56 protein-coding genes (1 of these 56 running past the window's edge) are annotated in these 57,671 nt (G+C 32.4%); 18 read left to right on the top strand and 38 right to left on the bottom strand.

What is annotated here, in order from left to right:
* The 3 genes from bshB1 to AC2TDS_RS00270 all read right to left on the bottom strand — a co-directional run.
* Nucleotides 1-284, bottom strand: partial view of a bacillithiol biosynthesis deacetylase BshB1 gene (bshB1, locus tag AC2TDS_RS00280; RefSeq protein ID WP_484737133.1) — the beginning only. Its footprint begins 433 nt before the window's first position; only the first 284 of its 717 coding nucleotides appear in the window; the start codon lies at nucleotides 282-284; the stop codon falls past the left edge of the window.
* Nucleotides 284-1,444 carry a trans-sulfuration enzyme family protein gene (locus AC2TDS_RS00275; protein ID WP_484737132.1) on the bottom strand — a complete coding sequence of 387 codons (1,161 nt, stop codon included), beginning with the start codon at nucleotides 1,442-1,444 and terminating at the stop codon, nucleotides 284-286. The genes bshB1 and AC2TDS_RS00275 overlap by 1 nt, the downstream gene beginning before the upstream one ends.
* 320 nt (nucleotides 1,445-1,764) lie before the next feature.
* Nucleotides 1,765-3,174, bottom strand: coding sequence for an MATE family efflux transporter (locus AC2TDS_RS00270; protein WP_484737131.1), 1,410 nt, complete (start codon nucleotides 3,172-3,174; stop codon nucleotides 1,765-1,767).
* Between the two features lie 158 nt (nucleotides 3,175-3,332).
* On the opposite strand from AC2TDS_RS00270, the gene AC2TDS_RS00265 reads away from it, so the two are divergent.
* Genes AC2TDS_RS00265 through AC2TDS_RS00255 form a run of 3 tightly spaced genes read left to right on the top strand, consistent with a single transcriptional unit; the run spans nucleotide 3,333 to nucleotide 5,081 of the window.
* Nucleotides 3,333-4,085: a Rossmann-like and DUF2520 domain-containing protein gene (locus tag AC2TDS_RS00265; RefSeq protein ID WP_484737130.1), complete on the top strand. Its 753-nt coding sequence runs from the start codon at nucleotides 3,333-3,335 to the stop codon at nucleotides 4,083-4,085.
* Nucleotides 4,069-4,596, top strand: coding sequence for a KdsC family phosphatase (locus AC2TDS_RS00260; RefSeq protein ID WP_484737129.1), 528 nt, complete (start codon nucleotides 4,069-4,071; stop codon nucleotides 4,594-4,596). Before AC2TDS_RS00265 ends, AC2TDS_RS00260 begins: the two co-directional genes overlap by 17 nt.
* 47 nt (nucleotides 4,597-4,643) lie before the next feature.
* Entirely contained in the window at nucleotides 4,644-5,081 is a 438-nt protein-coding gene (locus AC2TDS_RS00255; protein ID WP_484737128.1) for a DUF2147 domain-containing protein, read from the top strand.
* A gap of 651 nt (nucleotides 5,082-5,732) precedes the next feature.
* Here the strand turns inward: AC2TDS_RS00255 and msrA are convergent.
* On the bottom strand, nucleotides 5,733-6,368 hold the full coding sequence (msrA, locus tag AC2TDS_RS00250) for a peptide-methionine (S)-S-oxide reductase MsrA (protein WP_484737127.1): 636 nt from the start codon (nucleotides 6,366-6,368) through the stop codon (nucleotides 5,733-5,735).
* A 12-nt stretch (nucleotides 6,369-6,380) separates the two neighbouring features.
* Nucleotides 6,381-8,828 (bottom strand): M1 family aminopeptidase, encoded by a 2,448-nt coding sequence (locus tag AC2TDS_RS00245; RefSeq protein ID WP_484737126.1) that lies wholly within the window; start codon nucleotides 8,826-8,828, stop codon nucleotides 6,381-6,383.
* Nucleotides 8,829-9,313: 485 nt separating this feature from the next.
* On the opposite strand from AC2TDS_RS00245, the gene AC2TDS_RS00240 reads away from it, so the two are divergent.
* From AC2TDS_RS00240 to AC2TDS_RS00215, 6 genes are all read left to right on the top strand, one after another.
* Nucleotides 9,314-9,829, top strand: a complete 516-nt coding sequence (locus AC2TDS_RS00240) for a thioredoxin family protein (RefSeq protein ID WP_484737125.1) — start codon at nucleotides 9,314-9,316, stop codon at nucleotides 9,827-9,829.
* A 207-nt stretch (nucleotides 9,830-10,036) separates the two neighbouring features.
* Nucleotides 10,037-10,834: a TrmH family RNA methyltransferase gene (locus tag AC2TDS_RS00235; RefSeq protein ID WP_484737124.1), complete on the top strand. Its 798-nt coding sequence runs from the start codon at nucleotides 10,037-10,039 to the stop codon at nucleotides 10,832-10,834.
* Nucleotides 10,835-11,155: a DUF6122 family protein gene (locus AC2TDS_RS00230; RefSeq protein WP_484737123.1), complete on the top strand. Its 321-nt coding sequence runs from the start codon at nucleotides 10,835-10,837 to the stop codon at nucleotides 11,153-11,155.
* Nucleotides 11,156-11,320: 165 nt separating this feature from the next.
* Complete coding sequence (gene hutI / locus AC2TDS_RS00225; protein ID WP_484737122.1) at nucleotides 11,321-12,553, top strand: imidazolonepropionase; 1,233 nt, start codon at nucleotides 11,321-11,323, stop codon at nucleotides 12,551-12,553.
* Between the two features lie 24 nt (nucleotides 12,554-12,577).
* Nucleotides 12,578-13,585 carry a formimidoylglutamase gene (locus tag AC2TDS_RS00220; RefSeq protein WP_484737121.1) on the top strand — a complete coding sequence of 336 codons (1,008 nt, stop codon included), beginning with the start codon at nucleotides 12,578-12,580 and terminating at the stop codon, nucleotides 13,583-13,585.
* Between the two features lie 219 nt (nucleotides 13,586-13,804).
* Nucleotides 13,805-14,977: a lipid A deacylase gene (locus AC2TDS_RS00215; protein ID WP_484737120.1), complete on the top strand. Its 1,173-nt coding sequence runs from the start codon at nucleotides 13,805-13,807 to the stop codon at nucleotides 14,975-14,977.
* Between the two features lie 32 nt (nucleotides 14,978-15,009).
* On the opposite strand, the gene AC2TDS_RS00210 is transcribed toward AC2TDS_RS00215, so the two are convergent.
* From AC2TDS_RS00210 to AC2TDS_RS00185, 6 genes are all read right to left on the bottom strand, one after another.
* Nucleotides 15,010-15,765: a LytR/AlgR family response regulator transcription factor gene (locus tag AC2TDS_RS00210; RefSeq protein ID WP_484737119.1), complete on the bottom strand. Its 756-nt coding sequence runs from the start codon at nucleotides 15,763-15,765 to the stop codon at nucleotides 15,010-15,012.
* 24 nt (nucleotides 15,766-15,789) lie between these two features.
* The gene (locus tag AC2TDS_RS00205) at nucleotides 15,790-16,131 is read right to left on the bottom strand and encodes a 2TM domain-containing protein (protein ID WP_484737118.1); all 342 of its coding nucleotides are present in this window, start codon (nucleotides 16,129-16,131) and stop codon (nucleotides 15,790-15,792) included.
* On the bottom strand, nucleotides 16,128-16,439 hold the full coding sequence (locus tag AC2TDS_RS00200; protein WP_484737117.1) for a 2TM domain-containing protein: 312 nt from the start codon (nucleotides 16,437-16,439) through the stop codon (nucleotides 16,128-16,130). Before AC2TDS_RS00200 ends, AC2TDS_RS00205 begins: the two co-directional genes overlap by 4 nt.
* Before the next feature lie 8 nt (nucleotides 16,440-16,447).
* Nucleotides 16,448-16,765 carry a 2TM domain-containing protein gene (locus tag AC2TDS_RS00195; protein ID WP_484737116.1) on the bottom strand — a complete coding sequence of 106 codons (318 nt, stop codon included), beginning with the start codon at nucleotides 16,763-16,765 and terminating at the stop codon, nucleotides 16,448-16,450.
* A 295-nt stretch (nucleotides 16,766-17,060) separates the two neighbouring features.
* Nucleotides 17,061-18,422 carry a 2TM domain-containing protein gene (locus tag AC2TDS_RS00190; RefSeq protein ID WP_484737115.1) on the bottom strand — a complete coding sequence of 454 codons (1,362 nt, stop codon included), beginning with the start codon at nucleotides 18,420-18,422 and terminating at the stop codon, nucleotides 17,061-17,063.
* 20 nt (nucleotides 18,423-18,442) lie between these two features.
* Nucleotides 18,443-18,856 (bottom strand): DUF2141 domain-containing protein, encoded by a 414-nt coding sequence (locus tag AC2TDS_RS00185; RefSeq protein ID WP_484737114.1) that lies wholly within the window; start codon nucleotides 18,854-18,856, stop codon nucleotides 18,443-18,445.
* A 191-nt stretch (nucleotides 18,857-19,047) separates the two neighbouring features.
* Here AC2TDS_RS00185 and AC2TDS_RS00180 point away from each other — a divergent pair, with 191 nt between their 5' ends.
* Both AC2TDS_RS00180 and AC2TDS_RS00175 read left to right on the top strand, forming a co-directional pair.
* Complete coding sequence (locus tag AC2TDS_RS00180; RefSeq protein WP_484737113.1) at nucleotides 19,048-19,542, top strand: RNA polymerase sigma factor; 495 nt, start codon at nucleotides 19,048-19,050, stop codon at nucleotides 19,540-19,542.
* A 6-nt stretch (nucleotides 19,543-19,548) separates the two neighbouring features.
* The gene (locus tag AC2TDS_RS00175) at nucleotides 19,549-20,163 is read left to right on the top strand and encodes a DUF8845 family protein (protein WP_484737112.1); all 615 of its coding nucleotides are present in this window, start codon (nucleotides 19,549-19,551) and stop codon (nucleotides 20,161-20,163) included.
* Nucleotides 20,164-20,250: 87 nt separating this feature from the next.
* On the opposite strand, the gene AC2TDS_RS00170 is transcribed toward AC2TDS_RS00175, so the two are convergent.
* The gene (locus AC2TDS_RS00170; RefSeq protein WP_484737111.1) at nucleotides 20,251-21,270 is read right to left on the bottom strand and encodes a threonine aldolase family protein; all 1,020 of its coding nucleotides are present in this window, start codon (nucleotides 21,268-21,270) and stop codon (nucleotides 20,251-20,253) included.
* 470 nt (nucleotides 21,271-21,740) lie between these two features.
* Here AC2TDS_RS00170 and prfB point away from each other — a divergent pair, with 470 nt between their 5' ends.
* The 3 genes from prfB to AC2TDS_RS00155 all read left to right on the top strand — a co-directional run bounded on the left by prfB (nucleotide 21,741) and on the right by AC2TDS_RS00155 (nucleotide 26,168).
* On the top strand, nucleotides 21,741-22,838 hold the full coding sequence (prfB, locus tag AC2TDS_RS00165; RefSeq protein WP_484737110.1) for a peptide chain release factor 2: 1,098 nt from the start codon (nucleotides 21,741-21,743) through the stop codon (nucleotides 22,836-22,838).
* Nucleotides 22,839-22,879: 41 nt separating this feature from the next.
* Nucleotides 22,880-23,221, top strand: coding sequence for an arsenate reductase (glutaredoxin) (arsC, locus tag AC2TDS_RS00160; protein ID WP_484737109.1), 342 nt, complete (start codon nucleotides 22,880-22,882; stop codon nucleotides 23,219-23,221).
* Between the two features lie 118 nt (nucleotides 23,222-23,339).
* Nucleotides 23,340-26,168 (top strand): M16 family metallopeptidase, encoded by a 2,829-nt coding sequence (locus AC2TDS_RS00155; RefSeq protein WP_484737108.1) that lies wholly within the window; start codon nucleotides 23,340-23,342, stop codon nucleotides 26,166-26,168.
* A gap of 226 nt (nucleotides 26,169-26,394) precedes the next feature.
* On the opposite strand, the gene AC2TDS_RS00150 is transcribed toward AC2TDS_RS00155, so the two are convergent.
* The 23 genes from AC2TDS_RS00150 to AC2TDS_RS00040 all read right to left on the bottom strand — a co-directional run bounded on the left by AC2TDS_RS00150 (nucleotide 26,395) and on the right by AC2TDS_RS00040 (nucleotide 51,802).
* Nucleotides 26,395-27,330: a UDP-glucuronic acid decarboxylase family protein gene (locus tag AC2TDS_RS00150; RefSeq protein ID WP_484737107.1), complete on the bottom strand. Its 936-nt coding sequence runs from the start codon at nucleotides 27,328-27,330 to the stop codon at nucleotides 26,395-26,397.
* Nucleotides 27,331-27,373: 43 nt separating this feature from the next.
* Complete coding sequence (locus AC2TDS_RS00145; protein WP_484737106.1) at nucleotides 27,374-28,384, bottom strand: glycosyltransferase family 2 protein; 1,011 nt, start codon at nucleotides 28,382-28,384, stop codon at nucleotides 27,374-27,376.
* Nucleotides 28,385-28,450: 66 nt separating this feature from the next.
* Nucleotides 28,451-29,227, bottom strand: a complete 777-nt coding sequence (locus tag AC2TDS_RS00140; RefSeq protein ID WP_484737105.1) for a DUF3050 domain-containing protein — start codon at nucleotides 29,225-29,227, stop codon at nucleotides 28,451-28,453.
* Between the two features lie 77 nt (nucleotides 29,228-29,304).
* Nucleotides 29,305-30,117, bottom strand: a complete 813-nt coding sequence (locus AC2TDS_RS00135; RefSeq protein WP_484737104.1) for an enoyl-ACP reductase FabI — start codon at nucleotides 30,115-30,117, stop codon at nucleotides 29,305-29,307.
* A gap of 73 nt (nucleotides 30,118-30,190) precedes the next feature.
* On the bottom strand, nucleotides 30,191-31,843 hold the full coding sequence (gene recN, locus AC2TDS_RS00130) for a DNA repair protein RecN (protein ID WP_484737103.1): 1,653 nt from the start codon (nucleotides 31,841-31,843) through the stop codon (nucleotides 30,191-30,193).
* 112 nt (nucleotides 31,844-31,955) lie between these two features.
* Nucleotides 31,956-32,282: a c-type cytochrome gene (locus AC2TDS_RS00125; protein ID WP_484738979.1), complete on the bottom strand. Its 327-nt coding sequence runs from the start codon at nucleotides 32,280-32,282 to the stop codon at nucleotides 31,956-31,958.
* Nucleotides 32,283-32,323: 41 nt separating this feature from the next.
* Nucleotides 32,324-33,550 (bottom strand): PQQ-dependent sugar dehydrogenase, encoded by a 1,227-nt coding sequence (locus tag AC2TDS_RS00120; protein WP_484737102.1) that lies wholly within the window; start codon nucleotides 33,548-33,550, stop codon nucleotides 32,324-32,326.
* Nucleotides 33,551-33,574: 24 nt separating this feature from the next.
* Nucleotides 33,575-35,854: a TonB-dependent receptor gene (locus AC2TDS_RS00115; protein ID WP_484737101.1), complete on the bottom strand. Its 2,280-nt coding sequence runs from the start codon at nucleotides 35,852-35,854 to the stop codon at nucleotides 33,575-33,577.
* A 554-nt stretch (nucleotides 35,855-36,408) separates the two neighbouring features.
* On the bottom strand, nucleotides 36,409-37,299 hold the full coding sequence (porD, locus tag AC2TDS_RS00110) for a type IX secretion system protein PorD (protein ID WP_484737100.1): 891 nt from the start codon (nucleotides 37,297-37,299) through the stop codon (nucleotides 36,409-36,411).
* Complete coding sequence (gene coaBC, locus AC2TDS_RS00105) at nucleotides 37,292-38,503, bottom strand: bifunctional phosphopantothenoylcysteine decarboxylase/phosphopantothenate--cysteine ligase CoaBC (protein ID WP_484737099.1); 1,212 nt, start codon at nucleotides 38,501-38,503, stop codon at nucleotides 37,292-37,294. The genes porD and coaBC overlap by 8 nt, the downstream gene beginning before the upstream one ends.
* A gap of 2 nt (nucleotides 38,504-38,505) precedes the next feature.
* A complete protein-coding gene (locus AC2TDS_RS00100) occupies nucleotides 38,506-38,826 on the bottom strand; it encodes a DNA-directed RNA polymerase subunit omega (protein ID WP_484737098.1) in 321 nt (106 codons plus the stop codon).
* Between the two features lie 3 nt (nucleotides 38,827-38,829).
* Nucleotides 38,830-39,651 (bottom strand): outer membrane protein assembly factor BamD, encoded by an 822-nt coding sequence (gene bamD, locus AC2TDS_RS00095; RefSeq protein ID WP_484737097.1) that lies wholly within the window; start codon nucleotides 39,649-39,651, stop codon nucleotides 38,830-38,832.
* Between the two features lie 121 nt (nucleotides 39,652-39,772).
* Nucleotides 39,773-40,285: a ferritin gene (locus AC2TDS_RS00090; RefSeq protein WP_484737096.1), complete on the bottom strand. Its 513-nt coding sequence runs from the start codon at nucleotides 40,283-40,285 to the stop codon at nucleotides 39,773-39,775.
* 94 nt (nucleotides 40,286-40,379) lie between these two features.
* Entirely contained in the window at nucleotides 40,380-41,255 is an 876-nt protein-coding gene (gene dapA, locus AC2TDS_RS00085) for a 4-hydroxy-tetrahydrodipicolinate synthase (RefSeq protein WP_484737095.1), read from the bottom strand.
* Entirely contained in the window at nucleotides 41,255-41,767 is a 513-nt protein-coding gene (locus AC2TDS_RS00080; protein WP_484737094.1) for a DUF6913 domain-containing protein, read from the bottom strand. The genes dapA and AC2TDS_RS00080 overlap by 1 nt, the downstream gene beginning before the upstream one ends.
* A gap of 28 nt (nucleotides 41,768-41,795) precedes the next feature.
* Complete coding sequence (locus AC2TDS_RS00075) at nucleotides 41,796-42,878, bottom strand: esterase-like activity of phytase family protein (protein WP_484737093.1); 1,083 nt, start codon at nucleotides 42,876-42,878, stop codon at nucleotides 41,796-41,798.
* Between the two features lie 656 nt (nucleotides 42,879-43,534).
* Nucleotides 43,535-43,993 (bottom strand): GyrI-like domain-containing protein, encoded by a 459-nt coding sequence (locus AC2TDS_RS00070; protein WP_484737092.1) that lies wholly within the window; start codon nucleotides 43,991-43,993, stop codon nucleotides 43,535-43,537.
* 47 nt (nucleotides 43,994-44,040) lie between these two features.
* Nucleotides 44,041-44,757 (bottom strand): helix-turn-helix transcriptional regulator, encoded by a 717-nt coding sequence (locus AC2TDS_RS00065; protein ID WP_484738978.1) that lies wholly within the window; start codon nucleotides 44,755-44,757, stop codon nucleotides 44,041-44,043.
* 150 nt (nucleotides 44,758-44,907) lie between these two features.
* Nucleotides 44,908-45,567 carry a lysoplasmalogenase gene (locus AC2TDS_RS00060; protein WP_484737091.1) on the bottom strand — a complete coding sequence of 220 codons (660 nt, stop codon included), beginning with the start codon at nucleotides 45,565-45,567 and terminating at the stop codon, nucleotides 44,908-44,910.
* A 244-nt stretch (nucleotides 45,568-45,811) separates the two neighbouring features.
* Nucleotides 45,812-47,809 carry an NAD-dependent DNA ligase LigA gene (ligA, locus tag AC2TDS_RS00055; protein ID WP_484737090.1) on the bottom strand — a complete coding sequence of 666 codons (1,998 nt, stop codon included), beginning with the start codon at nucleotides 47,807-47,809 and terminating at the stop codon, nucleotides 45,812-45,814.
* Between the two features lie 25 nt (nucleotides 47,810-47,834).
* On the bottom strand, nucleotides 47,835-48,371 hold the full coding sequence (locus AC2TDS_RS00050; protein WP_484737089.1) for a DinB family protein: 537 nt from the start codon (nucleotides 48,369-48,371) through the stop codon (nucleotides 47,835-47,837).
* A 478-nt stretch (nucleotides 48,372-48,849) separates the two neighbouring features.
* A complete protein-coding gene (locus AC2TDS_RS00045) occupies nucleotides 48,850-50,292 on the bottom strand; it encodes a glyceraldehyde-3-phosphate dehydrogenase (RefSeq protein WP_484737088.1) in 1,443 nt (480 codons plus the stop codon).
* A gap of 133 nt (nucleotides 50,293-50,425) precedes the next feature.
* Nucleotides 50,426-51,802 carry a trypsin-like peptidase domain-containing protein gene (locus tag AC2TDS_RS00040; protein WP_484737087.1) on the bottom strand — a complete coding sequence of 459 codons (1,377 nt, stop codon included), beginning with the start codon at nucleotides 51,800-51,802 and terminating at the stop codon, nucleotides 50,426-50,428.
* Between the two features lie 136 nt (nucleotides 51,803-51,938).
* Between AC2TDS_RS00040 and dapF the strand changes: the two genes are divergently transcribed.
* The 4 genes from dapF to AC2TDS_RS00020 all read left to right on the top strand — a co-directional run bounded on the left by dapF (nucleotide 51,939) and on the right by AC2TDS_RS00020 (nucleotide 55,050).
* Nucleotides 51,939-52,715 (top strand): diaminopimelate epimerase, encoded by a 777-nt coding sequence (gene dapF, locus AC2TDS_RS00035; protein WP_484737086.1) that lies wholly within the window; start codon nucleotides 51,939-51,941, stop codon nucleotides 52,713-52,715.
* Nucleotides 52,715-53,239: a GNAT family N-acetyltransferase gene (locus AC2TDS_RS00030; protein WP_484737085.1), complete on the top strand. Its 525-nt coding sequence runs from the start codon at nucleotides 52,715-52,717 to the stop codon at nucleotides 53,237-53,239. Before dapF ends, AC2TDS_RS00030 begins: the two co-directional genes overlap by 1 nt.
* A complete protein-coding gene (gene mltG, locus AC2TDS_RS00025; protein ID WP_484737084.1) occupies nucleotides 53,232-54,260 on the top strand; it encodes an endolytic transglycosylase MltG in 1,029 nt (342 codons plus the stop codon). Before AC2TDS_RS00030 ends, mltG begins: the two co-directional genes overlap by 8 nt.
* Nucleotides 54,261-54,528: 268 nt before the next feature.
* Nucleotides 54,529-55,050 (top strand): peptidoglycan-binding protein LysM, encoded by a 522-nt coding sequence (locus tag AC2TDS_RS00020; RefSeq protein ID WP_484737083.1) that lies wholly within the window; start codon nucleotides 54,529-54,531, stop codon nucleotides 55,048-55,050.
* 27 nt (nucleotides 55,051-55,077) lie between these two features.
* On the opposite strand, the gene AC2TDS_RS00015 is transcribed toward AC2TDS_RS00020, so the two are convergent.
* The 3 genes from AC2TDS_RS00015 to dnaA are packed head-to-tail and all read right to left on the bottom strand — an operon-like array spanning nucleotide 55,078 to nucleotide 57,671.
* The gene (locus AC2TDS_RS00015; RefSeq protein WP_484737082.1) at nucleotides 55,078-55,782 is read right to left on the bottom strand and encodes an SAM-dependent methyltransferase; all 705 of its coding nucleotides are present in this window, start codon (nucleotides 55,780-55,782) and stop codon (nucleotides 55,078-55,080) included.
* Nucleotides 55,772-56,233: a low molecular weight protein-tyrosine-phosphatase gene (locus AC2TDS_RS00010; RefSeq protein WP_484737081.1), complete on the bottom strand. Its 462-nt coding sequence runs from the start codon at nucleotides 56,231-56,233 to the stop codon at nucleotides 55,772-55,774. The genes AC2TDS_RS00015 and AC2TDS_RS00010 overlap by 11 nt, the downstream gene beginning before the upstream one ends.
* A gap of 13 nt (nucleotides 56,234-56,246) precedes the next feature.
* Nucleotides 56,247-57,671 (bottom strand): chromosomal replication initiator protein DnaA, encoded by a 1,425-nt coding sequence (gene dnaA / locus AC2TDS_RS00005; protein WP_484737080.1) that lies wholly within the window; start codon nucleotides 57,669-57,671, stop codon nucleotides 56,247-56,249.

Raw genomic sequence — 57,671 nt, 5'->3', positions numbered from 1 at the left:
TATTTACGTATCATTTTTATAATTTCCAATTGATGTGGTTTGTCATTCACAAAAAAGCCATCCGCAAACCCAAGGTTTTCTCTTACCGAAACACCTAATATATTTGCTGCTTTTGCGGCTTCTTTCGCTCTTAATTCAGCAGAACCTCTTGTACCTAATTCGCCTCTTGTCAAGTCTATAATTCCAACTTTTTTTCCTAAACTTACTTCTTTTGCTATCGTGGCGCCGCACCCTAGTTCTACATCATCTGGATGGGCACCAAATGCTAATATGTCTAATTTCATTATAATGTTTTATCTAAAGCTTGTACAATGTCTCTTATTAAATCTTTTGTTTCTTCTATTCCGACAGAAAAACGAATCAGTCCCTCTTTAATTCCTTGTTGCTCTCTTGCTTCTTTTGATAGTAAGGCATGAGATGTTTGTGCAGGACTTAACATTGTACTTTCAACTCCTGCTAAACTCATTGACGGCTTAATTAATTGTAAATTTCTTTGAAACTCCATAGCCTCAATTCCTTCTTTTAATTCAAAGGATAACATCCCTCCAAAATATCGCATTTGAGCCTTAGCTAGTATATAATCTTTATGCGATTTGAGTCCTGGATAGTACACTTTAGCAATATGCTCATTTTTTTCTAAATAAGTAGCCATTTTTAAGGCATTTTTACTTTGACGTTTCACCCGCAAGTTTAAGGTTTTTAAACTACGCTCTAACATCCATACTGTATAATCACTTAAACTTCCTCCAAGATTTTTGGCTAAATTCCAAATTTGTTTGATATGTTCTTCCGAGCTGGCAACCGCTCCTGCTAAAATATCAGAATGCCCTCCCATATATTTCGTAGCTGAATGTATCATAATATCGATACCAAAATCAATAGGAGTTTGATTTATAGGTGTAGCAAACGTATTATCAATCATTGTTACAATTTGGTTTCTTTTAGCCAAATCAGCTACCGCTTTCATATCTACTATTTTCAACAACGGATTAGATGGTGTTTCAATAAATATAACGCGTGTATTTTCTTTTATTTCTCTTTCAAAGTCTTCCACCGCTAAACTCTTGGTAAACGAATATTCGATTCCGAATTTATCAAATTCTTCCACCACAAAATTATAAGTTCCGCCATACAGAGTTTCTTGTAAAACAACATGATCTCCTTTCTGTAAAAACGCTAGCAAACTATGACTAATAGCGGCCATTCCCGAACCAAAAATTAAGGCGTCTTCTGTTTTTTCTAAAGCTGCAATCTTTTTGCATAATGCCTCTTGGTTAGGGGTGTTAAAATAGCGCGGGTATCTCTTTATGTCAACGTTATCAAACTGATAAGAGGTTGCCATATATAATGGAGATATGGCACCTTTAAATTGAGTATCTTCAATTTCTCCAACATGGGTGCAAATTGTATTGATTCCTAATTTGGTATTGTCATTCTTATTCATTCCTTTCGTTGTTTTGTATTATAAACTCTGTCAAATAAATTAAATTTAGTATAGTACCCGGCTGCCATCTAACAGCATAGTTTCCTCTTCGTGTATTCCTTATAATAACTACCACCATCCTTATGGAAACTCCCGCGCTTCAATTTATTGACTCATTCAAAAATAATTCATTGCTTATTTATACGATTCCATAATTAAATTGGCTTCGTAATGAAATTTTCGTAGCTAATTTACAAAAAACAACCGTATACCATTATGTCTTGAAATTAGGATTACAAAAAAGGACGTTTCATTGTGTTAATTTTAATTTGTGAAACGCATTATACCTTTATTGCTTTCCAATTTCCTTTTATGAATAACAAAATTCCAATAACTGCTATTAAAATTTCTGCAAGTGTTATCGCCCAAAATACCCCTTTAGGACCGAAATCAAACATAATGGCTGTGACGTATGCAAAAGGAAGCTGAAACAACCAGAAGCATATAAAATTAATATAGGTAGGCGTTTTAGTATCTCCTGATCCATTGAACGACTGAATTACAACCATACCGTATGCATAGGCAATATACCCAATAGCGAGCACTTGTAAACATAAAGTTCCATTACTTATAACTTCCGGATTATCGGAAAACCATCGTAAAAAATCTGCAGCAAACACGATATAAATAACAGAAACCAATCCCATAAAAAAAGCACAATATTTAGCTGTTATCCACACCGATCTTTCCGCTCTATCTGGTTGTTGAGCTCCTAAATTTTGACCTACTAAAGTGGCTGCGGCATTACTCATTCCCCAGGCAGGCATAATGGTAAACATCATTATTCTAATAGCAATGGTATATCCTGCCAACACTTCACTCCCAAATTCAGCCATTATTCTCATTAAAACAACCCAACTAGAGGTTCCTATAATAAATTGACCGATCCCTCCTAAGGAGATTTTAACAATACTAATCATTAGTTTTACTTTCAGTACTATATCCTTGAATACTAATATTATTTTTCCTGAGCCCAAGAATAATATCAATATTTGTGTAGTCACTCCCACTCCTCTTCCTATGGTAGTTGCAATAGCCGCCCCTTCTACCCCATAAGCTGGTATTGGTCCGAATCCAAAAATAAAGATAGGATCTAAAATAAGATTCAATCCATTAGATAAGATTAATATCCTCATAGCCATAGAAGCATCACCTGCGCCTCTAAAGATAGCATTGATTAGAAATAGTAACATCACCGTAATATTACCTCCTAATACTATTTTTGTATAGCCATGTCCTGCTTCTATTAAATCAGGTTCACCTCCCATGAACTGCAATATTTCCTTTGCATATAAAATACCTCCTAAGCTTATAAATATTGATAGCACAACGCCCAAGAAAATAACCTGTACCGCTGTTTCGTTAGCACCTTTTTTGTTTTTTTCGCCGATCCTTCTCGCAATCAATGAAGTTGCTGCCATGCTTAAACCAATGGCAATAGCGTATACCAGCGTTAATACAGACTCTGTTAAGCCTACAGTCGCAACAGCATTTACGCTTACCATTGAGACATAAATAATATCTACCATGGCAAACACTGATTCCATAAGCATTTCTAGAATCATGGGAATAGACAGCATAAATACTGCTTTTTTAATACTACCTTGGGTAAAATCTTCTTGCCTTCCTAGAATGGCATCTTTAAAAAATGTAAGTATGTTTTTTTTTGAAGTTTGATTGTTTTCAGTCATTACAATAAAGTTTATAAATCAGACAATAGACCTTCATTTTTGTAAGGTCTTGTATTTTAAATAATAGGGTCTTGTGATAAACTTTAAACAATCATAATGCTGCAAATATCTAAAAAAATAACGAATTGTAATAAAATAAAATCAATATCTTCGCTACTATGATAAAAGTGATTATTCTTGGGGGAGGTAATGTTGCCCATCATCTCATCCATGCTTTTTCAAAAGTAAATGAGGTAGCAATAGTTCAAATTTATGCTCGCAATATTCAACAGATCACCTCTTTTAATGATCGTTTTCTAATAACAGATAATATTGATACGCTAGTGGATGCAGATGTTTATATTATTGCTGTGTCGGATGACGCGATAAGTACCGTGTCTTCAAAAATTAATTCGAATGGTTTAGTGGTCCATACCTCAGGAAGTGTTTCTTTAGAATCACTAAAAAATAATGGACGAAAAGGTTCTTTTTATTTACTCCAGAGCTTTACTAAAAATAAAAAAGTAAATTTTCATGAAATCCCATTTTGCTTGGAAGCTGAAAATACGTCAGATGTAGAACTTCTTGAAAAGTTGGCACTATCTATTGGTGAAAAAGTATATTATATTAATTCTGAGCAGCGTAAACACTTGCATGTAGCCGCCGTTTTTGTAAATAACTTTACCAATTATTTGTATTCAATTGGAAACGAGATATGTGATCATTATCAGGTTCCTTTTGAGGTACTGCATCCTTTAATTAAAGAAACGGCCTTAAAGATTCAACACCTTTCTCCTGCAGAAGCACAAACAGGGCCTGCGAAACGAAATGATACAAAAACCATAAAAAATCACTTAAATTTGCTCACTAAAAAACAACAAGAAATTTATAAATTATTAACCAGTTCAATTAGTAATGGAGAAAAGCTATAAAGAAATTTTACCTCAAATAAACACTTTAATTTTTGATGTCGATGGTGTTCTAACCAACGGGATTGTAACCGTGATGCCAGATGGACAATTAATCAGAAACATGAATATTAAAGATGGATATGCCTTAAAAGCTGCCGTAAAAGCAGGGTATCGAGTATGCATTATTTCTGGAGGAAAAAATGAAGGCGTTAGAAAACGTTTGGCAAACCTAGGTATTAAAGATATTTATTTAGGAGCACATGATAAAACAGAACAGTTCAATGAATTGGTTGAAAAATACGATTTGAAACCAGAAAACATATTATACATGGGTGATGATGTTCCGGATTATCCCGTAATGAAATTAGTAGGAATGCCTTGTAGTCCGAATGATGCTGCTAGAGAAATTCAACAAATAGCAAAATATATTTCTGATAAAAAAGGTGGTGAAGGCTGTGCTCGTGATGTCATAGAACAAGTCATGAGAGTACAAAAAACATGGGTCAATAATTTTGATGCTCAGTACGACTAACAAAAACAAAACTTACATATTTTCAAACAATTAAATAGTTAAATACAATGAAACAAACATTTTTTACTTTTATCCTAGCTTTCTTTTTTATGAATACCAACGCTCAATCTATTTTAGGTAAATGGGAAAATAGAGATGAGGAAACTAATAAAGTGGATAGCGTAATCGAAGTGTATGAAAAGCATGAAAGAATTTATGCTAAAATTGTCAAAATCACCAATAAAAACAGACAAGACGCTGTTTGTAACAAGTGTAATGGAGAACAAAAAAACAAACCAATTTTAGGCATGGATATCTTAACTGGCTTAAAAAAAGATGGAGATGAATGGAGCGGCGGTAAAATTCTTGATCCTAAAAACGGTAAAGAATATAAATGTTATATAAAACTTGAAAATGAAAACAAGTTAAAAATACGTGGGTATTTCGGTATTGCTATGTTGGGCAGAACTGCTTATTGGTATAGAAAAACAACTAAAACTAACTAAGTCTTATCATATCGTACGCCTAATATTAGAACGTCGAATGAGACTCACTGGAAAGAATAAGTAATTTATGCGTTCTAGTTAGTATACGCTACATTGCTTGACACATCGAAACATTTGGTTTTAATACCACTTATTGTTTGAATTTACTGTAAAAGAAAATGAATGTTTTTTCTTTTTATACTGAAACAGAAAGGGAAAAAGGACGTTTTATTACGGTAAATTCAAATGATAAATGGTATAATACGATTTACAGATACATATTTCGCATATCTATTATTTCTTTTGTAGCTATTTTTGCGTTATAAAACTTAACCATAGCTTGGCTATGCTAAAGTTTTATACCTTAAACTAACTTAAAATAATTCAATACCTATATACTAAATATGTATCTGTAAATCGTATAAGACATTTCAAAACTTAAAAAACTTTTCTAATATAGAATTGTTTATAGAAAATGCCGATTCATAGGTAACACACAAACATGACTGCAAGGAAATGGCTGCGTAACTCTACCTAAGAATCGGCATTACTACTTAGAGTTCGTTTTTAATTGAAAGACGACTTCACTTCATAATAAGCAGTGTGAAAACAAGCAATCTTATACCTGTTATTGTTTGACTTTACTGTAAAAGAAAATGAGTGTTTTTTTCTTTATAATGTCTTTTTTAATAAATGAGGAAACTTCTTCTTAAAACGGTTTAACCTAGGAATTGAAACGTTTTGAACATACGGATTTTCAGGATGTAACCGTTCGTAATTTTGATGGTATTCTTCTGCTTTATAAAACTGGGTGAAGTTGGTAACCTCTGTAGCTATTCTTCCTTTATAAATTTCTTTATTCAGTTTGTCTATTACCTGTTTAATGATTTCCTTTTCTTCTGTTGTTTGGTAAAATGCAATCGAACGGTATTGTGAACCATAGTCTGGATGTTGGCCATTCACTGTTGTTGGATCGTGAGATCCAAAAAACACATCAAGTAATACCCGAAAACTTACTTTCTCTGGATTATAGTATACCGCTACCGTTTCTGCATGACCTGTTTTTCCTGTTCCTATTTTTTGGTAGGTTGGGTTTTTAGTTTGCCCACCTGCATAACCTGATACCGCCTCTTCTACTCCATTAACACTTTCAAAAATAGCTTCAACACACCAAAAACAACCGCTTGCAAAATAAGCCACATGTTGTTCTTGTTTTTGATGTATTATCGCATTATCTGTTTGGTGGGTAAAACCAAAAATAATTAGTGCTAACGCCCCTACTCCTAATGTTAATTTTACACCTTTCATATGAATTATGAATTACTCTAATAATTTAGCCATTGCGGTTTTTATAATTTCAATGTTTTGATGTTTATTTGATGGATTACTATTCTTTTGCATTTGTACCATCTGACGTAACAGGTTAACACCAACATTATTAAAACCATACTGTTTATACTGTATCCCTTTAGCTACAATATCATCTGCTAAATTTTTAATTGCTTTTGAATTATTACTCTTGGCTATTTTATCATACGCCTTTTTATACAATTGCTGAATTTGCTTATTTGAACTCAAAAACATACCAGACATTACATTACTTGCAATAAAATTTAATTCCTCTTGATCATTCTCTTCCAAATAAATGCGTGTTAACGGTGTCGCGATAATCTTTTTAACTGCTAACGGAAGAGTTTTTGATTTTTTAATCGCCAATTGTTTATCTACATAATACATCGCCACTAATGACTTACCTAAAACAGCAAAAGATTTACTTTGCAACCCTTTTTCAAATACTAGCTTCAATTCCGGATCTGTTAACTTACCTAATGTTTCTATTGCGGCAGCTCGAACCAATGTTTTAGGATCATTCATCGCTACATTTTTAATTTTAGTAATGACATTTTTCTTTGCATATTTATGTATTAAATTAATATTCTCTAACGCTAGTATTCTAATCTTGTAAAAGTCATCATTCATAGCATCTGCAATCGCATTGAAGGCTTTTCTTTCATCTTGTTTTGCGGCTATCTCTAACAAAGCCTGTCTTTTATGGATATAATTGTCAGCATATTTCAATTGGTGTATATAATCACTTAACACCTTATTTTCATTTATTTCACATAACAATACGCCATTAGCATTTGTTAAAATTAAATTTGGTTGCTTTAGAAAAGGAAAAGTAAAAGAGGCATCTTTTCCATCTACAAAAACACGGTGACTCGTTCTTTTTACACCTTCAAAAATATCTATGGAAAATGGAAATTTAAATTCATTTTCTTGTGTTTGCAAAATATTTACGGTTACTGTTTTGAGGAGTTTATTATAATCGTAAGAAATATCTAATTTTGGGTGTCCATTACTGAAATACCACTGATTGAAAAACCAATTTAAATCTCTTCCACTCACTTCTTCAAAAGCTAAACGTACTTGATGGGCCTCTCCTGTTCCATATTTATGTGCTGTTAAATAGTTATTGAGCCCTTCGTAAAATGCCTGATCTCCCAAATAATTTCGTAGCATATGCAAAATAGCAGCTCCTTTATTATAGCTCACTGCATCAAACATATCTTCTTTATCATCGTAATAAAAACGTACTAAATGCTTATCATAATGCTGTCCTTCTTTATAAGCATTTGAGTCTTCGAACAAGTGTGCATCTGCCACATCTTTTCCGTATTTATATTCTAACCATAAATACTCACTATAATTGGCAAAACTCTCATTAACAGTTAAATTACTCCAACTCTCGGCAGTTACCAAATCTCCAAACCAATGATGAAAAGCTTCGTGCGCTATGGTATTTTCTTGTTTATTTTCATCAATCAATTGTCCTGGCATTTGATAGGCACGTTCACCATGTATCACAGCAGTAGTATTTTCCATGGCACCACTTACATAATCTCTTCCCACAATCTGTGCATATTTATTCCATGGATATTCTATACCCGTTATTTTTGAGAAAAATTGCAGCATTTCTGGAGTGTTTCCAAAAATATCTTTAGCAAATGGGGCATACTTTTTCTCTACATAATACTCTACAGGAATATTCTTGTAAGCGTCTTTAATAATTTCATACTCTCCTATTCCCATAAAAAATAAGTAAGGTGCATGTTTTTGTTTAAAATTCCAATAATCTGTTCGAGTTCCGTCAGCATTGTTTATTTGCTGCTCTAATTCACCATTCGATAAGGTTACGTATTTCTTTGGAACGGTTATGTAGATTTCTTGTGATGTCTTCTGATTAGGGGCGTCAATGGTAGGAAACCAACAGCTACTTGCCTCTGTTTCTCCTTGCGTCCAAATTTGCGTTGGCTTCTCTTTATCCAACCCGTTCGGATTAATAAAGTACAAGCCTTTGGCTGCTGTTATTGCGGCACTTCCCTTTTGTTTAACTTTTTCCGGGCGTGCTGTATATTTTATATAAATAGTAAATTCTTCATCACGCTTAACTATTCTTGGTAAGGTGATAACCAGCTTAAAATCATCGTAATTATAGGCTAAGTCTTTACTATTCATAGTTACTTTATGAATAATCATCGCTTTAGCATCTAGCGTCAATGTATTCGTTTCATAGAAGTGAGGCTTTAGTGTAACTCGTTCTTCACCATACAATTCTTTTTCCTTAAAATTGAATTCTACTTTTAACTCGGTATGTACTAAATCGTGTATTTTTTCTCTCTCACCATGATATATCTGTTGTGATTGTAAAAAAGTGGTACTTGAAATCAGTAAAATTGCTAGAATAAATATTTTTTGAATCCTCATAAATCTCTTCTTAACTAATTTAATGTTAGTTGGCATTCTTATTTTAATAAACTTATTGAAATTCAAAAATAAGAAAATATGTTAGGCTACTCGTTAATGAGCAGTTAAAAAGAATCTTATACCGATATACTTCAGTCTTTTTCTTATTACTGGTATGGTATCATGTCAATGGCTTTGCCTATGCTAGGCAGCTATTACACTATTATTTTCTTATACACCTACTTGTCTTTTAACGATAGCTAGTTACTCAAAATATAAAATTTTCACTATTAAATTAACATCATAAATAGCAATATTTGAAAACTTTAAATAGATACACTCAGTTTATAGCGTAATTTTAAATCTCAATGAGTATAACCTAAACAATTAAATGTGATTACAGCATCATAATCGATTTACATCAATTATATCCCCAAAAATTCATGCGTTTTTTCACTACCTTAGACCACTAAAATAACCTGCAAATAACATAAAGAATATAAATTATGAAAATTAGATTGATTTTATTAGTGGCTATCAGCGCTTTTTATGTAAACTGTAAAGCACAAGATAGTGCTTCAAGTATTTTAAATACTGCTTTAACAAAAGCAAAAGCAGCAAATAAAAATGTTTTTGTTAAATATGGTGCTTCTTGGTGCAAATGGTGTGAAAAAATGGATCAACAGATGAAAAGTGTCAATTGTAAACCTTTGTTCGAGAAGAATTATGTTTTTGTTGACTTAATTGTTCAAGAATCAAAAAACAACAAACATCTTGAAAACCCAGGGGCCATGGATTTACTAACAAAACACAAAGGGAATAATTCCGGTTTACCTTTTTGGGTTATACTCGATTCGAATGGTAAACTAATCGAAGACTCTTTTAACAGTAAAGGACAAAATTTGGGTTGTCCTGTTACAGCAGACGAAATACAGGAGTTTATTTCAATACTTAAAAAGACATCGACGAATCTCACTGATCATGATTTCATTACTATTGCAACGGCTTTCAAAATGAAATAAAAAGTCTAAACAATGGTAAAACCACTGTAACATTCTCGTCAGTTTTTACTAAAATATTATAGCTTTTGTGATTTGATATTATTATAGAAAAATGATGTTTTTTCTTTATACGGGTTATAAAAAAGTAGTGAGGTAAAAAAAGGGTATTCTATTACGGGAATTTAAAGTTCTCAATGATATTCCTACATTAATGAGTATTTTTGCGAAATGAAAATAATCAGCAGTCCACAAAATTCTTTTATAAAAGATTTGTTAAAACTTCAGGAAAAGTCGCGCGAACGAAAGAAAAAAGGCTTGTTTTTAGTGGAAGGTCAACGTGAAATCACATTGGCATTAAGAGGTGGTTATGAGATTCATTCTCTACTATTTGAGCCTAGTCTTTTTCCTCAAAACCAAATGGACCTATTAAATGTACCATTATATAAACACATTGAAATAACCAAAGAAGTATATCAAAAGCTAGCCTATAGAGACTCTACAGAAGGTATTATTGCTGTAGTAAAAGCTTCCAGTTTTCAATTAGACAATTTAGTTTTTAAAACTAAAACACCCCTTATATTAGTTTTAGAAGGTATTGAAAAACCTGGAAATATTGGAGCGATCTTACGTACCGCTGATGCAGCCAAACTAGATGCTGTATTGATTGCTGATCCTAAAACGGATATGTTCAATCCTAATATTATAAGATCAAGTGTTGGTTGTTTGTTTACCAACCAAATTGCCATTGGAACATCAACAGCTATTTGTGATTTTTTACAAGAACGTGCTATCAATATCTATAGTGCTACTCTTCAAAATTCAAATGAGTATTATAAAAATGATTATACGGAAGCGACCGCATTAGTGGTGGGTACTGAGTCTAGTGGTTTAACGCAGATTTGGAGGGATAAAGCTACCCAAAACATAAATATACCTATGCAAGGAGAAATAGATTCGATGAATGTATCTGTCGCGGCTGCTATTCTTGCCTTTGAAGCAAAACGACAACGTAAGTTTATATTGTAAATGCGTACTATAATTCATTATTTTTTACATTTCGGTTTTCCTTTTTTTATTGCCTATTTCTTTTTCAATAAAGAATGGAAAAAAGTCTATCTGATACTACTGGCAACCATGCTTATTGATCTAGACCACTTACTAGCTACTCCTATTTTTCAAGCAGATAGATGTAGTATTCAGTTTCATCCTCTACATAGTTATTATGCAATAGCTGTGTATGTTGTATTCCTTTTTTTACGCAAACCCTTTGTTATCATAGGTATAGGATTATTATTTCATATACTTACCGATAGTATCGATTGTTTAATGATGCAATATTCTTACTAACCTGATCCTGAACTAACATTTAAAATTATATTCATAGATTTTTAACCCGTATAAATCAAGTAGTCAGATTTCCATAAAAAGAAATTACACATATCATTCCTTAAAAAAACCACAAAATTTGTGGTTTTTAATGTAAGTTTGTCTAGTCAAATTTAAGAACAGCACATGACCACTTTATTTATTAATATCAAGGAATTAATTCAAATACGAGACAACTCTGTAAAAAAAGTAGCAGGTAAAAACATGGGGGTTTTACCTACAATCAAAAACGCATATTTACTCATTGAAAATGAAACAATTACTGCGTACGGAGAAATGAAAGATGTACCTCAATCGGCAACGAAGGTTATTGACTGTTCCGGTAAGATGATTTTACCCACTTGGTGTGATTCTCATACGCATATTGTGTATGCTGGAAACAGGGAGCAAGAGTTTGTTGATAGAATTAATGGATTGAGTTATGAAGAAATTGCTAATAATGGTGGTGGCATTCTAAATTCTGCTAAAAAGCTACAAGCTACTTCAGAAGAGGATTTATATGAGCAATCTGCTAAAAGACTAGATGAAGTAATTGCTTTAGGAACAGGCGCTATAGAAATTAAATCAGGCTATGGTTTAACTGTAGAGTCTGAACTAAAAATGTTACGTGTAATCAAAAGGCTAAAAGAAAATTACACATTACCTATCAAGGCAACTTTTTTAGGTGCTCATGCCTTTCCTGCTGAGTACAAAGATAACAAAGAAGCTTATATCGACGTTATCATTAATGAAATGTTACCAAAGATTGGTGCTGAAGGTTTAGCAGAATTCGTTGATGCTTTCTGTGAAACTGGGTATTTTTCTGTGGAGGATACTGACAAGGTTTTAACAGCGGCACAACAGTACGGGTTAATACCTAAGGTACATGTAAATCAATTCACAACCATTGGTGGTGTTGGGGTAAGTGTAAAACATAATGCTTTATCTGTTGATCATTTAGAGGTAATGAATACTCAGGACATTAACGTTTTACAAGGGTCGGAAACAATGCCTGTGGCATTGCCGTCTTGTTCTTATTTTTTAGGCATTCCTTATACTCCTGCTAGAGATATTATTAATGCCAATTTACCGCTGGCCCTAGCCACTGACTATAACCCTGGTTCTACTCCTTCAGGAAACATGAATTTCGTGGTAGCAACTGCTTGTATCAAAATGAAAATGACACCAGAAGAAGCTATTAATGCGGCTACTATTAATGGTGCATATGCTATGAATTTATCTGATGAAGTGGGGAGTATCACTGCAGGTAAAAAAGCCAATTTTATAATTACAAAAGAAATTCCGTCATTTGGGTTTATTCCTTATAGTTTCGGTTCTAATTTAATTGACGCTGTATTTATAAACGGTGAACGAATTTAATATTAGTTATTTAAAATAAATATCATGCTTACCCTTTTCAACCAATCTGCAATTGATAATTTCACCAATACTCGCGTAGGTGAAAAAAAAATAGGCGAGTGCGTTTCTGTTGTTAATTCTAAAAAACCGTTGCAAGAAGAGCTTAGGAATTCAGAAGCTTCTTTTGTCATCTTAGGAGTTCCTGAAGATATTGGTGTTCGTATGAATGATGGTAATGGTGGCGCTCATACTGCTTTTATCCCTGCTCTTAAGGCTTTTTTAAACACCCAACAAAATCAATTTATCAATGCTGAAAATATTTTGGTATTGGGTTATTTAGATTGTTTAGACGATGTTATTGGTTTTGACGTTTCCGACAGAGAAAAAGGAAATTTACTAGTTAAAGCAATTGATGATGAACTTACGCGTATCATTCAATTAATTATCGAAAGTGATAAAACACCAATTATAATTGGGGGTGGTCATAACAATGCTTATGGAAATATAAAAGGTTTATCTTTAGGAAAACAACAATCGGTTAATGTTATTAATTTAGATGCACATACTGATTTGCGTCGCCTAGAAGAACGTCATAGCGGTAATGGTTTTTCTTATGCTTTAGAGGAAGGGTATCTTGATAAGTATTTTATGTTTGGCTTACATGAAAGTTATACACCTCAATATGTTTTTGAAATGATCCATGGTAATATGAATTTAGGTTATAATACCTTTGAGGAATTAGAAGTTTATAAAATTACCACGATAACAAATGAGTTTTTGCGTGCTGAAAGCTTTATAGAAAACAAACCTTTTGGTATTGAGATAGATTTAGATTGTGTTCAATATTTTCCAAGTAGTGCAATGACACCGAGTGGTTTTACACCGCAACAAACCCGACAGTTTGTGTATAATTTTGCAAAAAATAGTGCTGCTGCTTATTTGCATATTTGTGAAGGAGCTCCGGCTGTAAAAGAGGAATCAACTACAGCGGTTCAGGTTGGAAAATTTATCAGTTATCTAATTTCCGATTTTATTAAGGCAAAATCTCTCTAAATTATATGATTTGATGGTAGAATAATTGATGTGTTTTTAACATGAAATTGTAACATTCACTACAAATGAATTAATACAACCTTAGGAAAAAAATTACATCTTACTATTTTTTAATCATTAATTATCCTGACAATATATTTTTATAGTACTTTGGCACTCAAATTTTGATCAATAAAAATTGGCACCTATCAACTTTTACTTAAGCTAACGAAAAATAAAATGAAAAAAATTATTCTCTCAATAACGCTATTTGCCTACAGTTATACCCAAGCTCAAGAGTCGGTATTTTACTCTTCAGAAGCAAATACTACTTCTAAAACAGAAAAATTTGGGCTGGATGTATACAATCTAAACTTTTTTAAAAACAATGAATATTTTAACTTCATTTCTGATGGATATACCCTTTTAGGCACTCAAATTCACCCGGAGCTTGTATACCAAAACAGTGCGGAAACTCAGTTTAGGGCCGGTGTATTTTTGATGAAACATTTTGGAGAAAACAACATAGATCAAGCAATTCCAACATTTACCTTTAAATACACAAAAAACAATCATTCCTTTACTTTCGGAAACATCTTTGCCAGAGATAATCACAATTTAATAGAACCACTTATGGCAAGTGAAAAAATATTAAGTGACAAGGTTATCGAAACTGGAGTGCAATACAAATACCATTCAACTAAATTTTTAGTAGATGTTTGGTTAGACTGGGAAAATTATATTCGAAAATACGATGACTTTAGAGAAGTATTTACTGCTGGTATCAATGCGAACATCTTAGCTTTTAAAAAAATTCATTTTCCTCTTCAACTAATTACACGACATAAGGGCGGTCAGATTTATAAAAAATTCCGTGATGATGAAAATCCTACCAATGTATATAACCTTCACAATATATCAACCGGGTTTGAATATAACAATACCGATGCTGATAATAATGGTTTTATTTTTAACTATTATTTTTTAATGCATAATACCGATACACAAGCTTCGAATTATCCTTTTGCTAACGGGCACGCTCATTATGTAAAATTGAAATACATTCAAAATAGCTTTCAGTTTATGATTGCCTATTACAAAGCACATCAGTTTATTTCAGCAAAAGGCAATGAAATGTTTCAGACCTACTCATTAAAAAGCAATATCGAGTACTGGAATGGTGTTGTAGACAATCGATATGTAAATCATAGAGAGCCAGATCGAAGTTTACTATTTACTAAAGTATTTTACGAAACCTCTTTGGCTAAAAACGTCATGTTTGGAGCGCAGCTTGAAGGTTTTTTACAACTTAATGATGCCATTGACGAAGTTGCCACTAAAGAAAATAAAAAATATCATTTCGATTATTCCTATGGAATTTATGTACGATTTAATGATATTTTTAACTTTTAATATCGGAACTCGCATGGTGTACAAAACCATAGTTATTCTATCCAATTTTTAAAATCTTTTACGCGCTCTCTACTTACTATAATTTCGGTATCGTTATAATTATGTAGCTTTAATTGTAGTCTTGAATTGGTATATGAAACAATATCTTTAATAGCGTTGATATGCACCATATACGTTCTGTTTACACGGAAAAAATGTTCAGGGTTTAATTGTTCTTGCCAGTGCTCTAGGGAATTATCAATCAAATAATTCCTGTTTCCGTTGATATGAATATATGTTGCTTTATTTTCAGAATAAAAACACTCTATTTCATCGGTATGAACAATTTTAATATGCTGACCTATTTTTATAGTAAACCTTTTTTTATACTTTCTATCAATAGGATTAATTAGTAATTTTCGAATATCGTCGATGTTTACTTGCAAATCTGTTTGCCTAGGTTGTTGCTCTTTAAACTTATCAACGGCTATTTCTAATTCGTCTTCATCAATTGGTTTTAACAAATAATCTATAGAATTTAATTTAAATGCTTTCAACGCATATTCATCATAAGCTGTGGTGAATATAATAGCCGATTTCACAGGTACCTCTTCAAATATTTCAAAAGACAAGCCGTCTGATAATTGAATATCCAAAAAAATTAAATCGGGATGTTTGTTCTGTTGAAACCAATTAATAGCCTCTTCCACCGAATGAAGCATTTGTTGTGCTTCTAATTTAAAAACACTTAACATTCTTTGTAGCCTTCTTGCTGCAGGCTTTTCATCTTCAATGATTACTATATTCATTGCTCTTTTATCTTCTTTTGTTATCTAAATTTCTACTTCCTTATTAATAAACTCTTTGAGTTTCTTTTCTTCCCATTTTCTACCAAACAATTTCACAAACCCAAAGATTCTGAAAGCATCCATGGCTAAGAAGACTCCCCAAATAATCCATAACGGATAATAGTCAAAACCTTGTGCTGTTATTTTATTACTAATTCTAAAATCCCCGTAAATATGAACTACAATATCATAATAATTGGATATTAGCGTAAAGACAAAGTTAATAATTAAATAAGCAGCTATATGATCATAAAATTTTTTCAATTCTTTCACTCTAGACTCCGCTTTGATTCTATTTTTATCTATTTCTGTTATTTTACAAGTCATTCCTCCATATATTTTTTAATCTTTCGTTGCTCCCAGTCTTTTCCTAAAAAAAAGGCAAAACCGAAAGCCTTAAACGTGTGAAATAGAAGTCCTATCCCCCAAAATATCCAAAGAGCAAAGGTTCCGAAATCGAAAAAAGCCTCGTCAAAAGTTTCACCATTATTCAAATTTCTACTTATTTTTCTTACACTAACAAATATATTTATCAAGACGTAAATAACTAAATGTAAATAGTAACTCTTTAACTCCTCTACTCTTTTTTTTGCTCTGAGATATTTTTGCTCTTGGCTATAATTATCTGTTTTCATTATTATTCTTACTTTTCATTATTCATAAACTCTTGCAGCTTTCGTTTTTCCCACTCTTTACTAAAGAAGTAGCCAGATCCGTAAACTTTTAGCCAGTGAAAAAACAGTCCAATTCCCCAAAAAATCCAAGTTGCATATACTCCAAAATTTTGTATCGTCTCCGAAAGAGAATCACCGTCATCAGCCATCAAACCAATAATAATCACGGTTGATATAAATATATTAACCAAAACATAGGATACTGCATGCCAATAAAACCCTTTTATATTTTCAACTCTCCTTTTAGCGAGTATATATTTCTGTTCTTTTGTGTAATCTCTATCCATAATTATTCGCTTTTATTTAAATATTTTTTAATTTATATTTCTTCCAAGTCTTTTCCATACCCAAATACATCTGCTACAAAAAACCAAATGCCATGAGGAATAAGTCCTAAAGACAACCCTAAAATTGCATCTCAAAACCAATGGTATTGTGGCGAGAATTTTAAACTTAGAAAAACCAATACTGGTGCTATTATCATCGTTACCACTGGATGAAGATACATACCTTTTAGTTTTTTTACTTTTTTCTTTGCGGTTTCGTATTTACACTCGTATAAAAAATCTTATTCCATCTCTATTATCTCTCATGTTTTTCTTGTTCTTCCATTATTTCCTTTATTTTTCTTTCTTCCCAATTTCTTCCTAAAAATAGACTGTAGTTATTTACTTCTAAAAAGTGAAATAATAATCCCATTCCCCAGCCAATCATTGGAAACCAAAACCAATGAAACCTAGGAGAAAATTGAAAGTTGATAAAAATCAAAAAAGGAATCACAATACAATAAGAGGCTAAATTTCGATAAAACTCTTTCAGTTTTTCAACTCTTTCAAGCGCTTTTACATATTTACTATTTTCAAAATTATTGGTATCTACTCTCATGTCTTTTGTTTTTAATAACAGTGGTAAACTCACTGTAAATGTTTTGTTGTTATTCTCTATTTGTACGTTTTTAGTAGTAATCAATCCGTACCTATCAGCGATATTACTCAATCCAACCTTAGTACTTTTTCCAATGGCTTCTTTAGGGTTTATGGTATTTTGAACTTGTAAAAATTCACCTTCCTGGTAAATGCGTATTTCTAAAGGTTTTTTTGTTGATACTACATTGTGCTTCACTGCATTTTCAAGCAACAATTGTAAGGATAATGGTACTATTTTTAATTCTGGGTTGTTTAGTGTTTCAGGAATGCTAAATTTTACAGCATCTTCAAAACGCATTTGTAACAACTGCATATAGGTTTTTGCAAATTTCAATTCTTCCTGAATAGGCACTAATTCTTTGTTTCGTTGTTCTAAAACATAACGATATACCTTTGATAGTTTCGTGGTAAACTTCTCTGCCTGATAGGGGTTTTCACCTATTAAAGAAATCAATACATTTAAGCTATTGAATAAAAAATGTGGGTCAATTTGGCTTTTTAAAGTTTCAAATTTCGCCGTTTCTGTTTTGGCTACAATCTGTTGCTCTGTTTTTTCTTGAGTTGTCGCTTTTTTCCATTCAATCATAAAACCTCTGGCATGTAAAAAAGCAGATACTCCAAAAGAAAACTGAATCCAAAAAATATGCGTCCACATCATACTAGATTTGAAAAACAACGCTGGATTTTGCCCCTGTATTCTAATAAATAATATATAATCAATTAATAAAATTACAGGAACTGTATATAAAATTGTAGCAAATATACCTACCCAAACTCGTTGATTGGTTTGCGATACCCAATCCCATTTCGTACTTAAGTAATCATTTAAAAACCCTTGTCCGAACCCAAGCAAAAATGTATACATCGCCGAAACAACAAGAGACATAGCTAATCTCTTTAGTGTATACACCCCATCAATAGCATAAAAGAACACACCAAATAATATGGTTAATTTAATCGCCAACCAAAATCCTTTTTTTAATTCTTTTAATGAAAAAATATCTTTCTGAGTTCTCATTTACTATTGATTTTTATTCTTTATAATCTAATTTCTAAAGATACATCTTTATCAGAAATTATAAACTTTGCATCGCGATATTGAGGAGGGCCATAGTTCATCACATTGTTAGAAGCTCCATAGTCTTCTAAGGGTCTTCCACTAGCTTCAAAATCCATTTGATTGTTTTCGTTTTTATCGTGATAACAAACAACAGCATACTCACCAGGTTTAATGTTTTCAAAGGTAACCGTACTCCTTCCTTTATCTATTTTTACTGATTTAGCTTGTAATGGCTTTAATAAAAAACCTTCTTTATCAAACAAAGAGTATTTTATAGTTCCTTTATCTGAAGTTGCATTCACAACTGTTGCCGTAATTATTTGATTTTGTGCTAACATAACTTTTCCTATAAATAGTAGCAGCAGTACTAAAATGTTTACTAAAATTTTCATATTTTTTATTTTAAAGTTAATAACACCACAAATATCAGGAGGTATGGTAAACTTGAAAACTTAAAACTACCGAATTGTAGTATTTTAAGACTGAATTGTCAATTTTAAAAAAAAAATTAAAAAAAAGACATCCTAGTGTAACGTTTCTTATTTTTGGACTACTTATATATTATCAACAGTTACTAAACTTCGTGCAAAAAGAACTCGAAAATAAATTTTTATCTGATTTTGAAACCAATCAAAACATCGTGCATAAAATATGCAGAATATATACTACAAACCAAGATGCTCACAATGATTTGTTTCAAGAAATAACCATACAACTATGGAAAAATTACGATAAATTCAGAGGTGATGCTAAGTTTAGTACATGGATGTATAGAGTAGCTTTAAATACGGCTATTTCACTGTACAGAAAATCAACAAGAACAGTAAAAACACAAGATATTAGTGATTTTGCTTATAAAATACAGTTTAATGAATATGATGACACAGAAGAACAACAGTTAAAAGCTTTGTATAAAGCAATTCAGAAATTAAGCGATATTGATAAGGCTCTCATATTTTTATACTTAGAAGACAAAGCATACAGAGAGATCTCGTTAACTCTAGGAATTAGCGAGGTAAATGCTCGTGTTAAAATGAATAGAGCCAAGGAAAAATTAAAAAAAATATTGACCCCATAAATATATATGGATACATTAGATAAATATAAAAAAGTTTGGGACAGTCAACCAGAAGAAAATAATAAGCTTTCAAAGGTTGATATTTATAAGATGTCACACTCAAATTCATCATCAATTGTAAAATGGATTTTTATTATTGGTTTATTGGAAATCACACTTCCATTTAGCTTTTATTTGTTTTCCGATTTCGGCGAATTAAACAACAGTTATAAGGAGCTTGGAATAGAAGGATATGCTTTTTATTCACAGGTTATTTTATATCCAGTAATACTCGTTTTTTTGTATCTGTTCTATAAAAATTACAGAAGTATCTCTGCAACAGATAGCACCAAAAAATTAATGAATAAAATTCTGAAAACAAGGAGAACAGTTCGCAATTACATTTTTTTGAATTTAGCATATGCCTTTATTACAATCGTAATTGTAGTAGTTGCAACGATTAAAATTAAATTCGTCGATTTTGGTACTACAGAAGTATTGGTAACTGGTTTGGTTATGCTTTTTATGGGTATTTTATTAGTTGGTTGTATGTGGTTAATATATCAGTTACTCTATGGTATTCTTTTGAAAAAATTAAATAAAAACTATAAAGAATTGGCAAAGCTTGATGAGCCAAATTAAAGCCAAATTATACTTTGTAAAATCTATTATCTACGGAAATAGTTTCAAAAACAAAAAAGAGAAGTTTTAAAACTTCTCTTTTTTGTTTTAATAATTCTTTAATTCTTTTAATAAAACAGATAACATCTCTTCGGTCAAATCTAAATGCGTTACTATTCTTAATTTTCCTTCTCCCATAGAAATTAGTAATATTCCCTTATCAGCCATTTTCTCTATAAAATCATCAGGGTTTATAGTGTCTTCCACATAAAATATAATTATGTTTGTTTCTACTGGCTCTACCTTTTTGACAAATGAGCATGAATTCAATACATCACCTATTTGCTGGGCTTTGTGATGATCTTCCGATAAACGTTCAACATGATTATCTAAGGCATACATTCCCGCCGCAGCTAAAAAACCTGCCTGTCGCATAGCCCCACCAAAAAGCTTTCGAATACGTAAAGCTTGTTCTATATGTTCTTTTGTGCCAACAAGAACAGACCCGACAGGAGCTCCAAGCCCTTTGGATAAACAAATAGAAATGGTATCAAATAAAGCCCCGTATTGTTTAGCTGTCTCATTTTTTGATACTAACGCATTAAATAGCCTCGCTCCATCTAAATGATATATCAAATTATTGTCTGTTACTACAGTTCTTATTTTTTTTAACTCATCAAAATCCCAACAAGCACCTCCTCCTTTATTTGTGGTATTTTCAACACAAACCAGCTTATTAAAAGGTACGTGTATATCGTTTCTTCCTCCAACCACACTTTCTAATTGACTCGCAGTAAACATACCTCTTTTTCCATCAATTAAGCACGAGGTCACTCCTGCGTTAAAAGCGGCTCCCCCACCCTCGTAATTGTACACATGAGCCCATTTATCACAAAACATTCTATCGCCAGGTTGTGTATGTAGTTTAATTGCTGTCTGATTTGCCATAGTTCCTGAAGGAAAAAACAATGCATCTTCCATTCCAAACATAGTGGTAACTTTCTCTTGAAGAGCATTGACACTAGGATCTGTTTTAAACACATCATCCCCCACCTCAGCATGCATCATAACTTTTAACATTTCCTTCGTTGGTTTCGTGACGGTATCGCTTATTAAATTTATGGTCATAATTGATTAAAAAATTTATTTTTTGATTTGGGCGTGTATATCCCTCCATTTTTACTTGAAAAATTAATACTGCCCCCTTTCAGTATTTTTCGACCACCAATTTACTTTGAAAATTTATAAAAACAAACTATCCTATAAAAAATGGTTCATCAAAATGTAACAATTTTATCACGATAACTAAGCATATCCGTTTCGTTTTATAAGTTCTACTTTAAATGAGCCTGAAAACAATAAAGCTAAATCTATATACTTCCGAAAAATCGTGTACGTAAATAACTTAGTTTGCCAAAATCAATAAAGATCTTCGCTACACTTATCATAGCAAAAATAAAAATAATGATATACAACAATATACTTCCTAGGAAGATCATTTTCATTATCTGATTTTTTACGCTAAAACTAAAAATCTTATTAGTAATTTATAAACCCTCTGTACAAAATCTAAATTTTAACTTACTTTTGTTTCAATTATGATTACACTAGAACAACTTAGAGATATTTCAGATCGTGTAAATAAACTAAAAGATTATTTAGACATTGAGAAAAAACTGATAGAGATATCAAATGAAGAGGAAAAAACAGCAAACCCTAATTTTTGGAATAATCCGAAAGAGGCTGAAGTACTGATGAAATCACTCCGATTAAAGAAAAAATGGGTAAATGACTATAACGCTATTGTTACTTTAAAAGACGACCTTTCTGTTTTATATGATTTTTATAAAGAAGGAGAAGTTGAAGAAGAAGAAGTTGCTGAGCAGTTTAACAAAACTTCATCAATTTTAGAAGACATTGAATTTAAAAACATGCTCTCTGAAGAAGGTGATAACTTAAGTGCCGTAATTCAAATTACTGCAGGTGCAGGTGGTACTGAAAGTTGCGATTGGACGGAAATGTTAATGCGTATGTACACCATGTGGGCTGAAAAGCAAGGTTATAAAATTAAAACGCTTAACTACCAAGAAGGAGATGTTGCTGGTATTAAAACCGTAACTCTAGAATTTGATGGAGATTTTGCCTTTGGTTGGTTAAAAGGTGAGAATGGTGTTCATAGACTAGTTAGGATTTCTCCTTTTGATAGTAATGCCAAGCGTCATACTTCGTTTTCGTCTGTATATGTTTATCCTGTTGCTGATGACTCTATCGAAATTGAAATCAACCCAGCAGAAATTGAAATTACCACAGCTCGTTCGAGTGGTGCTGGAGGGCAGAACGTAAATAAAGTGGAAACTAAAGTACAATTGCTACACAAACCAACAGGTATTCAAATTCAATGTTCTAACTCAAGATCACAACACGATAATCGTGCTACTGCCTTGCAAATGCTTAAATCGCAATTATACGAAATAGAACTACAAAAGCGTCAAGCTGCTCGTGCAGATATCGAAGCAAACAAAATGAAAAATGAATGGGGTAGTCAAATACGAAATTATGTAATGCATCCTTATAAATTAGTCAAAGACGTTAGAACAGCACATGAAACAGGTAATGTGGATGCCGTGATGAATGGAGATATCCATCAATTTTTAAAGGCCTATTTAATGATGATGGGACAAAAAGAAAGTTTATAAATAGATGTTTCTTATAATTTATTGGAGAAAAAACATATAACATGATAAAAATATATCACAATAATAGATGTAGTAAATCTCGAAGGGGAGTAGCAATTTTAGAAAATTCAGGAAAAGACTATGAAATTGTAAAGTATTTAGAGAATGTTCCTAGCGAAGAGGAATTAAAGGATATTATTGCATTATTAAAAATCTCTCCTATTGATTTAGTTCGCAAAAATGAAAAAATATGGAAAGATAATTTTAAAGACCAAAACCTTTCTGATACAGAAATTGTAAAAGCAATGCTTGAACATCCTAAATTAATTGAACGTCCTATAGTAATTAATGGAAACAAAGCCGTTATAGGTCGCCCGCCAGAAAGCATTCATCAAATCATATAGTATAAAATATAAAACTCTCAATTTCTTGAGAGTTTTTTTAACACTATTTTATAACTAAAAGCTTAGTTCACATGGTATATGATAAGTATATTGTACACTCAATCAAATATTTAAAAAAATGAAAAAAATACTATGTACTATTTTCTCATGTGTAATGCTGTTAATGACTTTAACATCATTTGCTCAGACTACTAAAACTAAGTCAACTAAAAAAGGGGGAATGATGTCAATGAAGATCCCCACGGATTCTTCTGTTAAAATAGGTAAGCTCTCAAACGGAATGACCTATTACATTAAACAAAACCCTAAACCATCCAACAAAGTTGAATTACGTTTAGTTGTTAACGCAGGCTCTATTTTAGAAGATGATGATCAATTAGGATTAGCACACTTCATGGAGCACATGAACTTTAATGGAACTAAAAATTTTAAAAAAAATGAATTAATTGATTATCTCCAATCTATTGGAGTAAAGTTTGGCGCCCATTTAAATGCCTATACCGGTTTTGATGAAACTGTTTATATTTTACCCATACCAAGTGATGATGAAGTTAAGTTAGAAAAAGGGTTCCAAATAGTTGAAGATTGGGCTAGCGGGGCATTACTCACTGGTAAAGATATTGACGAAGAGCGTGGTGTTGTTTTAGAAGAGTATAGATCTAGAAGAGGTGCGGACAGCCGTATGCTTGAAAAGTATCTTCCTATTGTAATGCATGGGTCAAAATACGCAGACCGCCTCCCTATTGGTACAGAACATAGCTTAAAAAACTTTAAACATGAAAGCTTACGTCGTTTTTATAAAGACTGGTATCGTCCAGATTTAATGGCTATTATAGCCGTAGGTGATGTTGACGTTTCTATACTTGAAGAAAAAATAAGAGCTCATTTTGGGAAAATCTCTCCCGTTAAAAACCCTAAAAAAAGAAGCGTTACTACATTACAAAATCATCAAGAAACATTTATTGCTATTGAAGCAGATAAAGAAGCTCCTTTTTCAAGAGTACAATTAATGTACAAAGATCACAATGAGGCTACTCCTAACGTTTCTATAAATGATTATAGAAAATCATTAGTAAAGTCACTATTTACTCAAATGATTAATAATCGACTGGATGAGCTACGGAATAGTGAAGTTCCTCCTTTTGTGTATGGTTATAGTTATCACGGTGGTACTTGGGCACGAGGAAAAAACGCGTACCAATCAATGGCAGGTACCAGTGCTGAAGGACAGTTGGCAGGGCTAAAAGCACTATTAGATGAAAGTGAAAGAGTAAAGCGTTATGGATTTAAGTCTGGAGAATTAGAAAGAGCTAAAAACAATATTATTGCTAGTATCGAAAAGGCTTTTAATGATAAAGACAAAAGAGAATCTAAAGCAATTGTTCGTCAATATATAAATAATTTCTTAGAACAAGACCCTATACCTAGTATCGATTGGGAATACAAGGCGAAAACCATGCTATTACCAACAATTAAACTTGATGACGTAAACAAACTTATCAACAACTATTTACATGATGATAACCGAGTTGTTGTAATTACTGGCCCTAAAAAAATAGTAACAAAAGAACAGGTGATTAACGCATTAAAAGATGTTAAAACTAAAGATTTAAAACCCTATGAAGACAAAGTAGTCGCTACTTCTTTAATGACTAAGATGCCAGTACCAGGCACGATTATCAACACCACCAATAATAAAGCACTTGGTACCAAGACTCTAACGCTTAGTAATGGAGCTACGGTTACGTATAAAAAAACTGATTTTAAAAACGATGAAGTTCTATTTAATGGTTTCAGCTTTGGTGGTACCTCATTATATTCAAATAGTGATTTAAATGCTACTGCTTTTGCCAATGGAGCTTTGGCAGAAGCAGGAATTAATGGGTATTCTAAAACAGATCTATCTAAAATGATGTCTGGTAAAATTGCAAGAGTTACCCCTTTTATCGGCAGTTTTAGTGAAGGCTTTAGAGGTTCTGCTTCTCCAAAATACCTTGAGGATTTATTTCAAATGGTACATCTGTATTTTACTTCTTTAAATAAAGATGACAAAGCCTTTAATTCGTTTATTAACAAACAAAAAAGCTTTTTAGGAAACCTATTAGCCAGTCCAAATTTCTTCTTCCAAAAAGAAATGCAAGACTTTTTAAATAAAGGAAACCCTCGTTATACTGGCTTTCCTTCTCCAGAAGCATATGATAACGCTGATTATAATTTAGCGTATAAAAAGTATCAAGAGCGTTTTGCTGATGCTGGAGATTTTAATTTTTATTTTGTTGGAAATGTTGATGAAAATAGACTGGCTGAATTTGCGAAATTATACATCGGTAGTTTACCTAGTAAAAACTCAAAAGAATCTTACAAAACATTTGATTTTAGACCATTATCTGGCGCACATAGTAAAACAGTGGCTAAGGGTAAAGACCCTAAGAGTAATGTTAAAATAATGTACCAAGGTAAAGCTAGTTATAACCAAAACGAAGCATTGGCTTTTTCTACTTTAGGGGATATTATCAGCATTAAATTAACAGAAAAATTACGTGAACAAGAAGGAGGCGTATATTCATCAAGAACTCGTGGTTCTATATCAAAAATGCCTTATGGATGGTTTAACCTTACCATTTCCTTCCCTTGTGCTCCAGACAATGTTGAAAAACTAAAAAAGATTTCTATTGATCAAGTTACTTCAATTGTAGAAAATGGACCTACTAATGAGGATTTGATGAAAGCTAAAAAGGCACTGATCGCTGATCATAAAGAAGACCTAAAAAAGAATCGTTACTGGTTAAATACACTAAAAAACATTGATTATCTAAACAATAATGCAACTGACTCTTTTACTTTTGAAGACCGAGTAAATGCATTAACCATTGATGATATTCAAAATGTTGCTAAAAAGTATTTAAAAGGTGGGGCTATTCTAGGGATCTTAAACCCAGAAAAATAGTATATAACTTGCTGAAAACAACAAAAGCTCCATGATATGGAGCTTTTGCTGTTTTTAAATTTTAGTTATACCCTATATGAATTGAAATTACTCTGAATCAAATGATTGCTTTTTCTTTATAGAAATTATAAAAATCAAGTATATCTTAAGCTTATGATTTCTTTTAATAATGAAGAAGAAAGGAAAAAAGGGCTTTTACTACCGTAATTTTAATTTGTAAATGGTTTTAGATAGTGGCAGTAAAATATGCAATGACTTTGGTCAAACCATCTTCTAAACCCACCACAGGTTTCCAATTGTCCAAAATTTTCATTGCTAATGATATATCTGGTTTTCTTTGCATTGGATCATCTTCTGGTAGAGGTTTAAAAATTATCTTGGAAGAGGAATTCGTTAATCTTATGATTTCTTTTGCCAATTCTAAAATCGAGTACTCTGAAGGATTACCAATGTTTACAGGTCCCGTAATTTCTTCCTCGGTATTCATCATTCTAATCATGCCTTCAATAAGGTCATCTACATATTGAAAACTTCTTGTTTGTGAACCATCTCCGTAAATAGTAATATTCTTTCCCTGTAATGCTTGTACAATAAAATTTGAAATCACTCTACCATCATTAGAATCCATTCTCGTACCATAGGTATTAAAAATTCTAATTATTTTAATTCTTACTTGATTTTGTTTGTGATAATTTATAAACAAAGACTCAGCACAACGCTTTCCCTCATCATAACATGATCGCAATCCTATCGGGTTTACATTTCCCCAATAACTTTCTGGTTGGGGGTGAATTTTAGGATCACCATAAACTTCACTAGTAGATGCTTGTAATATTTTAGCATTGACTCTTTTCGCCAAGCCTAACATATTGGTGGCACCAACAACAGACGTTTTAATTGTTTTTATCGGATCGTATTGATAGTGTATTGGTGAGGCTGGACATGCCAAATTATATATTTCATCGACCTCTGCATAGTATGGTTCCGTAATATCATGGCGAACAAGCTCAAAAAAAGGGTTCTCTAAAAGATGGAGTATGTTCTTTTTACTTCCCGTGAAATAATTATCTAAACAAATTACTTCATTTCCTTCGTTTAACAATCGTTCACAAAGATGTGAACCTATAAAACCAGCACCTCCTGTAACTAAAATTTTCTTCACAAATGTTAAGTTATTTTTTACCAAAAATAAGAACTTATATTCATTAATTATTCTTAAAAAATAAATAAGGAAATTGTTCTTCTGGATCTCTCTTCAAAAGTCGAATATAAAAAGTAGATTTTAAAAATGCAAGACCGTATCCAAAGAATTGAATAAGAACAGCATAAACAGAAAAAGCTCCTACCATGAAACTTCTATTTAGCAGTGTTGCATGTATAAATAACAATGTTAAATATCCTACAAGAGGATAAAGTACCATCACGTTTTTACTTAAAAAAGCTCCTGCTACTGAAAATATAACAAAAAAAACAAACATGGTTGGAAACCAAAAGGTAATCTTGGCTGTTTTTGGATGCCAGCTTGATAAAATCGGTCTAACCATACCGAATTTTTTTACTTGCTTATAAAATTTACTCCATGAAATTCTTCTCTTGTGATATACGTGTGCATTAGGTAAAAAGCAAGTTTTGAAACCCGCTTTTTCTATTCTTCTAGACAGATCAGGATCTTCTCCTGGGTGAATTCTGGAGAAACCATTGGTTTTTTCGAAAGCTTCTTTCGATATACCCATGTTAAAACTTCTAGGCTCAAACTTTTGAACTTTTGTTTTTCCTCCTCGAATACCTCCCGTTGTAAAAAATGACGTCATTACATAGTTTATTGCTTTTTGCAATGTTGTAAAACTATCATGGGCTGCATCCGAACCTCCAAAGCAGTCCACGTAATTTTCTTTCAAAAAAGAATGAACCGTACTTAAATAATGGAATGGTAATATGACATCCGAATCTAGAATTATAAAATAATTCCCTGAGGCTCTTTTCATTCCATAATTTCTAGAATCACCAGGACCTGAATTACTTTTATACCAATACTGTATAGCTAACCTTTCACTGTATTTCTCAACTATTTCTTCTGAAGTTTCGCTAGAACCATCCTCTACAATTACTACTTCATAGCTACCTTTGAAATCTTGTTCTGTAAGACTTTCTAACAATTCATCAATCTCATTGGGTCTATTATAAACAGGTACAATTATTGATAACAACACACTCATTCTATTCTATGGTTTTAAACATAACCGTAACTATTTTGCTACTTAACTTAATTTCTTGATCGTGATTTAGTAAACGACACTTTCTTTAATTCGTTTTGTTATCCCATTCCAAAGTGCCACTCTTTTTTCTAACGATGTTTTAGCATAATACAACACATCATTCCATTTTTGCTCATCATCTCCGCATAATTCAATGATCATTTGTAAAGCTAATGGTCCGTGCTCATCTCCATCTAATTCAATATGCCTATTGAGATAATATTTTAACTTTCCATAATCCACATTTTCTCTTTCTTCCGTATTTTTTACAATTTCTATAAACATATCAGGTATTACATCTTCCCTTCCAAAGGTAAAACTAGCTGCAACAATATGTGGTTGTTTTGTATTAATAACTTCAAATGTAAATTCTAAAAAGTCTTTTGTTTCTTGAGCAATGGTAAGGTTTTCTATAATATCATTGATGTTTTTACCATCTATCAGTTCTGATAAAAAAGTAGAAATTTGAGATGTATTTGCCTTTACTTGTTGCATGGCATCTATGTACATTTCAAAATGACTCTTGTGTTCACCCAATTCATTTACATCCGTTTCTTCTTCTAAAACGATTTCATTAATGAACCGAGCAGTTTTACTATTTACAACAGGGATCCAAGGTAATGACACACAAGTCAGTTGTTGTTGTAATGCTTTTAATAAAGACATAAAATCCCATACAGCAAAAATATGTTCTTCCATAAAGATTCTGACATCTTCTATGTTTTCTATAGAGTTGTACAACTCATGACTTTTTAACTGTTCTCTTAAATCAGCTAATGCTTTCTCTATTAATATATGATCCATATGTACTAAACTTCAATAAAAAATGCAAATCTAACGATTTGCATTTTAAGATATTCTATACTTTCAATTGAAATTATTTATTCTTCAATAAACTTACTCATTACTTCGTCACTTACCCCCATATTTGAGAATCCTCCGTCATGGAATAAGTTTTGTAAGGTTACTTTCTTTGTTAAGTCAGAAAACAATGAAATTGTGTAATCTGCGCACTCTAAAGCCGAAGCATTGCCTAATGGAGACATTTTCTCTGCGTAAGAAATAAATCCATCGAAACCTTTTACTCCACTTCCTGCAGTTGTTGGTGTTGGAGATTGTGAAACCGTATTTACACGCACTTTATGTTCGCGTCCGAAGAAATAACCAAAGCTACGCGCAATTGACTCTAAGTAGGCTTTATTGTCAGCCATATCATTATAATCTGGAAAGACTCTCTGAGCTGCCATATAGGTTAAAGCGACAATACTTCCCCATTCATTCATGGCCTTTTTGTTATACAAAACATTCATTGTTTTATGAAAAGATAATGCTGAAACATCAAACCCTTTCATCGTAAAATCATACTTAGAATCAGTATAATGACGACCTTTACGTACATTTACAGACATTCCTATAGAGTGTAAAACAAAATCAATTTTACCTCCTAAAATTTCCATAGATTTTTCAACTAAATTGTTTAAATCATCCATAGAAGTAGCATCTGCAGCAATTACCTGTGAGCCTGTTTTCTCAGCTAAAGCATTTATTTCTCCCATTCGCATCGCTATAGGCGCATTGGTAAGTACAAATTCAGCACCTTCTTCATGTGCTCTTTCTGCTACTTTCCATGCAATTGAATGCTCGTTTAAAGCTCCAAAAATAATTCCTTTTTTTCCTTTTAATAAATTATACATAATACTGTAGTCTTTTCTTTAGTTATTTGTAAAGGCAAATATAAACCTTTATCTTAATTTCGTTTATTACTTTTTAGCCTAGTAATTCTTTCGCATGCGTCAAGGCACTTTCAGAAAAGTCTTTTCCACTTAACATTTCTGCAATTTCGGCTACACGTTCACTATAGGTTAATTGTTTTAAATTAGATGTTGTTACACCATGTTCCTCTCCTTTGAAAACTTTGTAATGTTGTTGACCTTTTGATGCTATTTGTGGTAAATGGGTAATAGTTATCACTTGCATATTACTCCCCATATCATCCATAATTTTGGCAATTTTGTTCGATACTTCACCAGAAACACCTGTATCAATTTCATCAAAAATAATGGTTGGCAATTGTATATTCGCTGAAAGTATTTTCTTTATTGATAGCATGATTCTAGATAATTCACCTCCTGAAGCTACTTTTTTAAGTTCTCCAAAGTTCCCTCCTTTATTAGCTGAAAACAAAAACTGCAAATCATCTTTTCCATTAGCAGTGTATACTTGACTTGGTGTTACTTCAATCAAGAATTGCGCATCAGGCATTCCTAATTCCTTTAACAAAGAGCCTATTTCTTTTTTTAGTTTGGGTATTGCTTTTTGTCTTCCCTTTGTAATTAAGTTAGCTACTTCATCTAATTTTTCTGCTACTGCCTTTATTTCCCCTTCCTTATTAACAATAGCTTCACTCGCTCCTTCTACTTTAGCTACTTTTTCAGCTAATGATTCATAAACCTCCTTTAGCTCTTTAATTGTTGCTACCGAATGCTTCTTCTGCAGGTTATAAATTAGTTGCAGTCTATCATTTAATTCATCTATTTCATTCGGATTAAAATCTACTTCTTCGTTTGCTGATTCTAACTCTGTAATGATATCGTCTAGCTCAATTTTCAAACTAGTAGTTCTGGTATACAGCTCTTCGTATTCCTTTGAAAATGAACTTATTTTATATAGATTATTTTCTAAAGAATGTAAAAGAGACTGCGCTCCGATTTCTTCATTTGTAGCTATTTGTAACCCTTCAGATAAACTCAACTTAATATCTTCAATATTGTTAAGTTTTTCTAACTTTTCTTCTAAGGTTTCTTGCTCTCCTAGTTGAAGCTTAGCTTCTTCCAGTTCATTAAACAAGTGTAGATTATAGTCGTATTGTTCTGTAGATTTTTGTGCTTCTTCTTGAAGGTTCTTCAGTTCTTTTTGTAATCCATTAAATTTACGTAGCCCGCGCTTAAAAGAGGCTATTTTCGCCTGATTTTTAGCCAATGCGTCTAAGATAGAAAACTGAAAATCAACATCAGACAATTGTAGGGTTTGATGTTGCGAGTGTATATCTATTAACTTTGTTTTTAGCGCTGTTAACACAGAAAGGGTTACAGGTGTATCATTTACAAAAGCTCTCGATTTTCCTGAAGGTAATATTTCTCTTCTAATAATGGTCTCTTCTTGATAATCAATATCTAATTCTTCAAAGACTTTTTGTAAATCATATCCCTTTATTCCGAACTGTGCTTCAATAACACACTTTTTTTCTGCGTTTTTTAACGATGACAAATCCGCACGGTTCCCCATCACTAGGCCCAAAGCTCCTAATAAAATAGATTTTCCAGCACCTGTTTCTCCTGTTATTATTGACAGTCCTTTCGTGAAATCAATCGATAATTGATTGATTAAAGCATAATTATGTATAGATAATTGTATAAGCAAATTCTAATTTTTCAAAAGATAAAAGTAAGGATTTTACCTAAATCTAAAAATAAATATTTCCTTGTAGCAATAAGTTTATAACTTTCTTATGAACATTTCATTTTGGTGGTACTTACCTCCTTTGTTTATGTATGTTTTCCACTCTGTTTTCAGTAATAATTCCATTATATGAGTTCCCCCAACTGTTTAAAATATAATTCATCACATCTGCTATTTCCGTATTTGTTAACCCAAATGACGCCATACTACTGTTATACGTTATACCATTTACACTAATTTCACCTCGCAAACCATATTTAACTGCGTGTATACTTTCCGTAAGCTTAGATTCTAACCAGTTTGACTTTGCTAATGGCGGAAACGTATTTGGTACTCCTTTACCATTAGACATATGACATTGAAGACAAAATTCTTTATAAATAGTACTCCCTCTTGTTATACTGGTAGTTAATAAACGTCTATCAGCTTCTGGTAAATGATCTAGTTTTTCCTTTTTTTTTTGAGTGACTCTTCTTTAGGAATTATTTTAAAAACACCCTCATAATCTACCGAAACATACAAATAACCATCAGGTCCTTGCCTAACACAACGAACTCTTCCGATATTTTCAAGTAGCCTTTCACGTTTTGTGACATTTCCACTTTTATTGAGTTTCAATAATTCAAGGTATTGAAACTTTAAAGACCCCACTAATAAGTGATTCTTTAATTCAGGATATTTATTACTGGTAACAAAAGTCATTCCACTAGGAGCAATTGAAGGCACCCAATAGTGCAGGGGTTGCTTCATATCATCTCGATGCGTTTCCTCGGTGATTTTTGTTCCATTATAATTAATGCCATAGGTAATTACAGGCCATCCGTAATTTATTCCCTTTTGAATAATATTAATCTCATCGCCTCCTCTAGGCCCGTGTTCGTGTGTCCAAATCGCTCCTGTTTTTGGATGTTTTGCCATTCCTTGAGGGTTTCTGTGCCCATATGAAAAGATTGCTTTTTTTGCATTTGCTTGCTTTACAAAAGGATTGTCTGATGGGATTTGACCATCATCGTGAAGTCTGTATACTTTTCCCCCGTCTTTTGTTATACTCTGAGGATTCACTTCTCTCTCCCCTCTATCTCCAATACTAAAATAAAGGTACCCATCATCATCAAATTCTATTCGTGAACCAAAATGATGTGATGTAGTAACATTAGGACTACCTTGATATAACTTTTCAACAGAAACGAGCGCGTTTTCTTTTAGTTTTGCTCTATACAACGCGGTATGACTTCCTCTACCACCCTCAGAAACCGAACAAGTAAAATATAACCATCCGTTTTCTTCATAATCTGGATGTAATTCGATGTCAAGCAAACCTCCTTGTCCGCGACTGACAACTTTTGGAACATTAGTAACCTGAATTTTTGTTTTACCTTGTATATGATATAAAACACCATATTTTTCAGTTACTAACATACTTCCATCAGGCAACCAAGTCATTCCCCAAGGAATCTCTATATCATTAACTACTAAGGCCGTTTTGTACTTTGTTTCTTCAATGTTTTTTTTAACTGCTGTTACATCAGATACGTTCGCAAGTGCGATCTTATCTTTTTGAATTTCAGTACTATTTCTCTTTTTGCAAGCAGCAAATAAAAATGAGCACAGCACAAAAATCGTGCTTATTTTTCTCATCAACGAAAGAACTGTTTTGTAAGATTTCATTTTATAATACGGTATTATTTATTTTTATAACATATAGCTCAAATTTATACCTCCATAATAATTGATAGGAAGTCCAGGGTAAAAATACCTAGCCGTTGAATCACTACCAAAAGCATTTACTTGGAGTTGTGATGCATACTTTGTGTTTAGTATATTGTTTATTCCAATAAAAAGGTCATAACTAAAATGTTTATTCACTTTCTTTTTGTATCCTAATTTACTATGTACTAAACTGTATTCATTAGCATAGACACTATTTTTATCATTAGCTGGCATTCTACCCACCCATTGGCTACGCAAATTCCCATACATCCCTTTTGCCGTTAGTAGAAACAATCCGAAATTGAGGTTAAACTTGGGTACGCCTGTGAGGTCATTGCCTGAAAAATCATGATCTAAATCAAGAAACTCCATAAATTTAAAATCATGGATGCTCGCAGAAATTGTGGTTAGTAGTGTTGTCTTGTTAGTGTCAATAACTTTGTAATTTATTTCAGATTCTATCCCGTTATGGTTTGTTTTTCCAGCGTTAACAACTATAGATTCGTCTGTTTCGGTTCGTCTACTTACTAAAAGATTTTTAACTCGTAGTGTATACCAAGATAGTAAAAAATTAAATCGGTCATCTTTTGTCTTATAACGACTTCCTATTTCATAGTTCCAACCCTTTTCTGGGCCAATACTTTTATCAAACTCACCCTCTGTTGTTAAGATTTCACTTGTTGATGGTGTTGAAAACCCTTTAGAAATATTCCCAAATAAATATACTTTCTTATTGACCATATAATTTACTCCTAGCTTTGGGGAAAAAATAGGGTTAAAGGCATCATCTGACTTCGTTATCGAATGACTTGGAAAATCATTGCGATTGCTGTATTTAGTTTGGTTAAAATGCATTCCTAAGTTTAGAGAGAGCTTTTTTCGATTCAGCACTATTTCCCCAAAAAAATTATAATATTTTCGATTTTCAAACACATTACCTATTAGTTCTCCTTGCACACTACCAGTTCCCTCAGGAAACTGAGCATAAAGATTTTTATATTTTTCCTCTCTGTAACGGTCTTCAAAATACTCCGCTCCTATAGACCATTTTAGTTTCCAACGTTGAGCTATACTACCTAACAACCTTGTTCTTGCTCCGAAAGAATAACTTTTCTCTTTAAGTATATTGAAAGGTCTAGGTTCATAATTATCTTTTATAGTTCCGAATACACTCGTTTGCTGTCGTAAATTATATCGATAGTGATGATCCCATGTAAGCCCTAACATGCCAGAAGTTATGTCTTCATATCCTTGAGATGTATACCATGCCGTGGCTGCTTTTTTTGGATTATTATCATAATCCTCTTTATTTAACGAACTTGGAATAAAGGCTTTCAAATCATATAAGTTCCCCAAAAAAGTAAGACTATTATTGTCATCAAGATACCATCGCGAAGTGATCGTAAAACTCTTTCGGCTGTATTTATTATTTGCTCTATATCCATCCGCTTGATTATTGCTATAGACAAAATTAATACTATAATCCTCCCCTCCATGGTTTGCATTCAACACATATCGTTTTGCACCAAAACTTCCAACAGTAGCCGTCATATGAGTTTTCGTTACTAAAAAATCAGCAAATTTTGGATAGAGTATGATAGTGCCTCCAAGTCCTACTCCAAAATTACTTGAGGAAGGCCCTTTGTGAATTTCGAATTGCGCTACCGAAGCTAGTTCAAGATCTTCAATAGACGACTCTCCATTCCCATCAGTCAAAGGTATATCACCAAAGTAAGCTCTAATTTTTGCTGTACTAAACGGACTTCTTGCTCCTATTCCTCTGATCGTAATTCTAGATGTATTCAAGGCGCCACTTTGCATAAATACCCCTGGAACAGTATTTAATATTTGATCAGTAAAAACAGTACCTCCTTGGGTTATGTTCTTGTTAGAAATAATAGAAATTGACTCGCTAACCCTATTGGCTTTGATTTGAATGGTACTGGCATTAACAACGGTCTCGTCAAGTAGTATCACGTTTGGTTCTAATCTAACAATCATGATTTTGTTGGGGCTTATCTCAATAATTTTCGTAACATATCCATTCATCGAGATTTCCAAATTTAAGGCTGTCTTTATTTGAAATAAACCATTTGCATTGGAGTATGCTACTGTGTTGGTCCCAACTACCCTAATAGATACGTTTTCCAAAGGAGTTCCAGAGTTTCTATCAATAACTTTTCCTTTGACCAACTGTAACTGAGAAAAAGAAACTTTGTACATCAGCACAAAAAAAATCGCCAAATTATATCTAAAATTCATAGTTTAAAAAATATAAGCCTGTAACATATAAGTACATCGAAAAAAAAGAATACACCAACAAAAAAGTATAAATCATTTATGAAAATAAAAAAAAATGTCTCGAGACACCAGTTAAGAGGCTATCTTTTACAAATAAATAGTATCTCTTAGATCCAGACTGCACTCAGTCTAACATTGAAAATACTCTTCACGAATTTTTGGTATGAACCAAACTGCTGGACAAATAGATTACCTATTCAAAAAACTTAATTGTTAAGGCATTAAAGTAACTAAAATAAATTTTCTTTATTAAGCAAACGGAAATATTTAGGTAAATTTTAACAATAACTATCTGCTTGTATCATACAACTAAACGATCTACTCCCGGCAGTCTTAAAAGTGTGAACGCTATTTCTCTACCTAAAGTATAAGTACATACGCATAAAGGTTTTTGTCTACATAAAGGGTTGACAACACTATAATTAATAAAATAATACGCGTAGGATTTCTAGTATTTAAAACCTTAGGATAGTTTATTTAACCTATTAAACAAATTTAAGATAAGAAGATTGGGGCTATTTAATTTTTTTCCATTTATCTTCATAAGTGGGTGAGATTTTTTCAAGTACAGACAGCATTCTTTGTTGATTCTTGGTAGGCTTTCCGTCCGAGAATACGTTAACTATCTCATCCGCTTTCGCATCTAGAAAAATTCGAATCATATGATTTCCAATAGTAATATTATGCAACCTATCTAATTGAATTACATTAGTCTCTATGGTTGATTTTGCTAGTTCACTATTTTCAGCAAAATTGTCAAAACCATTTCTATGATAATTGTAATAAATATTTCGAAGTACCGTGAACTTTTGTGATAATAAGCTATCAATTAAAGAAAATCTGTTTTGTTTACCTATTTGATTTTGCCAACCATTTTCTCCATTAGATTGTGCCTGAAGCATAGCGTTTTGAGCCTTTTTAAGGTATGATTCCCCTCCTTTTTTCTCAAAGGTATCAGCATCGACTCCTATAATTACATAAGCATAAAAAGCTATGATAGATACTAAATTAGACTCATAAGTATTTGGATTATACAGCAATGGATCAAATTCATTATACTTAAAGTTAAAATTAGTATCATTTATATTTAATATAGGTGTAGTATATGATGAGTTATATACTGGACGTGTTGCTTGTATTTGAAGGGTAGCTGAAAAGTTATTACCATCTTGCGCATTAACAATAATGGTAAATGCACAATTAATTCGTTCTTCTATTTTAAACGTTTTGTTTGTCCATTGTTTTTGATTTACAAACTCAGTCAATGAATTTTGAAGTGTTTCATACACTTGTTTATTGGAACTTTGAATTTGATCCGAATTTATCGTTACTAGCGCATTTAATTCTTGAGAAGAAATTGAATGTGTTACCAGTAATACAACTACTAAAAAGAAAAACTTACGCATGCAACCTATTTATTATTTCGTTAATTATATCTTTAGAAACCTCTTTTTTAGATTTTAACTCAAATACATTCTCATTGAAATCTGCATCAATAATAGTGATTTTATTTGTATCCGTTGCAAAACCAGCTCCTTTATCTCTCAATGAATTTAATACTATAAGATCTAAATTCTTTCGTTTAATTTTTGTCTTTGCATTTTCCAATTCATTATTTGTTTCTAATGCAAACCCAACTAACAACTGATGTTTTTTTATTACTCCTAATGATTTTAATATATCTTTTGTTGGTTCTAACTCAATAGTTAACGCTTGTTCTTTCTTTTTTATTTTCTCTGTAGCTACATTTTTTGGTTTATAGTCTGCCACGGCAGCAGATAAGATGGCCACATCAACTTCTGTATAATATGTATGACATGCTTTATACATTTCTTCAGCGGATTTGATATCGATTCTATGAATAAGTGAATGATCTACTTCCTGAAAGGATGGGCCCGTTACTAAAAACACCTCCGCTCCTAATTTAGCCGCAGTTTTTGCTATTTCAAATCCCATTTTACCAGAAGAATGATTACCAATAAAACGTACCGGATCTATTGCTTCATAAGTAGGCCCGGCTGTTATCAAAAACTTTTTTCCTTTTAATGGTAATTTCGAAATGACATCTTTTTCTATAAAACTGACAATATCGATAGGTTCCGCCATTCTTCCTTCTCCAACCAATCCACTGGCTAATTCCCCAGAAGTTGCCGGAATCATTATATTTCCAAAGGTTTGTAATTTTTTCAAACTTGCATTCGTAGAAGGGTGCTTATACATATCTAAATCCATAGCCGGTGCAAAGTACACTGGGCACTTAGCGGATAAATAGGTTGCCAGCAATAAATTATCACACGTACCGCTAGTCATTTTTGATAGGGTATTTGCTGTTGCTGGAGCAATAAGCATAAGATCTGCCCAAAGGCCTAAATCCACGTGATTATTCCATAGCTCATTTTCATCTTCCTTGTCATAAAAAGAAGAATGAACAGGTTTTTTGGATAGTGTTGATAAGGTAAGCGGTGTTATAAAATCTTTAGACGCAGGAGTCATTATTACCTTAACTTCTGCGCCTAATTTTATAAATAAACGGACTAAATTTGCCGTTTTATACGCGGCAATACCAGCTGTTACGCCTATTAAAATTTTTTTACCGCTTAATACAGACATGATTACTCTACATCTGGTGTTCTATGATATACTTTTCCTGCTAACCATTCTTCTACTGCAATAGCATGAGGTTTAGGTAAGCGTTCGTAGAATTTAGAAACTTCTATCTGTTCTTTATTTTCAAAAACTTCTTCCAAGCTATCATTGTAAGTAGCAAACTCATCTAACTTATCAACCAACTCCTTCTTTAAATCAGAGTTAATTTGCACAGCTCTCTTAGCAATTACAGATATCGCTTCGTAAATATTATCTGTTGCTGCTTCGATAGCTTCTTTATCATAAGTTACTGTGCTTACAGGTGCTTTCGTTTCTTTATAATCCATTTTCTAACTTTTAACTAATTGTTCTTGTACCTTTTGTAATGCTGTCAACATCTTATTTGAATCTTCCATGAATTTTGATTCAGGAAAGTTTCTTTTCAATTTGTCGTAGGCCTTAATTGCTTCTTTTATTCTCTTTTCTTTTTTTCTATTTGTACTCTTCACTGCAAAATCATGAGCCGCCTTTAGCTTATAGTATAAGGCTTCTTCTTTAAAGCTTGTTCCGAGATACTCAGATAATAAATTATCAAAAGCAACGATTGCTGCCTTATAATTTCTGGCATCGTAATCAGCTGTTCTATAATAGGTTTTTGCTATTTCAAACGCTTTTTTCTCAAGTTTATAACGTAGCTCCCTATAATATTTATTTGCTTCAGCTAGCCTTTCTGAACTAGGATACCTATCAATAAACCTTTGAAGTGATTCTAATGCTTTATTGGTATCTGTTGGATCTAAACTAAATCGAGGTGCTGATCTGTAATAACTTAACGCTGAAAAGAAAGCTGCTTCTTCTACTTTAGAACTCTTAGGATAATTTTGGGTAAATCTATCAAAGTAGTAACCAGCTTGTGCATAATTTTTTTCGTTGAAGTTTGACTGAGAAACCATGAACTGTATTCTTTCCATTTGAGGCTTCCCTCTATAAGAAGGGGTCACTTTTTCAAACAACTGCAATGCCTTGCTATACTTTTGTGATTCGTACATCTTCACTGCCATTTTATATTGTTCTTCAATGGTTCCTTTGTTCAATACTTTTTGGTATTCACTGCAAGATGTTAATACCAATAACATTACAATTAAATACGCTAAATTCTTATTTTTTCGCATCTGGCAAAATTAATGATTAATTATGGATTATTAAAACGATTTTTCACTCTATGTTGAGTACTGCAATAAACCATAAAATCTGTTATAAAAATTACAAGGAATTCCTAAATGTTTGTTAATCTTACTGCTTATTATCGATTGCTTGTCCTACCAACTGCTTTACATCATTATCAAACAAGTACAATCCGCCTTTATCATCTCCTATCAAATTAATTTTATCTAGGATATTTCTAGCTAAAGCCTCTTCTTCTATCTGTTCTGACACATACCATTGTAAAAAGTTATGTGTAGCGTAATCTCTTTCTTCTAAAGTTACATGTACTAAATCGTTTATCGATTTTGACACCATTACCTCATGATCAAATAATGTTTGAAACATATCTCTAAATGATCCAAAATCAATAGGTGGAGCCGCCAAATCAGAAATTTGCGCGTGCCCTCCACGTTCATTAACAAACTTTACTAACTTTAACATGTGCATTCGCTCTTCATCAGAATGTGCATACATAAATTGTGCTACTCCTTCAAATCCTTGTATTTCTGCCCAGCATGCCATTGACAAATACACTTGAGATGATTCCGCTTCAATTCTGATTTGCTCATTTAATGCTTTTTCTATCTTTTTTGATAACATAGTTGTTTGTGATTTTATTAATACAAAGATGCTAAAAAAAGACTACAATTATACAACTGCAGCCTTTACATTCGCTGTTTTATCTTTAAAGAAATTAAAATGCAGCTATAAACTGGCTTATTTTTTCTTGTAATTCATTTGATGCCGTTACCAAAGGTAAGCGGACAGCATCTGAAGTGATCCTTTTTGCTTTCAATACAGCTTTGATTCCAGCAGGGTTATTTTCTTCAAAAATATAACCAATCATATCCAATAACTTGTAATGTATTGTATATGCTTCTTTGTTTTTCCCTTCCAATCCTAATTGAATCATGCTCGAAAATTCTTTAGGCAATCCTTGTCCTAATACCGAAATCACCCCTGCTCCACCAGCTAAAACAACTCCTAAAGCCAAATCATCGTCACCAGAAATTATTAAAAAATCATTTGGTTTATCTTTAATTAACTGATAGTATTGTTGTTGATCGTTTCCGGCCTCCTTTACTCCAATCACATTATCAAAATCTCTTGCTAGACGCAACGTTGTTGTTGGTAACATATTTTTAGCTGTTCTGCCTGGAACATTATATAAAATCACTGGCTTAGGACTTGCTTCAGCTACCGCTTTAAAATGTTGATAAAAACCTTCTTGTGTAGGTTTACTATAATAAGGAGCTACTGACAAAACAGCATCAATTTCAGATAAGTCTAAGGTTTGTAACTCTTCTACCACTGCTTGGGTATTATTACCTCCTACTCCTAAAACTAGTGGTAAACTCCCTGCATTCGTTGCAGCGATTACCTTTATTATTTCCTTTTTTTCTTCCGTTGTTATTGTTGCGCTCTCTGCTGTTGTTCCATTAATAACTAAATAGTTTGTTCCGTTATCAATGTTATATTTCACTAGTTTTTTAAGTGCATCAAAATCTACATTCAAATCCTCTTTAAAAGGCGTTACAAGTGCAACACCTAAACCCACAAACTTTTGCATTATAATTTATTTAAAATCGTTAAATATTTTTTTAATTCTTGGTTTAAGACTGCTTCATTATAGCTAGTATCTGAAACTATTAAATCAAACAATCTATTATCAACTTCAGCAAAACCTGCTTTTAATTTTGCTTGCGAATGCAAAGTTATCACATTCGTATATAAATTGGTGTTTTTTGTATAGTTTATAAGCAAATCATAATCGTTTTTAACAAAGTTTTTCAAATTGTCAGATTTTAAACTCGCCTGGTAACCTATTTCTTTTTCTGTAAAAAACATAGGGTCTTCCTCTACTTCTTTTGAGTGTGCTTTGTATACCAAAAACCTAATGTTTTCTTTCTTAAAAGGAAGCTTATTCGTTAAGTTGGCCATAATCACATTTACCAGAGCTTCATTATCTAATATAATAGCCACCGACTTAATTTTTCCTTGCTTATTATTCGTTAATGGTTGTTTTTCTATTAACTTATTGTATTGCTTTTCTATAGATTTTTCTTTAAAACTACCTATCATTGTATGCTATTTCTTCTGCTAAAGTAAATTATTTATTGTCAATTTCTAGTAAGATCACCTGATTTAATTGTTCGCCATACATCTGAAAATTATCATCTGAAATTAATAGTAAACTTTTATTGCCGTTTGGTAAGGTTGGTCCAAAAGTAATACCTTCAATATTATCAATAATTCCTTTGGTTAACTGATCTTTTATTGATGTAAAGTCTAAAAGCATTTCTTTTTTTAGTGGTACATATGCATCCATCTTTAATGATTTGCTCGCCAAAACATTTGTTGTTTTACCTTCTTCCACAACTGCATTAAAAATTCTTATAGTATTTCCCTTACTTCCATAACCACTTTGATAAATTCTCTCCACAACAAAAAATTTTTGATTTTCATATTCCAATAAAGCTGTTACTCCATTCATATTTACCTTTCCCTTTGCTGGTTTGTCAATTTTCTCTAGTTGATAGGCATATTGCTTTGTGGCTGCTCCTTTGGCATTATCAAAATATGTTATTCGTATCGGAGATTGCGTCTTATGAAAAGAAGGTTCTTCTCCATCAACGGCTAAAGGTGATTCCATTGCTACCCAAAAACCTTTATGATCTATACTTTTAGTAGACCCTTCAAAAGTTCCGTTATGCTTCGGTTTCCCCTCCTCTATATCATTAAAATAACTAGGTATTACTACTTCTTTCACAAACCTCCCCAATGAATCCACCACAAATATAAAAGGTTTTTTACCTGCATTTATTGCTCCCTCACTTGTCAGGTTTATGTTTCTATTGGCATCAATAAAAATAGATTCCAAATCCAACACATTCTCTTTAAAAAATGGATGTGTTGTATCCCTTTTTATTAAAAGAACATCTAAAAGTTTCACCTCTACTATTTCACCATCTTTAATATCAATTTTACTGGTTACGATTCTTGGGTTTTGAGAATCGTCGACAACCATATAATATGTATTATCAACATAATCTATTCCTGATAATCCTCCAATCGTACTTCCTTTTAACTGTAAAGAGTTTTCAATAATATATTCGTCTAAAAACTTTAATTCTATGTTTTTTTTGCAACTTACCACTCCTAAAAGTAGCCATAGAAAAACTCTTTTTTTCATAAATAAAAGATTTTGCAGTTATCGTCAGACGAAAATACTACTAATACCCGTAAATTTTAAAGTTTTATACCATTTACCATTTGAATTTACTGTAAAATAAAACTACTGTAAACACATACAGTAGTTTTATCCTGAATTACATATTAGAAAACGAATACTATTTTATAACAACCTCAATTTTGTTAAGTCAAATTGCACTATCATTCCATTGCTCTCGTATTTGTGCTTTAGTCATAGATCGGCATTCACAATACTCGTTGTAAACCAATTTTTTAAGATAACCCAGAATACAGTCTCCGAACACTTCTTTACATTTTTAATTTCTTCAACATGGTACTTATACGATTTACAAATAAATATTTCGCATATCTATTATTTCTTTTGTAGCTATTTATGCGTTATAAAACTTAACCATAGCTTGGCTATGCTAAAATTTTATGTCTTAAACTAACTTAAAATAATTCAATACCTATACACGAAATATTTATTTGTAAATCGTATTAGATCCCCGATAAAACAATTGTTTTATTTTTAGCTAAAGCCTCATTCGAAAGTTGCAATAGGTAATTTAACAACTAGCACCATATACCACAGAAATATAATCAGAAGGTGTGTTTTTTTATTTCAAAATTAAATTTACACTTACATCGCAAGATCTACGTGACAGCAATGTAGATTTCAACTTCACTATTAGACGGATCTTTTGTTTTTTCACCATATAACTCAAAATCTGCCGTGTATGTTCTATCCAATTCCATATTCCAAATTTCATTCCATTTATCAACAACTACATTTTCTGTTAAATTTCCCTTAGCTATAAACTCTCTATAGTTAGAGTTTTCTATTGTCACACCAACCATTCCTTTTGGAACTGTATGCAGATTAGGAACCATAAAACCTAAAATAGTATCATAAGGCTTCGTATGATCTGACTCGTAATTGGTATACACAGCACAAATAGTATCATCAATTCTATGAGGAATTGCTTCGTACATGTTATTATTCATAAATTCATACCACAATTTACCAATGTCTTCCTTTGCTTTTCCATCTTCATTGGTTGTTCTAGTTGAAATTCCAACTACGTGAAAGCTTTTTTTCTGTACTATTTTCATGTTTTATATTATTAAGTTCGCACAAAAATAAGGGTGACTTATGACAGCTATTTGTCAGGGGTGTTTACATAATTTTCTTTACACAGCTCAAAATATTCTTTTAGCGTCATTTTATGAGGTTCAAAACTGAGTTGAGTAGTTAATATTTTTTCAATACAATCTACCCTAAACGCTCTAAACTCATTTCGCAATCTGCAAAAAGCAATCAACAACCAATTCTCATTGGTACTGTACAATGCAAAAGGCTCTATCACTCTATCTGTAAAATTATTCTCTAACGATAAATAAGCTATATTTATTAGTTGAAATTTTGTTATTGCAGACTGTATTTGCATTAAAAAACTACTCGATTTTTTTTCTTGTTTATTTATTCTAAAAACTATTCTTTGTGACAATAGGTCTACTTTTTCTTTTTGAGAATATCGCAAAACTGCCTTTATTTTAGTAATCGCATTAACATAATTCTCAACAAATGAAGCGTCTCTATTTTTGAGGATTAACTGCTCAGCAGTTATCAGTGCATTTGCCTCATTTTCAGAAAACATAACTGGTGGTAATTGATACCCTTCCAGCAATGAATAGCCTTTACCTTGCTCTGTAACTATTGGAATTCCAGAATTCTCTAAGGTTCTAATATCTCGATAAATGGTTCTTATACTGACCTGAAATTTTTCAGCTAACTCACGAGCTGTTAATATTCTTTTTGATTGTAATTGCGTAAGTATTTGTGTCAACCGCCCAATTCTAGGTTTCTCCATATTTATAACATTTACAAATTAAAATTACCGCGCTAAAACTCCCTTTTACCCTTTCTTCTTCATTGAAAAAGAACCCACAAACTAAGGTTCTCAATTTTATAATTTGCTAAAGAACAAAATCATCATTTTCTTTTACCCTATTTGAAATCATAACTGTTATTGCTTATTTTTAGCTATCATTGCCTTACAAATTAAATATTGAGAAATTATATATAATATGATGATTGCAATATCAAAAAAATGTTTTGGTGAATAAAAAATATTCAAAGCAATTAAACTATCTGAAGCAATAAACAATATAGCCCCTAATAACAACCATGAATTTGATACTGATTTAGCTTGTCGGTAATTTAACAGTGCTGCCGCTCCAAAAGTAGTAATCGCAATTCCATAGATGATTACAGGAATCAGCATACTTTCTAGATTATTGAAAATTAGATATAAGACTCCTGTAAAGAATACTACAAATGGAATGGATGATGATATTATTTTAACGGTTAACTCTTTCTGTAAAAAACCAGTGGTTATTTTAATATAAATAATATGGGTTAGCAAGAAAGACCCCAACCCAAACATAAAAAAGTGTTGTTTATCTAACAAAAAAACATCTCCCCAAAATGAAAAAAACAACCCGCTAACAAACCAAAAGTTAGGTTTTTTAACTGACACTAGATACACTAGTACCAAGGTAGTCATGAGCAATGGTTTAAAAATGAATTCAAGTAACTTGTTTTGAGTAATTACAGCATAGACATCCATTATGGCTACTAATAAAAAGATTCCTGAGCTTAATGCTATTTTAATTTGTTTTGTCATTTTAATTAATCTATTAAAGTCAATAAATACTGGTTATAATCATTTTTCCTTTTCACGTTGTTCATTTTTCTAAAACTAAAACTCTACTCGAAACAACATTAAACCCTGTTTGATATTCTGATACTTCATAATAGCACTTGTTTTTTCATTGGCTTTCAGGTTTTATCAATTATAAACAACGTGTTTTGAACTATTTTTTTATACAATATCTCAAACCTACATTCAGTGTATTCTATAAAGAAAATCAAGATATCATTTCTATAAAATCTTTTTCAGAAATAATAGGTATTCCTAGTCCTTCTGCTTTTGTCAATTTACTCGGTCCCATATTGTCCCCTGCTATAACGTACGATGTCTTTTTAGATATTGAACTACTTACTTTTCCTCCGTTATCTTCAATGGATTTCTTCAATTCATTTCTACTCATTTGATGGAAAACTCCAGAAACCACAAACGTATTACCTGATAATTTATCCGTTTGATTTTCTAAACTTTCTGCCGAAACTGCTAATTGTAAGCCATATGATTTTAATCGGTTAATTAGATCAATATTTCCTTTATCTGTTGAGAAATCGATAATACTTTGCGCTATTCTATCGCCAATTTCATCCACGGCTATCAACGTTTCAAAATCAGCATTCATCAAATTATCAATTGATTTAAAATATTTCGCTAGTTTCTTAGCTACAGTCTCACCAACGAATCGAATTCCAAGAGCAAATAGCACTTTTTCAAAAGGAATCTCCTTCGATTTTGCAATTCCATCAATCATATTCTGAGCAGATTTCTCTGCCATTCGTTCTAATGGAATAACCTCCTCTTTCTTTAGTTCGTATAAATCTGCATAATTTTTTATGAATCCTTCTTTACGCAACAAATCTACAGTCTCTCCACCTAATCCTTCAATATCCATTGCCTTTCTACTAATAAAATGCTGAATTCTTCCTGTTATTTGCGGTGGACAACCAAATTCATTCGGACAATAATGTTTTGCATCACCCGCTGTTCTAACCAATTCAGTATTACATTCAGGGCATTTAATCGCATATTTTGTTGGTTGGGAATCTACTAGTCGTTTTGTTGTATCAACTTTAATTATTTTAGGAATTATTTCCCCTCCTTTTTCCACAAAAACAGTATCTCCTAACCGAATATCTAATTTCTCAATTTGATCTGCATTGTGCAAAGAAGCCCTTTTCACAACAGTACCCGCCAAGTGGACAGGTTCTAAATTAGCCACAGGGGTAATAGCTCCAGTTCGGCCAACTTGGTAAGTAATTTCATTAAGTACCGTAGAAACTTGTTCTGCTTTAAATTTATAAGCGATAGCCCAACGTGGTGATTTCGAAGTGAAACCTAGTTCTTCCTGTTGTTGTAAATTATTTACCTTTATAACGACACCGTCCGTCTCATAGGGTAATTCAAAACGTTTTACATCCCACATATTTATAAAATCAAGTACTTCATCAATAGACTTTGCTAAAACCATTGTATTCGGAACTTTAAACCCAACTTTCCTCGCTGCTTTGAGACTCTCAAAATGGGTTTCATATCTTCTTTCGTTTGTAACCACTTGATACAATAGGCAATCTAAAGGTCGTTTTGCAACTTCAGCACTATCTTGTAATTTTAAACTTCCACTCGCCGTGTTTCGAGGATTTTTATAGGCTTCTTCTCCATTTTCTAATCGTTCTTCATTCATTTTATTAAACCCATCAAGAGGTAAAATGATTTCTCCTCTCATTTCAAAATTAGAAACAAATTCGCCATGAGGCACCAATGGAATCGACTTTATCGTTCGTATATTAGTGGTTACATCATCTCCTTGAAACCCATCTCCCCTTGTAACAGCTCTCAAAAACTCTCCATTCTGATAGGTCAAATTAATCGAAGCTCCATCATATTTCAGCTCACAGGTATACTCAATATCATCTATACCTAAATTTTTTTGAACCCGTTTTTCCCAATCTAATAAGTCTTCTTTAGAATAGGAGTTATCTAAAGAATACATTCTGTTTTTATGAACAATCGTTTCAAAGTTCTTAGTAACATCCCCGCCTACTCTTTGCGTTGGAGAATTGGAATCAAAAAACGCTGGATGCTCTTCTTCTAATTTTTCAAGTTCTTTAAGTTTTAAGTCAAATTCGTAATCAGAAATGGTTGCATTATCAATGACGTAGTAGTCATAATTATGTTGTCTCAACTCTTTTCTTAATTGCTCTATTCTTTCTTTAATGATCATGTTTTTAATCGATAAATATATGCTGTTATTCTACTTTTTCAATGGTACCTGTAAAAAAATGAACGCCTTTGGGTAACGGATTACCTGCAGAACGACGAAGAGAAACCACTTGGCCTAAGTGCCAAAGTGCATCTGCGATAGCCCCATTAACCTGATTCCAAAATGGATACGTACTGATTTGATCATCATTTCTTATCAACTTTGTGGTAAACTCCGATAAATCCTTGGTTTTTTTTAAAATATCGCTCGTTTTTTTTATGTTTTCCAACGTTACTTTACGCCATTCTAGAAATGGGAACAATTCCCTTTCTTTATACCTTATCGTTTTACCTTCTACTATTGCTAAGGTCACTTTTGTCAGCGCGCATATATGTTCCAGTATTTCGATAATGCTCCAGGATTCATTCGTTGGTTTGTATTTAAAATCTCTACTTCTTAATTCTTCTGTTGCCCAATAATATCGAAAACCTAAGCCATCGACCATCCTACTTCCAACAGTGCCTACTGTATACTCTTTCGGGATCTCAGGTAGCTGATAATAGGGTAATGTACTGATATTCATTTAAGGTTGTTTAATATATTCTAGGCAATTGGACGTACTCTTTAAGACTAAAGAAAACCCAATATTCTCGAAGCTAATTTAAGGAAAAGTTTGCTAGATGCTAATTATTAAATTTTCTATTTTTATAAAACCAGAACCACTCATTTTTCTGTGTTTCAATCATACAGTTCAATCTTACCCCCTTCAATATTGTCTCAAAATTAATACATAGTTTAACCCGAATTATGCAACATGATGAAACAATAAAATCAACCACTTCGTTATACCTTTAAATTTAACCATAGCGTTACTATACTATAATTGAGAAAGCACTTGCATTTATTGTTCTTATACCATCTACCATGATAACGTTCTACTACATAATTCGGGTTTAAAATAGAACTCCGTTGATTAATTCTATCAACAATAAATCCAAGTGCAACAAAAAAACCGAAACTTTTTAAAGTTTCGGTTTTTTTACTACTAAAATACTATTCTGTTAATAGTATGTATAACGACGCACTTTAGCTATATGTTTAGCTAAACGCATTACTTGATGAGAGTATCCATACTCATTATCATACCATACATAAATTACAATGGTATTTCCATCTGCAATGGTAGCTTTACTGTCAAAAATAGAGGGTGCAGTAGTTCCAACGATATCAGAAGAAACCAATTCATTATTTAATGAATACTGGATTTGTTCTACTAAATCACCTTCTAAAGCATATTGTTTCATTATTGCATTAACAGACTCTACCGTTGCATTAGAGTTTAACTGTAGATTTAAAATTGCTAATGATCCGTTAGGCACAGGTACACGAATAGCACTAGAAGTCAATTTACCTTCTAAAGCCGGCAATGCTTTCGCTACCGCCTTACCTGCTCCTGTTTCTGTAATTACCATGTTTAAGGCAGCTGCTCTACCTCTACGATATTTTTTATGCATATTATCAACCAAATTCTGATCATTGGTATATGCATGAATTGTTTCTAAATGCCCTTTGTTTATTCCAAAATTATCTTCCAATACTTTTAAAACTGGTGTAATAGCATTGGTAGTGCAAGAAGCTGCTGAGAATATATCGATATTGTCAGGATTATTCTCTAAATGGTTAACCCCATGTACAATGTTTGGTATTCCTTTTCCTGGTGCAGTTAACAATACTTTACTCGCTCCATTCGGTATTAGATGACGGTTTAAAGCTTCTTTATCTCTAAAAGCACCTGTATTATCAATAATTAAGGCATTATTAATACCATATTGTGTATAATCAATATCTTCTGGTTGTGCTGCTGAAATCATATACACAGTAGTCCCATTGATTATTAGTGCTTTATTTTCTACATCAACTTGAACGGTTCCCAAGAAATCTCCATGAACTGAATCGATACTCAATAATGACGCTCTTTTTTCTAAAACAGACGCATCAATTTTACCACGAGTTACCACAGCTCTTAATCGTAATTGAGATCCTTTACCCATTTTACTGCTTAACTCTCTAGCTAATAAACGACCAATACGTCCGAAACCATATAAAACTACATCTTTTGGTTCAATATCTGCAGCTTCAGTAGCATCTTTTAGTTGATGTTCTACAAAATCAACTTTACTTAAGTTATCATTTTCTAGTAAATGGTATTCATAGGCTAATTTTCCTATATCTAATTTAGACGCCGGTAAATCTATCGATTGAATTGCCTTCGCAATTTCCAACGCATCTTGTATAGATATTGGTTTTGCTACGAATTCTTTAGCGTAGTTTATCAAATTTAAAACCTCACTAGCTCTTTTATCTACTAATGGATTTCTAAATAAAACCAATTCAATAGATTTATCGTACCATAAATCATTAACAATATTGATAAATTCAACAGTAGCCCTTCTTACTTGAGCCTGATTTACTACCTCTTTTTCGTAATTTGTTATTGTTGACATAGTTGTGTGTTAACTAAATTTAAAAAATTTGTGCAAAAGTACGTATTTCAAACGATTTCGTAACAGATTTTACACATAAAAAATCTCGTCAATATTTTGACGAGATTTTTATGAATTAGACTCATTTTATTTATTAAAACCTATACCTTTCGATTTTTCCTGACGGACTGAGTATTTCGATGTATATATGTTTATTTCCTGTATACTCATCTAAAATCTCTACTGCTTCCTTGGCATTAACTACCTCCTTACCATTAATTTTAGTGATGATATAACCAGCACCAACATCGTAATACCTGAATCCAGGATTAGTGGTGTTTACTATTTTTGCACCTCCCTTAATCTTTAGTTTCTTTCTTTCTTTTTCAGTTAAATCCTTGAATTGAACTCCAAAACCATATGATGTAAATGTACTTTTTTTACTAAGTTTCACTGACTTAATGAAATTTTCTCCTTCTCTATTCACTGTTACATTTACATATTCACCAGGTCGCTTAGCTGTTAGTTGTCCTTTTAAGTCAGAAAACTTACTAATCTTAACATCGTTAACCTTGGTTATAATATCTCCTTCTTTTAACCCAGCTTTATTGGCATTACTATCCTCATTTATGGATCCAATCTTTACACCTTCAATATCTTTAGCACTCTGATCAATACCAATACCGAGAATAGCTTCCTGCACCGTACCAAACTCTAAAAGATCATCTATAATTTTCTTCGCAATATTAGAAGGCACTGCAAAAGAATACCCAATAAACGACCCTGTTCTTGAACTAATTGCTGTATTAATACCAATCAACTCACCTCTTGTATTTACAAGAGCTCCTCCACTGTTCCCTGGATTCACAGCAGCGTCCGTTTGTATGAAAGAGTCAATATTTCTATTTCCTTCTAAATCTCTTCCTTTGGCACTCACAATACCCGCTGTAACCGTTGAAGTTAAATTGTAAGGATTCCCTACTGCTAGCACCCACTCACCTACTTTGACATTATCAGAATTTCCAAACGGTATATTCGGTAAGTCTGTAGCTGTTTCTATTTTTAACAAAGCAATATCACGTTCTTTATCTGTTCCGATTAAAGTTGCTTTGTGCTTTTTACGGTTGTTAAGGGTAACCTCTATTTCAGATGCCCCCTCTATCACATGGTTATTCGTGATAATATAACCATCAGGAGAGATAATAACACCACTCCCTGTTCCTACTTGTTCATATTTTCTAGCACCACCTCCTCCAAAGAAGAAACTCATCGGGTCTTGTTGTGTTCTAACCGCTGTATTTTTAACGTGTACTACTGCATGAACAGTATTTTCTGCTGCTTCTGTAAAATCAGTAGGAGCAGATGATGAATTCACTACTGGTGAAATATAATTCGCTTTTACCGTTTGTAAAACAGGCTGTGATTGCTTCTGAAAAGTCATCTGAGATTTTTCAAACAACATCTTATAACCTGAAAGCGCCACTGCGCCACCTATAAACGCAATACCTAAAACTCCAAAAAATTTTCTCATAATCATTTACAAAATTTAATTAATCAAATATACGATTTTAACATTTTCACAAAATCCGTTTAACTAGCTTTTAACTATTTTTAACCGCTATTTAACAAACCCCATTACCTACAGAAATTTGTACCTTTGCGTTAGTATGGACATAACTTTTTATAAATATCAAGGAACGGGTAATGATTTTGTTATGATTGATAACAGAGCAAAAACCTTTCCAAAAGAAAACACTGACATCATTTCGTTTTTATGTCATAGAAATTTTGGTATTGGTGCTGATGGTTTAATTTTATTAGAGAATGATGAATTGACCGATTTCAAAATGATTTATTTCAATGCTAATGGTAATGAAAGCTCAATGTGTGGAAACGGTGGTAGATGCATCACTGCTTTTGCTCATAAACTTGGTTTATTCAAAAGTCAAACTACTTTTGCTGCCGTTGATGGCTTGCACCACGCTTCGATTAAAAATCACGCTGTATCCTTACAGATGATTGATGTGGATAGAATCGATCTTCATCAAGATTATATATTTACAGATACCGGATCGCCACATCATGTTCAATTGGTAAACAATATAGATACTTACGACGTGTTTACCCACGGTAAAAATATTAGAAACTCTATTTATGGACAAGACGGAAGCAATGTCAATTTTGTTGAGCAAATTAATAATACCAGCTTTAAAGTTAGAACCTATGAGCGTGGTGTTGAAAATGAAACCTTAGCTTGCGGCACTGGTGTTACAGCAGTTGCTATTGGCATGCATAAAACACATAAAACAGATAGTAACGACATCAATTTTCAAGTGCAAGGTGGTGAGTTAAATGTTTCTTTTCATGAAGAAAATGGCGTTTACTCAAATATTCATTTAACTGGAGAAGCGCGTTTAGTTTTCAAAGGTGTAATTACTATTTAATGAATACACTAAAAGGAGTCAATATAAATTTACGTTCGTTAGAACCAGAAGATCTGTCTTTTCTTTACAGCATTGAAAATAACGAGACATTTTGGGAAGTAAGTCATACACAAACCCCCTTTTCTAAGTATTTATTGAAACAATATTTAGAAAATTCGCATTTAGACATTTATGAAGCCAAACAGCTGCGCTTGGTTATTGAATTAAATGTTACTAAACAACCGATTGGTATGGTAGATCTCTTCGATTTTAACCCAGCACATAAAAGAGCTGGGGTAGGAATTCTTATACAACCTGAATATCAACAGAACGGCTTAGCCTCAGAAGCCTTAGACTTATTGATTGATTTTAGTTTTACACATTTACAATTTCATCAATTGTATGCAAATATTACTTCTGATAATTTAAATAGTTTAAATTTGTTCGAAAGAAAAAAATTTTTCAAGGTAGGTGTTAAAAAGGATTGGATTTTTACACAAGGAAAATTCAAAGACGAAGTTTTATTTCAATTAATCAATGAATAGAAAAAATTTATACAGAAGTATTGCTATTATACTACTTATAATAGCTGTTGTAGGAGGTAACTATTATCAAAAAATATTTGGTAAAGCTGTGATAAAAGACGGCGCCATATATATTTATACTGCTTACTCTTTAGCAGATGTAAAAAACGAACTTTCTGGCTTTATAAAAGAACCAAAAGACTTTAGTTGGCTTGCTGAGAAAAAGAGATTTACAAAACCCAAAGGAGGTAAATACCTTATAAAAAAAGGTATGAGCTTGAATGACTTGGTTAATGTGTTAAGAAGCGGTAATCAATCTCCTGTAAAAGTTTCATTTAACAATCAAGACACCCTGGAGAAATTAGCTGGAAGAATATCAAAACAGATTGAAGCTGATTCTATATCATTGCTCAACACCATGTTAGACAGTAATTTTTTAACTGAAAATGAGTTTAACAAAAAATCAGCATTAGGCATGTATATCCCTAATAGTTATGAATTATATTGGAATACCTCCGCAGAAAAATTCCGCAATAAAATGTTACGAGAATACCAACGTTTTTGGAATACCTCTCGATTAGAAAAAGCCAGTAAATTAAAACTATCTAAACAAGAAATAATTACATTAGCGTCTATTGTACAAAAAGAGACCTCTAAAAAAAGTGAGCGCCCAATTGTTGCAGGTTTATATTTGAATCGTTTAAAAAGCACCTGGCCTTTACAAGCAGATCCAACCATTATATATTGTATAAAAGAAAAAAATGGACAGGATTTCGTTATAAAAAGAGTTCTTAATAAAGACCTAAATATAGAGTCTGCATATAATACATATAAGAATACAGGCTTGCCTCCTACCCTCATTGCTATGCCAGATATTTCAGCTATAGATGCCGTATTGAATTATAAAAAGCATAATTATTTTTACATGTGTGCTAGTGTTGATAACATAGGATACCACGAGTTTGCACGTACGTTAGCGCAACACAATAGGAACTCTGCAAAATACCATCGTTGGATTAGCCTTAAAGGTATAAATAGATGATTTTTAAAAAAAAATTATTCTAGTTAAAAAACTAAAAAATTAAACTTTACACATTTTTTTCAACTTTAAAATGAATAATTCACAATAAAAAACACTTTACACTAATAAAAAATCACAGGTTAAATACATACAAATAATTGACTATTAATAATTTGTGTTTTTTGTTATATCTTTGCCCCCGCTAAACAGAAAGTAATTAATTATCAAATATTTAGTATATCTAATTTTTGGATGCGTCATATTAACAAGCTTTACGACACATCCACCGTTGAAAGAAACACTAACACTAAAACCTCATTTTGAGGAAAACTATACAAAAGATTTTAATTTTCCATTTCTAAAGAAAGATTTCATTGGATTTCGTGAAGCACTTGCTTTTAAAGAATCACAAGGAAGATATACGGTTGTGAACAAACTTGGGTATCTAGGAAAATACCAATTCGGTAAGTCTACTTTAAAAAGATTTAAAATATACAATACTCAAATGTTTCTAAGGAATCCTGAACTACAAGAAAGAACTTTTATTGCTCTTTGTAGAGTTAATAAGTGGATTTTACGAAAAGATATTAAGAGAAGTATCGGAAAGAACATTAATGGAATTAAAATTACTGAATCCGGAATTCTAGCTGCTGCTCATTTAAGCGGTGCAGGAAACGTGAAAAAATTCTTACGTTCGGGAGGTAAACATACATTTAATGATGCCTTCGGCACATCAATTGAAGAGTATTTTAGAAAATTTGCAAGCTATGATGTCTCATACATAACACCTGATAAATCTCCAATTGTATAAGTTAAAACATTAAACTCAAAAATCGATTTACCTATGCACAATAAAAATTGTTGGTCGTTTATGTAAGTCGATTTTTACTTGTTTCCACTCATTAACTGTCAATGTTTTTATATATTCAGTAGGTAGCGTAATATCACAGGCTACGCAAACTCGTGTTTCTGGAGATAGCGCTGCGCATAAATCACCTAACATTTTATCATTTCTGTAAGGAGTTTCGATAAAGATTTGTGATTGGTCTTTATCTTTAGATAATTTTTCTAAAGTCTTTATAGATCTTTTTCTTTCCGATTTATCGATAGGTAAGTATCCGTTAAAAGCAAAATTCTGCCCGTTCATTCCCGACGCCATTATAGCTAATAGTATTGAAGAAGGCCCTACCAATGGAACAACTTGAATTCCCTTTTCGTGTGCTAATTTTACAATATTCGCACCAGGATCTGCTACAGCAGGAACTCCTGCTTCTGAAAGTAACCCAATAGAAATACCTTCATCACAAGCATCCAAATAATTTCTTATTTCCAATACATCAGAGTACTTGTCTAACAGCATTAACTCTAAAGATCCTTGTGCTTTTGTAGGGTTTATTTTCTTAATGAATCTTCTCGCCGACTTTTCATTTTCAACAATAAAACAATTCAATCGTTCCAATACCTTCTTTACCGATATTGGCATTACCTCTAAAGGTTCCGTATCTCCTAAAGTTGTGGGTATTAAGTATAGTTTACCTTTCATCGCTATTTATTTTTGAAGCAATCACGTCACAAGCTTCATTAAGCATTTTAAAAACATTTTCGAAACCTAGCGTACCACCATAATAAGGATCAGGTACATTCAGGTTTTCGTCTGGGCTCAACTCCTTTAATATCATTTTAACCTTACTAGCCTCTTCTTGATTTCTGGAAAGAGTAACGATCGTATCATAGTTACTTTCATCCATAGCATAAATCAAATCGTAAGAAATAAAATCAGTGGTAAGAAATTTTCTAGAACGCTGATCTGTAATATCTATACCGTATTTTTTGGCGATCTCAATAGATCTTCTATCCGGCAACTCTCCTTTATGGTATCCGGCTGTGCCAGCGGAATCTACTTGCACAAGATCAGAAGAAACTTTAGACTTCAAAATACCTTCGGCTAACGGAGATCTGCAAATATTCCCCAAACAAACCATAAGTATCTTCATAATTCTTACTATTTTACAATGTTAACTTTTTCGTTAAATCATCAACATATTTCTTAAACTGCTTATCCGTTTCAGTCAAGTTATCAACTGTTTTACAAGCATGTAGTACAGTAGCGTGATCTCTCTGCCCTATTTGACTACCTATACTTGCTAATGACGATTTAGTCATACGCTTCGCAAAATACATCGCTAGCTGACGTGCTTGCACAATATGACGTTTTCTAGTTTTTGATTGTAAAGTAGCTACATCCATGTCAAAATACTTTGAAACAACCTTTTGGATATAATCAATAGATAATTCTTTCTTGGTATTCTTTACGAACTTATCAACAATTTGCTTCGCTAGTTCAATGGTAAATTCTTTTCTATTGAAAGAAGCTTGAGCAATCATTGATATAATCACGCCTTCTAACTCTCTTACATTAGATTTTATATTTTTTGCAATATACTCAACGATCTCTTCAGGCATTTCAACTCCATCTCTATACAGTTTATTCTGAAGAATTGAAATTCGCGTTTCATAATCTGGTGACTGCAATTCCGCTGACAAGCCCCATTTAAAACGTGACAGTAATCGCTGCTCTATATCTTGCATATCAACAGGAGCCTTATCCGAAGTTAAAATAACTTGCTTCCCGTTCTGATGTAAGTGATTAAAAATATGAAAAAATACATCTTGCGTTCCTGCTTTACCAGATAAAAACTGAACATCATCTATTATCAATACATCAATCATTTGATAAAAGTGAATAAAGTCATTTCTTGTATTTGATTTCACAGAGTCAATAAACTGTTGTGTGAATTTTTCTGATGAAATGTATAATACTGTTTTATCTGGATATTTATCTTTAATCTCAACTCCTATTGCATGTGCCAAATGCGTTTTACCTAAACCAACACCTCCATATATTAATAACGGATTAAAAGAAGTTCCTCCTGGTTTATTAGCCACAGCCATTCCAGCGGATCTTGCCAAGCGATTTGAATCACCCTCAACAAAATTCACGAAATTATAATTGGGATTTAATTGTGATTCTATTTTAACTTTTTGCAGACCTGGAATTACAAAAGGGTTTTTCAACTCTCTTTTAGATTCCAAAGGAACTGTGACTTTTTGTGGTTTTAAAGGATTCCTATTAGAGCTTGGTATTTTTACAGTTTGCGGATTATTACTGCTGTAAGTATTTTCCATACGAACATCATAAACCAACTTCGCTTCATTACCCAACTGTCTCACTAAAGCAACTCTCAATAATTTAATATAATGTTCTTCCAACCATTCGTAAAAAAACTTACTTGGCACCTGAATTGTTAGAGCATCCCCTGATAACTTTATTGGTTTAATTGGTTCAAACCAAGTCTTATACGCCTGTGGCTTTATGTTGTCTCGAATAAAAGACAGGCATTCCATCCAAACTGAATCAGCCGTTTTAGTCAT

It is taken from the genome of Tenacibaculum profundicola (assembly GCF_057220795.1).
Note: the sequence above shows the minus strand (reverse complement) of the source record. Positions and strands in the feature narration are given on the sequence as shown.

Coding starts and splice junctions, on each gene's coding strand:
- AC2TDS_RS00275 (WP_484737132.1), bottom strand. CDS start 1,444: ATGAATAAGAATGACAATACCAAATTAGGAATCAATACAATTTGCACC.
- AC2TDS_RS00270 (WP_484737131.1), bottom strand. CDS start 3,174: ATGACTGAAAACAATCAAACTTCAAAAAAAAACATACTTACATTTTTT.
- AC2TDS_RS00265 (WP_484737130.1), top strand. CDS start 3,333: ATGATAAAAGTGATTATTCTTGGGGGAGGTAATGTTGCCCATCATCTC.
- AC2TDS_RS00260 (WP_484737129.1), top strand. CDS start 4,069: ATGGAGAAAAGCTATAAAGAAATTTTACCTCAAATAAACACTTTAATT.
- AC2TDS_RS00255 (WP_484737128.1), top strand. CDS start 4,644: ATGAAACAAACATTTTTTACTTTTATCCTAGCTTTCTTTTTTATGAAT.
- msrA (WP_484737127.1), bottom strand. CDS start 6,368: ATGAAAGGTGTAAAATTAACATTAGGAGTAGGGGCGTTAGCACTAATT.
- AC2TDS_RS00245 (WP_484737126.1), bottom strand. CDS start 8,828: ATGAGGATTCAAAAAATATTTATTCTAGCAATTTTACTGATTTCAAGT.
- AC2TDS_RS00240 (WP_484737125.1), top strand. CDS start 9,314: ATGAAAATTAGATTGATTTTATTAGTGGCTATCAGCGCTTTTTATGTA.
- AC2TDS_RS00235 (WP_484737124.1), top strand. CDS start 10,037: ATGAAAATAATCAGCAGTCCACAAAATTCTTTTATAAAAGATTTGTTA.
- AC2TDS_RS00230 (WP_484737123.1), top strand. CDS start 10,835: ATGCGTACTATAATTCATTATTTTTTACATTTCGGTTTTCCTTTTTTT.
- hutI (WP_484737122.1), top strand. CDS start 11,321: ATGACCACTTTATTTATTAATATCAAGGAATTAATTCAAATACGAGAC.
- AC2TDS_RS00220 (WP_484737121.1), top strand. CDS start 12,578: ATGCTTACCCTTTTCAACCAATCTGCAATTGATAATTTCACCAATACT.
- AC2TDS_RS00215 (WP_484737120.1), top strand. CDS start 13,805: ATGAAAAAAATTATTCTCTCAATAACGCTATTTGCCTACAGTTATACC.
- AC2TDS_RS00210 (WP_484737119.1), bottom strand. CDS start 15,765: ATGAATATAGTAATCATTGAAGATGAAAAGCCTGCAGCAAGAAGGCTA.
- AC2TDS_RS00205 (WP_484737118.1), bottom strand. CDS start 16,131: ATGACTTGTAAAATAACAGAAATAGATAAAAATAGAATCAAAGCGGAG.
- AC2TDS_RS00200 (WP_484737117.1), bottom strand. CDS start 16,439: ATGAAAACAGATAATTATAGCCAAGAGCAAAAATATCTCAGAGCAAAA.
- AC2TDS_RS00195 (WP_484737116.1), bottom strand. CDS start 16,765: ATGGATAGAGATTACACAAAAGAACAGAAATATATACTCGCTAAAAGG.
- AC2TDS_RS00190 (WP_484737115.1), bottom strand. CDS start 18,422: ATGAGAACTCAGAAAGATATTTTTTCATTAAAAGAATTAAAAAAAGGA.
- AC2TDS_RS00185 (WP_484737114.1), bottom strand. CDS start 18,856: ATGAAAATTTTAGTAAACATTTTAGTACTGCTGCTACTATTTATAGGA.
- AC2TDS_RS00175 (WP_484737112.1), top strand. CDS start 19,549: ATGGATACATTAGATAAATATAAAAAAGTTTGGGACAGTCAACCAGAA.
- AC2TDS_RS00170 (WP_484737111.1), bottom strand. CDS start 21,270: ATGACCATAAATTTAATAAGCGATACCGTCACGAAACCAACGAAGGAA.
- prfB (WP_484737110.1), top strand. CDS start 21,741: ATGATTACACTAGAACAACTTAGAGATATTTCAGATCGTGTAAATAAA.
- arsC (WP_484737109.1), top strand. CDS start 22,880: ATGATAAAAATATATCACAATAATAGATGTAGTAAATCTCGAAGGGGA.
- AC2TDS_RS00155 (WP_484737108.1), top strand. CDS start 23,340: ATGAAAAAAATACTATGTACTATTTTCTCATGTGTAATGCTGTTAATG.
- AC2TDS_RS00145 (WP_484737106.1), bottom strand. CDS start 28,384: ATGAGTGTGTTGTTATCAATAATTGTACCTGTTTATAATAGACCCAAT.
- AC2TDS_RS00140 (WP_484737105.1), bottom strand. CDS start 29,227: ATGGATCATATATTAATAGAGAAAGCATTAGCTGATTTAAGAGAACAG.
- AC2TDS_RS00135 (WP_484737104.1), bottom strand. CDS start 30,117: ATGTATAATTTATTAAAAGGAAAAAAAGGAATTATTTTTGGAGCTTTA.
- AC2TDS_RS00120 (WP_484737102.1), bottom strand. CDS start 33,550: ATGAAATCTTACAAAACAGTTCTTTCGTTGATGAGAAAAATAAGCACG.
- AC2TDS_RS00115 (WP_484737101.1), bottom strand. CDS start 35,854: ATGAATTTTAGATATAATTTGGCGATTTTTTTTGTGCTGATGTACAAA.
- porD (WP_484737100.1), bottom strand. CDS start 37,299: ATGCGTAAGTTTTTCTTTTTAGTAGTTGTATTACTGGTAACACATTCA.
- coaBC (WP_484737099.1), bottom strand. CDS start 38,503: ATGTCTGTATTAAGCGGTAAAAAAATTTTAATAGGCGTAACAGCTGGT.
- AC2TDS_RS00100 (WP_484737098.1), bottom strand. CDS start 38,826: ATGGATTATAAAGAAACGAAAGCACCTGTAAGCACAGTAACTTATGAT.
- bamD (WP_484737097.1), bottom strand. CDS start 39,651: ATGCGAAAAAATAAGAATTTAGCGTATTTAATTGTAATGTTATTGGTA.
- AC2TDS_RS00090 (WP_484737096.1), bottom strand. CDS start 40,285: ATGTTATCAAAAAAGATAGAAAAAGCATTAAATGAGCAAATCAGAATT.
- dapA (WP_484737095.1), bottom strand. CDS start 41,255: ATGCAAAAGTTTGTGGGTTTAGGTGTTGCACTTGTAACGCCTTTTAAA.
- AC2TDS_RS00080 (WP_484737094.1), bottom strand. CDS start 41,767: ATGATAGGTAGTTTTAAAGAAAAATCTATAGAAAAGCAATACAATAAG.
- AC2TDS_RS00075 (WP_484737093.1), bottom strand. CDS start 42,878: ATGAAAAAAAGAGTTTTTCTATGGCTACTTTTAGGAGTGGTAAGTTGC.
- AC2TDS_RS00070 (WP_484737092.1), bottom strand. CDS start 43,993: ATGAAAATAGTACAGAAAAAAAGCTTTCACGTAGTTGGAATTTCAACT.
- AC2TDS_RS00060 (WP_484737091.1), bottom strand. CDS start 45,567: ATGACAAAACAAATTAAAATAGCATTAAGCTCAGGAATCTTTTTATTA.
- ligA (WP_484737090.1), bottom strand. CDS start 47,809: ATGATCATTAAAGAAAGAATAGAGCAATTAAGAAAAGAGTTGAGACAA.
- AC2TDS_RS00050 (WP_484737089.1), bottom strand. CDS start 48,371: ATGAATATCAGTACATTACCCTATTATCAGCTACCTGAGATCCCGAAA.
- AC2TDS_RS00045 (WP_484737088.1), bottom strand. CDS start 50,292: ATGTCAACAATAACAAATTACGAAAAAGAGGTAGTAAATCAGGCTCAA.
- AC2TDS_RS00040 (WP_484737087.1), bottom strand. CDS start 51,802: ATGAGAAAATTTTTTGGAGTTTTAGGTATTGCGTTTATAGGTGGCGCA.
- dapF (WP_484737086.1), top strand. CDS start 51,939: ATGGACATAACTTTTTATAAATATCAAGGAACGGGTAATGATTTTGTT.
- AC2TDS_RS00030 (WP_484737085.1), top strand. CDS start 52,715: ATGAATACACTAAAAGGAGTCAATATAAATTTACGTTCGTTAGAACCA.
- mltG (WP_484737084.1), top strand. CDS start 53,232: ATGAATAGAAAAAATTTATACAGAAGTATTGCTATTATACTACTTATA.
- AC2TDS_RS00015 (WP_484737082.1), bottom strand. CDS start 55,782: ATGAAAGGTAAACTATACTTAATACCCACAACTTTAGGAGATACGGAA.
- AC2TDS_RS00010 (WP_484737081.1), bottom strand. CDS start 56,233: ATGAAGATACTTATGGTTTGTTTGGGGAATATTTGCAGATCTCCGTTA.
- dnaA (WP_484737080.1), bottom strand. CDS start 57,671: ATGACTAAAACGGCTGATTCAGTTTGGATGGAATGCCTGTCTTTTATT.